The sequence below is a fragment of the Aliiroseovarius subalbicans genome (assembly GCF_022678625.1).
Taxonomy (GTDB): Bacteria; Pseudomonadota; Alphaproteobacteria; order Rhodobacterales; family Rhodobacteraceae; genus Aliiroseovarius_A; species Aliiroseovarius_A subalbicans.
In genome coordinates this window covers 450,333-503,513 of record NZ_JALBYQ010000002.1, presented here as the reverse complement: position 1 = coordinate 503,513, position 53,181 = coordinate 450,333, and the positions used below count along the sequence as shown (strand labels likewise).

Genomic DNA, 53,181 nt, shown 5'->3' with positions numbered 1-53,181 from the left:
ACCGCGGCGATGGCGGACATCATGGGGTCGGGCGGGTTGGCCTGGCACCAGTGGAAGAAACACGGCACCTGCTCGGGCCTGTCGCCGCAGGACTATTACCGCCTGGCGCGTGAGGCTTACGACCGGGTGAACCGCCCCGAAGTGCTGCGCGCCCTGACCAAGCCCTATCGCCTGCCAGTCACGGTGATCGAAGGCGCGTTCCTGCAATCCAACCCCGATTGGCAAGCCGACATGATCACCATCACCTGCAAACAGGAGCGCATTCAAGAGGCCAGATTGTGCCTGACCCGCGACCTGGAGCCGCGCGACTGCGGCCGCGACGTGGTGCGCGATTGCACGCTGGACCGCGCTTTGTTCGATCCGATCAGATAGGAAATCAAATGCCTCGATTTTGGCAACGCCTCACACAGAAGCTCATGCCCGATCCCGACGCGGTCGAGGCAGAAAGCCGCAAATGGCAGATAACCTGCAAGACTTGTGGGCACAGCCGCAACCTGTGGGAGGCTGGCGGCGTGCGCTACAAAGCGAAAGGCAGCAAGTCCTCCTATGGCCCCTGCCCAGAATGCGGGCGCAAGCGCTGGCTGCGCATCCACAAGGTTTCGGACTAGCCCCTAAAGGGCCACGAGACTCGCGCCGATGAAATAGGGCCAGACCAGCATCGCCAGAATACCCTTCCAGAAGCCGAGTTGCAGGTAGCCAAGGGTGAAAAGCCACCCGGCGCACCACAGCATTCCCAGGTTCGAATGGTTTTGAACTTCGATTTTCGCCATGACGTCCTCCTGTATTCAACGAAGACCGCGCACAGCATAGCATGTTTCACCAGATCCAGCCTTGAGCGGAGTCAGGCAGGCCAGAGCGCCCAAACCATCATGCCCAGCCCGACATGCCCCACGGTCCAGATCGCCGAGCGCAGCAGCGGGATGCCAGCCGCATAGGCGGGCACATAGGCGACACGGGCCAGCAGGAAGACGGTCGCGCCTGTGGTGGCGTCGATCCCTTTGGCCTCGGCCAGCACGGCCAGCGGCAGGAACACGATCAGCGCTTCGATCATGTTGACCAGGGCGCGCTCCATCCGCCCGCCCAGCACGCCCGGTTCAGGACGCGTATCGCGGTTGCCGCGCAGGAACTGCTTTTGCACCCGATCCCCTGACAGGGCGCGCGCGGTCGATGGCAGGAACGTCTGCACGACGAACAGGGCCAGAACGGCCAGAATTAGCGTCGTCATCAGGCGACCTTCAGAACGATCTTGCCGATATGCTGGCTGGTCTCCATGCGGGCATGAGCCTTTGCGGCGTCTTCCAGCGCGAAGGTCTGGTCCATCACCGGCGCGATCTTGCCCGTGTCCAACAGCGGCCAGACCTTGTCGGCCAGCTCTTCGGCGATGCGCGCCTTGGCCAGGTCGCTTTGCGGGCGCAGGGTCGATCCGGTGATCGTCAGGCGTTTCGCCATGACCATGGCAAAGTTGATCTCGGCCTTCGGTCCGGACAGGAACGCGATGTGCACCATGCGGCCATCCAGAGCCAAGGCTTTGATATTGCGTGCGATATAGTCGCCGCCAACCATGTCCAGAACCAGGTTCGGACCGCCCTCGGGCTTCATCACCTCGACGAAATCCTCGTCGCGGTAATTGATGGCGCGTTCCGCGCCGAGATCGGTGCAGACCTTGCACTTGTCGGCCGATCCGGCGGTGGTGAAGACCCGCGCGCCAAAGGCATGCGCCAGCTGGATCGCAGTCGTGCCGATACCGCTGGAACCACCGTGGACCAAGAAACGCTCGCCCGCTTTCAGTCCGCCGCGCATGAAAACATTGGACCATACGGTAAAGTATGTTTCGGGCAGGCAGGCGGCTTCTTTCATCCCCATCCCGTCGGGCACCCGCAGCGCATGGGCGGCGGGGGTGGTCACATATTCGGCATAACCGCCACCGGGCAGCAGGGCGCAGACCCTGTCACCGATCTGCCATTGGCTGACGCCCTCGCCAACCGCGACGACCTCGCCCGAGGCCTCAAGGCCGGGCAGGGGGCTGGCGCTGGGCGGCGGCGCATAGGCACCCGCGCGCTGCAACGCGTCGGGGCGATTGACGCCGGCAAAGGCGACCTGGATCAGGATGTCTTGCGGTCCGGGCGTGGGCACCGGCACATCGACCAGACGCAAAACCTCCGGCCCGCCGGGTTCTGAAATCTCGACGGCACGCATTCTTGTGGGAAGGGTCATTCGGTATCTCCGCCTGTCTGATTCTGTCCCCAATGTCCGGGGTAATTTTCGCGCGGCGCACCAGGCGCCTTGATGCCGTCCAGAATCTTGCCCGGCCCAGCCATGAAGGCCTGCACCAGTTTACTGTCACGCGCCTTCGCCTTGACCTTTTCGAAGGTCATTACGTCGTTGATGCGCCGGTCGAGGAACGACCAGGTGGCCGCGTGCCCTTCGCTGTCATCGCCCAGCCAGTAGAGCAGGGTCGAAGAATAGACCCCCGAAAGCGTCGCGCGCTTGGTGTACCAGTTCACGTCGTCCGAGGTGTCGCCCAGCGCCTCCCAGATCGCGCCACAGGTACCCCAAAGCGCGCCGGTGCCGTCGCCCACGTTTTGCGGCAGGGCAAACAGGGTCATGCCACGGCGCACCAGCTCCTTGTCGGCGCCTTCCAACCGGAACCGGACACCGGCCGCGATTCGGTCGCGAAACCGCATGTCGTCCAAGTTGGCCGCGTGCAGCTTTTCGACCATCTCGGCGTCCCCCCGCCGGTGAAAGGCCAGCGCCAGGTCGACCGGCCCGCGTGGATACAGCGCGCGCGCCTGGTCAGGCGACAGGCCGCAATCGCCTGCGCCTGCGTCCATCGCCGCCTGTGTCCAGCCGTCAAACGGCACATGGGTCAGCACCGCGTTCAGAAGTCTTTTTGCATCATCCATGCCTGGGTCCTTACCTTGGCCGCGCCAGTAGACAAGCGATTAAAGCTCTGCTACACGGCGCCTTCCTGCACTTTTACGCAACTCTAAACTAGAAAGGTGGTGACAACCACATGCAGGTCAGTGTTCGCGACAACAATGTCGATCAGGCTCTTCGGGCCCTGAAAAAGAAACTGCAGCGTGAGGGCGTTTTTCGCGAGATGAAGCTCAAGCAGCATTTCGAGAAGCCCTCCGAGAAAAAAGCACGCGAGAAGGCAGAAGCAATTCGCCGTCAACGCAAGCTCGCTCGGAAAAAAGCGCAACGCGAAGGGATGATGTAAGTCATTCTCTAGCGATGAGAAAACAACCCCCGTGGCCCCGGCTGCGGGGGTTTGTTTTTGCCTTGAACACGGTATCAAGGCGCATGACCTACCAAGTGACCATCGAAGCGTTTTACGCTGGCGACCCTGATCAGATCTTTTCTGAGGCCTGCCAATTCTCGGAACTGGTTGACGCCATGTCCTCGATCGCGACCTATGATGGGCTCCCGCAAGGGGCCGCAGCGCAGGGTGAAACCTATGTCGTCGACGTCACCCTGTTCGGACTTGTGAAAAATCCCGGTCACACGATGTTTGTTGAGCGGCTGGACCCTGTCGCGCGCATCTTGCAAAGCCGCGAACACAATGCGTCGGTCAGCCGGTGGGACCACACCCTGTCGGTGCAGCCCGGTGACGGGGGCACAATCTGGACCGATACGGTTATCATCGAGGCACCGCGTATGGAATGGGCGACTGCCCGCTTCGCCCGTTTCGTCTATAAACGACGCCACAAACACCGCCGGGCACTGCACATCGCCACGTCGATCAAACGGGTCTGAGCGGGATCAGTCCTCGATCATGTCGGCCCGTGTCGCATGGCGGCCGCCTTCGAACTCGGCGTTCAGGTATGCGTCCACGATATCCAGCGCGAGCCCCGCGCCCACCACACGTTCGCCAATCGACAGCATGTTGGCGTTGTTGTGCTGGCGGATCATCCGGGCCGAAAACGTGTCAGAGCAGACGCCGCAGCGAATGCCCTTGACCTTATTCGCGGCTATCATGATGCCCTGCCCGGTGCCGCACAGGATGATGCCCAGCTGGCAATCGCCTGATGCCACAAGCTCGGCCGCCGCCTTGCCGTGAATCGGGTAATGCGTGCTTTCGGGCGTGGTCGGGCCGATATCGACCGGCTCCCACCCCAGGGCCGCGATGTGATCGGCAATGGCCTGGCGCAGCTCGATCGCGGCGTGGTCGCTGGAAAGGGCGATGCGTTTGTTGGCAGTCATGGGAAAGGTCCTGATGTGAGGGGCAGCTGTGGTTGGCCGCGTTAGACCAGTTGCGCCCCGGCGCGTCAATTCCCGGCACGAACGGTTCAGACCTCGCGCACATTTTCCTGGATGGCTGCGATCACCTCTTGCGGGTGGGTGTATCCAAGCGCGTGCCCGGCGCCCGGGACCACGAACTTATAGGCATCGCGGTTCCATTCCGTCAGTTTGCCCAGGCTGGTCAGGGGGATCACATCGTCATCCTCGCCCCAGATCGTCACAACGGCCACATACATCCGCGCCAATTCGCGGTGTTCTTCCTCGAGGTATTCGCCCAGCATATGCCGTTCCGAGGACAGCACACTGCGCAGGTATCCCCGCGTGCGGGTTTCAACGGCCATGCGGGCGGGCATGTCGGGGATCACGCTGGGCATGTCTGCCCCCGCCCGGGCACCCTGGCGCAAATGCGCGCCTCCCAAAAGCCCCCACAGCCAGTCGCCCAGCCGCCCCATGATCCGCGCCTGTTTCAACAACGGCGCGGGGGTGTAATCCATCCCCGCCGGGGCCAGCAGTATCAACCGGTCCACAAGGTCCGGTTCTTCGGCGGCGTAGCAGGTCGCAATGGCCCCGCCCATCGAATAGCCAAACAGCGAAATCTCACCGTCCAGCTTCAACTCTGCCAGCAGATCACGCAGCTGGCGCAGGAAAAAATCGCGGTCCTGTGCGCCCCGGGGGCGGTCGCTCAGACCGCGGCCATACAGGTCATAGGTCAGCACCCGGAACCCCATCATGGTCAGCCCGCGCAACAGGCCCGCGAACACCCAGCTGGGGCTGGTCAGCCCGTGCACCATGACCATCACCGGGCCGGTCACTGGCCCGTGCCATTCATAATGCGTGACACCCTGGCTGAGCGTGGCGAAATGGCCCGGTGCATCCTTGCGCGCGGCCTTGTCCACCTTACGGCGGCGCAGCTCCATCGCCCAAGGCAGGGCGATCAGACCGGCCAGAAGGGCAAGAACGACATAGCCCATCACGCGGCACTCCAGATCTCGGGAAACCAATCCTCGCGCAGGCGTTCGCCGTCTTGCATCCCGTGACCAGGGAACGGGGGCGAGGTGCGACCGGGGCGTTCCACATACCGCGCGTCATCGCCCATCCAACGCAGGCTCAGCGCACGCCGCCGCCGGTCGCTGAAATTCCCCCGCGCGCCGTGCACGGTGCGAAAGTCGAACAGCACCACGTCACCGGGCTGCATCGGCCATTCCAACACCTGCATGTCGCCGGGGTTGGCATCGGGGTCGGGCACCGGGATCCAGTCCTGTTTCCCGTCATAGAAATCGCTGTCATCAGCCCAGCTGACCGGGCGCACCATGCGGTCCCATTTGTGGCTGCCGGCGATAAACCGCAGGCTGGCCTCTTCCACCGGGTCCAGTGGCATCCAGAAACTGACCGTTTGCGCGCCTTCGACAAAGTAGTACGGCCCGTCCTGGTGCCATGGCGTAGGCTTCGGCGTGCCGGGTTCCTTGACCAGAACATGGTCGTGGAAAAATTGCGCCGAGGCCGACCGCATCGCCCGCGCGGCGATCTCGGCCGCCGGGCTTTCGCGCACCACCCGTTCGTATTCCGGGATGCGCGTCCAGTTGACGTAATCGTCGAAAAACCGCCCCTTGCTCACCGCGTTTTCGCTGGCGTATTCGCCGGGGTTTTCCATGTTGCGGGCCACGCCTTCGCGCATGACCTTGACCCAATCAGCCATTGCGCGGGGGATCATCACGGCGCCGTCGCGCTGAAAGTCTTCGATTTGCTGTTCGGTGATCATCGGTTCCTCCAGGCGTTCAGGATGTAGCGGCTGGTCATCAGGTCCAAATGGGCCCCGCCGCCGTTCTTGTAGAGCGTAATATCACCTTCGTCGCGGCGAAAGGCGCCATCCGCCACATCGTAGAGATCGCCCTGCACATCGTCGCGGGTGATGACGCCACGCGCCAGCGGGTCCTTGAATTCGCCGATATGGTCCAGCACCGTTTCGCGACTGTCCACGAACAGGTTCGCGCGGCGCAGCACCGCGTCATCAGCTTCGCGCATGTCCGGACGATAGGCGCCGATCAGGTCGATATGCTGCCCGGGCTGCAACCATTCGCCGCGCAGGATTGGCGTGCTGCTCATCGTGGCCGAGGTGACGATGTCTGCGGTCCCCACGGCGGTTTCCAGATCGGTCGCGACCAAGGTGTCTGGATATTCCGCAGCCATCGCCTCGGCCCCGGCCGGGGTCCGGTTCCAGACCATGAACCGCGCACCCGGGAAGGTCGCGCCATAAGCCTCGCGCAGGTTGCGCCCGACGGTGCCCGCGCCAATGATTAGAATGCAGCGGCTGTTGGGACGGGCCAAAAGCTTGGCCCCCAGCACGGAATCGCCGGCCGTCTTCCACTTCGTGACAAGGTGAAAGTCAACAATCGCCTCAAGCGACCCGTCCAGATCGTCATAAAGATTAACAGCGCCGTGGATCATCGGCTCACCCCGGGACGGGTTGCCCGGCATGATGTTCGCGGTTTTCACCGCGATGCCCAACCCGTCAATCCAGGCCGAGCGTGTCAGCATCGTGTCAGCACCGCGATACAGGAAAGTATCGCCAATTTCGGCCCTTGGGCGGGTGTGCCCATCCAGAATGGCCGCGCCCAGATCGGACCAGTCCAGCAGGCGATCTGCCTCAAACGGGATCATTTCGATTGTCATAGGTCGCCCTCCTGCAAAAGTCCGGCCGCGATCAGGTGGGCGACCCACCCTTCGGGCGACGTGAAAACGTGGCCTTGCCAGCCACGCGCCTCGGCGGCTGCGATGTTCTCGGCTCGGTCATCGACGAACAAAAGGTGTTCGGGCGCAATGCCGCAATCTTGTTCTACCATTTCGTAGATCCGCGGATTTGGTTTTGTCACGCCCATATGGCCCGAAATATAGCGTCGGTCGAATTCGGCCAAAAAATGATCGCGACTTTCCGACAAGGAAAATGAGCCGCGTCCAAAATTCGAGAGCGCGAAAACCGGCACGCCCTGGGCTTTCAGGGCACGAAAGCTGCGTAAAGAAAGGTCGATCACCGGTGTCGCCAAGTCCAGCCACCTGTCGTGCCACCATCGAATTTCTTTCGCAAACTCAGGGTATTGTGCCGCTGTATCATAGATAACCTGGCGAAAGTCACCACCTGCATCCACCTGTTCGTTCATGCCGTGAAGGTCCACCGTGGAGAACATCGCACGGCGTCGCTCTTCCCCGATCCAGCGGTCGTATTTCTGTTCGGGCTGCCAGGTAATCAGCACGTTTCCGATGTCGAAGATGACCGCCTTGGGGCGAAGCAGGTGCGTATCCATGTGCGAACCCTAGCGCGGTGCGCGGGGCGTGAAAACGTCAAAAATCTACTCGGCCGCGCTGGCGCCGCGTCCGTGGTATTCGACCAGGGCCGCCATGTCTTCGGGCGCGGTCTGGGCGTGCAGGCAGGCACAGGCATTGGCCGCGTGGGCAAAGATCGACCCGTCCGAGAAGAACGATGAGCTGGTGACGAAGATCACCCGCGCTTCGGGGTGGCGATAGGCGGCATAGTCGGCAACGGCGAGGGCGCTGCCGCGTTCCAGATCAAGGTTTAGGATGATGACATCCGCACCGTTCTGCGCCAGATGTCCGATCGCGTCCTCTTCGCAGCGTTCGACACTGACCTCAGCCCCCTGGCGCAGAATGTGCGCCGCCCAGACCTTACCCAGGTCGGGATTGTTTTCCACAATAAGCACTCGCATGACACTTCTCCGTTACACCGAACGTCGCATAAAAGACCCTGAAATCCTAATAAAATGCTACCAAATGGTTAAAGTCGGTCAATTTCAGCTTAACGTGTTTGCGGGGCTGTAGGGATTGCATAACCACGCCGATTCCGGTTCAAACACGCAACCAGATCGGAGAGGTTCATGCCCCAGATGTCCGCCCACGTTTCCGTCTCCCGCGATCATGGGGGAGGCCTTGATGCCGCCATCGCGCAATACGGCGGCGTGCGATCCGACTGGCTGGACCTGTCGACCGGGATCAATCCGCATGCCTATCCGGTGGGGGATGTGCCGGCCGGGGCCTGGCAGCAGCTGCCAGACCGATCCGCCTTTGACCGTTTGGAAAAAGCTGCACGGGCGTTCTGGAGCGTGCCCGACGATGCGGCGGTTCTGGCGGCACCCGGTGCTTCGTCGATCATCGCGCGGATCCCGACCCTGGCGGCACCCGGTGTCGTGGACATTCCCGCGCCGACCTACAACGAACACGCCGCCGCCTTTCAGCAGACCGGCTGGCAGGTCGGCACTGGCGGCACCGCCCGCGTTCTGGTGCATCCGAACAACCCAGACGGAAGGCTGTGGCACGACCCGGGGTTTAATCGCCCGCTCACGGTGATCGACGAAAGCTTTTGCGACGTCGTTCTGGGGGTCAGTCATATCGCGCAGGCACCTCGTCCGGGGGTGGTGATTCTCAAATCCTTCGGCAAGTTCTGGGGGCTGGCGGGGCTGCGGCTGGGCTTTGCCATCGGGGAACCTAAGCTGATCGCCCGTCTGCGGGACAGCCTTGGTCCTTGGCAGGTGTCGGGGCCGGCGCTGACCATCGGTGCGACTGCGCTCGAAGACATGCGATGGGCCAACCGGATGCGACAGCAGTTGGCGGTGGATGCTGCCCGGCTGGACGCGATGGTGATGCACAAGGGGGCCGATCTGAAGGGCGGCACGGCGCTGTTTCGCTTGTACGAGGTCGACGATGCCGCGAAATGGCAGAAACGTCTGGCCAAACGCAAGGTCTGGAGCCGGACCTTTCCCTACTCGAAAACTTGGCTGCGTCTGGGCCTGCCGCCATCGGATCGTTGGGCGCAGCTGGAGCGAGCTGTGTGAGCCACGCGGTGATCCTTCTTGGTGCCCTGCTGTTGGATGCGGCCTTGGGAGAGCCCGCCTGGCTCTGGTCGCGGCTGCCACATCCAGCTGTGCTGATGGGCCGAGCGATCGGCGCGCTTGAGCAGCGCCTGAATCACGGCGAACGGCGTTTGCTGGCGGGCGCACTCGGGTTGGGCGCTCTGGTGGTCGTGGCCTGGTTGCTGGGGCTTGCCCTGACATCGCTCGGGCCGCTGGTGGAGCTTGTTATCGCGGCGATCCTGATGGCGCAAAAATCGCTCGTGCAACACGTGGGCGCGGTCGCGGATGCCTTGCGGATTTCCATCGGGGACGGGCGGCACATGGTGGCGCGGATTGTCGGACGGGACACGGCGCAGATGGACGCGCCCGCCGTTGCGCGCGCCGCAATCGAAAGTGCGGCGGAAAACCTGTCGGATGGCGTCATCGCGCCGGCCTTCTGGTTTCTCATCTTTGGTCTGCCGGGGCTTCTGGTCTACAAGCTGGTCAACACCGCCGACAGCATGATCGGGCATCGCAATCCGCGGTATGAGCAGTTCGGCAAAGCCGCCGCGCGCCTTGATGATGTGCTGAACTGGGTGCCCGCCCGGCTAACGGCAGTCCTGATCGTGCTTGGTTATGGTCGCTGGGATGCCTGGCGCCATATCCGCCGCGACGCGCCCTTGCACCGTAGCCCCAATGCGGGCTGGCCCGAGGCGGCGATGGCCGCGGTGCTGAATGTCGCCCTGTCCGGTCCGCGCGCTTATGATGGTGAGAGGCGCGACTTTCCCTGGGTTCACCCCGAAGGCCGCCGCGCCCTGACACCCGATGACGTCGATCGGGCCTGTGCGGTGCTGTGGCGCGCCTGGCTGGTCATGGTCGTGATTGTGGCATTGCTTGCAACTGTGTAACCTGCTCGGAACAAGGTTCTCAGGGGGTTATCATGCGTTTCAGTCTTACAATCGCGGCACTCATGTTGGCGGCCAGCACCGCGTCGGCGCAGGTCAGCGTCAAATGCGGCGGCGGTTTTTCGAATTTCGTCGCGGGCATGAAGCAGGCGGCGGTGCGCAAGGGACATTCCCAGGCCAACGTGAATGCGTTCTTTGCCTCGGTCCGGCAGGATGGTGCGACGCTCAAGGCGGACCGCTCGCAGGGCATTTTCAACAAGACCTTTGTGGATTTCTCACGCCAGTTGATCAGCCAAAACCGCATGAACAACGGTCGCGCCAAGCTCAAACAGCTGGACAGCGTGTTTGATGTGATGGAAAGCCGCTATGGTGTGTCACGTGGGGTGTTGACGGCGTTCTGGGCGTTTGAAACCGACTTCGGCGCAGTGCAGGGAAACTTCAACACGCTGAATTCGCTGGTCACGCTCAGCCACGATTGCCGTCGTCCGGAACTGTTCCAACCGCAGGTGTTTGCTGCGCTGGAGCTGTTTGAACGCGGAGAGTTCAATCCGGCCACCTCAAAAGGCGCATGGGCCGGTGAAATTGGCATGGTTCAGATGCTGCCCGGTGACATCATCGAAGCTGGTGTGGACGGCAATGGAGACGGCAAAGTTGACCTGCGTCGCACGCCCGCTGATGCGCTTCTGTCCGGGGCCAACATGCTTCGCGGGTTGGGATGGCGCGCGAACGAGCCGTGGTTGCAAGAAGTCATCGTGCCTTCCAATCTGGACTGGTCCAAGACCGGGCTGCGGCACACGATGACGGCCAGCCAATGGGCGAAACTTGGCGTGCAGCCGCGTTCGGGCCGTTTGCAGGGGCCGAACCTCAAGGCCTCGATCCTTTTGCCCCAGGGGCGCAAGGGGCCGGCGTTCCTCGCCTACCCGAACTACTCGGTCTATTTCGAGTGGAACAAAAGCTTCGTTTATGTGACCACCGCCGCCTATTTCGCCACCAGGCTGGAGGGCGCGCCGGTATATAACGCAGGCAATCCCGACAAGGGGCTGTCGGGCAACCAAATGAAGGCGCTGCAAAAGAAGCTGGCGGCACGTGGACATGACGTGGGCAAGATCGACGGCATCCTTGGGGCCAAGACCCGTGCAGCGGTTCAACGCGAACAGCAGCGGCTGGGTCTGCCGGCGGACGCCTGGCCCACCGCGCAGCTTCTCAATGCGCTCTGAGCGCCTTTAGCGCCGGTCATGGACGGTGAAGTTGCTCAACTGGCCGCGCTGGTCATTTCCGCCAACAACCGGATTGCGCATTCGGACGACCCGATGCCGTGGTTCGCGGGACAGCGCGCCTTCGATCGCTGCGGGTCGATCGCGTTTCACACGTCGCACAAGCGCCGGTACGGCAAAGACCGGCGCGTGCCGGTGGCCGAGACCCCCGGCGATTGGCTGGACCGACTGACCGAGTCCGGGGTGGAGCGCGTGGTGATGTCGTGCATTCGGCAAGATCAAGATGACGATGAGGACATGATCCCCGACCGCCTCAGCGCCGGGTTTGCCGGCGGTGGCAGCCTGTGGAGCATGACCAGCGAAACCCCCGATGGTGGCGTGATCCGCTGGACGCCGGGGTGGCGCGCGGCGTACCCCCGCGATCCTGACGGGCGGATATGGGCGGTGGAATACCTGGCCAATCCGTCGCCGGCGACCCCACCAGGCGTTGACCTTGAAGAGGTCAGAAACACTCTGCGCGCGGCCCTCTCGGACATGAACGAATTTGCACAGGCGCAGCATTTCGACCAAGTCGCGGCCATTTTCGGCTCAGCGCTTTGCCTGCTGGATGGCGCGCCCGATCCGCGCCCAGTCCCTCGGCCGCCCGGCCCAGCGGATACGCTGCCCCCACCCGCGCGCCGTCTACTTTTTGCAGCGCAACGCGGTTGGACGTTCGACAACATGTCGCTGTGGCGCGATCAGGATTTCTCGCAGGACGTCTGGGTCCGCTATGCAGCCCTGTCTGAACAGCTCTACACCGCCGTCACAACCGCGATGGTCGCGGCGGTGAACGCGTCGGTCCCGGTGTGACTTACTGCCAGCCGATGTGGTCTTCGAAATCCTCGACCATGCTGATCCATTGCCCGAACACTTCACTGAAATCCGCCGTGCTGAGACCTTCGGCACCGGTCAGGATGTCATAGGTCAGGTTCGTGTCGCCGTTGTCGGTCAAATAAGCATCGCCGAACCGGTATTCGGCGTTCCAGGCGTTCACAGAGTCTAGTGTAACTTTCCCGCCGACACGGTGGCCGGTCTTGAACTGGACGGAATCGCATCGGGCGCCATCTGTGCAGCCGTAGAAGAACAACGAATAGGCTTCGCCTTCATAGCGATAGTCGATCATCGGATCATTGTAGCTGTCCGTGCCCAACTGCGCTGGAATGCCCTGCTCGAAGAAGAAGTCCATGATGCTTTGCGGGTTCGAGGCCAGAACCTGCCCCGCCTGCGCGGTGGCACCGACACTCAGCGCAAAAATAACACTTGTGATTGCGGAAACCGTTTTCATATCCCTCTCCCTTGATGGTTCTGGGAACAAGCCTAGGCCCGACATGTGTGCCCCGCAATAATCCAGATCAAATTGTAAGGCGACCAGTCGTCACGGTGGTCAGTCAAGGTAATCCGCGAATTGCTCAAGATATCTGGCCCAAGTTTTGAACACATCATCAAAATCCGCGTTGTCCAGCCCCATCCGTCCGGTCAGCACATCAAACTCCAGGCGGGAATTACCCTCATCCGTCAGATAGGCGCGCACGAAGAAGTTTTCGGCGTTCCAGGTGTTGATCGCCTCCAACGGTGTGGGCGCTGAGGTGGAGTAGGTGATTGCGAACTGGATGCTCTGACAATCCGTGTTGTCCGAGCACCCATAGAAGAACACGTCAAACTCTTCGCCATCGTGGCGCAAGGTGATCATCGGATCACCGACGTCATCACTTCCCAGCCGCGCGGGAATGCCTTCGTTGAAAAAATAGGACATCAACGTGTTGGGATCCGAAGCTGCCACATTGTCGGCCATCGCGCTGGTGGCGAGTGTTCCGACAAGCGCGGTCCCGATGATCATCCGTTTGAAGAACATGGCTTTTCTCCTGTCTGCCTTCCCTCCGCCCAGCCTATGCCGCGCGGCGCGTTCGTGCAACATCAGGCGACCATAGCTTCGGCATTCTTCAGATCGACGCTAACCAATTGACTGACGCCCTGTTCGGCCATCGTCACGCCGAACAGACGGTCCATGCGCGCCATCGTCACCGCGTGGTGGGTGATGATCAGGAACCGCGTGTCGGTGCGGCGGGTCATTTCGTCCAGCAGGTCGCAGAATCGCGTGACGTTCGCGTCGTCCAGCGGCGCATCGACCTCGTCCAGCACACAGATCGGCGCGGGATTTGCCAGGAACACGGCAAAGATCAGCGCCAGCGCGGTCAGGGTCTGTTCCCCGCCCGACAACAGCGACAGGGTCGACAGTTTTTTGCCCGGCGGTTGGCACATGATCTCCAGCCCGGCCTCCAGCGGGTCATCACTTTCGACCAGAACCAGTTTGGCTTCACCGCCGCCAAACAGGTGGCTGAACAGCACGCCGAAGCTGGAGTTCACCTGCTCGAACGCGGTCAAAAGGCGTTCGCGGCCTTCCTTGTTCAGGCTCGAGATGCCGTGGCGCAGTTTCTTGATCGCCTCTTCAAGGTCGGTCATCTCATGTACCAGGTTGTCGTGCTCTTCCTGCACTTCCTTGGCGTCTTCCTCGGCGCGCAGGTTCACGGCACCTAGTGCGTCGCGCTGACGTTTCAGGCGGTTCACATCATGCTCGATCTGATCCGACGACGGCATCTTGTCCGGGTCCGCCTCAAGGCTTTCCAAAAGCGCATCGGGAGTCGTTTCCTGGTCTTCCTCGATCCGCTCGGCGGCATAGGCGACAGTTTCGCGGGCGGCCTCGGCGCGGGCTTCGGCGCGGGCGCGGGCCTCTCGGGCCTCACCAGCCAGCCGCTCGCCTTCACGCTCGGTCTGCACTGCGTCGCGCAGCCCGGTTTCAGCCTCGGCCAAGGCATCTCCCGCTTTCGACCGGCGCCCCTCGGCCTCGCCGATCGCGTCCAGCAGCTCTTCGCGCTTGGCGGCCAGTTCGGCCGGGGCGGCAGTGGCGTCTTTCAGTTCGCCCGCGGACCCTTCCTTGCGCTCTTCCAGCTCGGCAATCCGCTTGCCAGCTGTCTCAAGTCGGTGACGCCAGCCGCTGACTTCCTTTGTAATTTCCTGCCCGCGTTTCACCCGTGCTTCGCCTTCGCGGCGCAATTCGTCATGGCCCGAGCGCTTGGCCATCATCGTCATACGTGCGGCCTCGACAGTCATCTTGACGTCTTCGACTTCGGCCCGTGCCGCGTCCAGATCACCCAGATCGGCCACGGCTTTCTCGGCCTCGCCCATGCGATGACGCGCGCCCATCGCCTCTTCTTCGTGACGTGTCACGGCCAAACCAAGGCTTTCCAGCTTGCCACCGGCGATGTTGCGATCCGCCTCTGCGCGGCTGAGCGCGCGGTTTGCCTCGGTCACAGCACGGTCGGCGTCGCGGCGGGCTTCGCGCGCGGCCTTGTCGGCCTCGGTGGTCTGGACCAGCGTGTCTTTCAACGTGCCGTGCGCCGCGCGGGCACCATCCGCGCGCGCGCTGGCTTCTTCCAAGTCCTGCTTCAGTTCCTGCAAGCGGTTCAGCTGTTCCAGCCGCAGCGCTGCCGTGGAGGGCGCGTCCTCGGCGCCCGCGCGGAACCCGTCCCAGCGCCAGAGATCACCCTCGGACGACACCAGCCGCTGCCCCGGTTTCAACTGCGCCTGAAGCGCAGGGGCGTCTTCGGGTTCGACAAGCCCCACCTGACTCATCCGCCGGGCCAGAACCTCGGGGACTGTCACGTAATTCGTCAGCGCCGCGACCCCGTCGGGCAGCGATTGTGCTTGGGAATAGCCGGGCAAGGTGGCCCAGCCAGACGGCGTATCCCCGTCGATGGCGGGGGCCCGCAGATCATCGGCCAACGCTGCGCCCAGCGCTTTTTCATAGCCTGGCTTCACCCGCAAAAGGTCGAGAACCTGCCCACCTTCTGAAGCGTCACGCTCGACCAGCCGCGCCAGCGCCTGCACCTCGGCATGAAGTGCGTTCACTTCGCCTTCGGCTGAAGACCGGGCGGCGCGCGCGTCAGCCTCGCGCGATTGCGCGTCCGAGCGCGCTTCGTCGGCCGCAACCAGCGCCGCTTCCGCCTGTTCCGAGGCTGTCGCGGCAACCAACTGCGCCGCTTGCGCGGCTTCGAACTCGGCCCCGGCTCTGGCCAACGCGCCTTTGGATTCTTCCACCGCTGCACGTGCGCGGGTGGCTTCACCTTCGCTTTTGTCCAGCGTCTTTTTGTTGTCTTCCAACAGCCGGTGCGCCGATTGGTGGCGGGCGGCCAAGCGGGCCACGTCTTCGGTGAGCTGGCTCAGAGACCCTTCGCGGTCTTGCAAAACGCGGGCGGAATCGCGGGCGGCTTCGGCGGCGTCTTCCAGCCGCGCCTCGTGCCCCTCGCCGGCCTTCGCGAGTTGATCCTGTTCCCATTCCAGCCGTTCGATCGTTTCGCCAGCGTCCTTGTTCAGCCCGGCCTCGCGATCAATATCCAGGGTCAGCTGTTCGATCCGCCCCTTGAGCAAATCGATCCGCTCCAGCGCTTGCGTTTCCTGGTCGGCCAGGGTGTCGCGCTGGACTTGAAGCCGTTGCAGAACAGCGGCGGCAATCGCCTCTTCCTCGCGCAAGGGGGGCAGGCGGTCCTCGGCCTCTTGCCGCTGCTTGGCGGCGATGCGCGACGCACCCTCGGCGGCGGCGGCCTGTTTGACACGTTCGGACAACTGCAGGTCTGCTGCGGCGCGGGCCTCATCGGCCTCTCTCCAGCGCCGATAAAGCAACAGCCCCTCGGCTTTGCGCAGGTCATCCCCGATGGTGCGATAGCGCGCGGCCTGACGTGCCTGACGCGCCAGTTGCGACAACTGGCTGGCAAGCTGCTCGATCACGTCCTCGACCCGTGCCAGGTTGGTCTCGGTGCCCTTCAGCTTCAACTCGGCCTCGTGGCGGCGTTGATACAGGCCCGAAATCCCGGCCGCTTCCTCAAGAATGCGGCGGCGGGCTTTGGGTTTGGCGTTGATCAGTTCCGAAATCTGCCCCTGCCGCACAAGGGCGGGGGAATGCGCGCCGGTGGAGGCGTCGGCGAACAGCATCTGCACATCACGCGCCCGCACGTCCTTGGTGTTGACCTTATACGCGCTGCCCGCATCCCGTGTGATGCGGCGCACAATATCCAGCGCGTCCGATTCGTTGAACCCTGACGGCGCCAGCCGCTCGCTGTTGTCCAAGGAGAGCGACACTTCAGCGAAATTGCGGGCCGGGCGGGTCGAGGCGCCGGCGAAGATCACGTCTTCCATGCCGCCACCGCGCATCGCTGTGGGGCGGTTTTCGCCCATCACCCAGCGCAGCGCCTCCAGCAAGTTCGATTTGCCACATCCGTTCGGCCCGACAACGCCGGTCAGCCCGTCCGCGATCACCAGATCGGTCGGGTCAACAAAGCTTTTGAAGCCGTTCAGACGAAGTTTAGAGAACCGCAACCCGGTTGCCTCGTGGATGATTCCTATGAAGTCCCGATTGTTTGGCTCGAAGCCCCGTGAGTCAACGGGTATGCCCCTCATCTGGGGAAAACTGCCGACTTATCCACAAGATATTGCGCTTGCCGGGCCGCGTCCAATGGATCAACATCCTCGAAAACCTGCAAAGAAACACCATGAGGCCCCGAATGTCCGTTTCCATCGAACCCGGCGATCCACGCGACCCGCAGGCCACCGCGCTGCTGCGTCAGAGTCATGCGTTGATGGAGAGCCTGTTCCCCCCCGAGGACAATCATTTCCTGGACATCGAAGAGCTGTGCGTGCCGCAGATCACCTTTTTCGTCGCCAGGCATGACGAGACGGTTCTGGGCACCGCCGCCCTGGCCAACAAGGGATCGTATGGTGAAGTGAAGTCGATGTTCGTCTCGCCCGATGCGCGGGGGCTGGGGCTTGGAATGAAGCTTTTGGACCGGCTTGAAGCCCATGCCAGCGTCCTGGGCCTGAGCGCTCTGAAGTTGGAAACCGGATCACTACTTCACGAGGCGCACCGACTGTATGCTCGTGGCGGCTTCGCCCAATGCGGGCCGTTTGGCGACTATGAGGCCAATTCGTCGTCGCTTTTCATGGAAAAAACACTCTGACGCTCAGGTCGGCACGCAATTGATGCCCACGACCTCGCTCAGCCCGGTTTCGGGGTTGTAGCTGTCAACCACGTCACAGGAAAATCCGGGCGACGCCGTGTCCGGTTTGCCGGTGCAATTCAGGCTGGCGCGCTGGATCGCGTGGTCGCCGGTCATCGTGCCGTCGCGCACCTTGCACTGGGTCGCTTGCTCGATCGCGATCTTCGACCGCCCCATGATGACCCCCAGTTTCGGCAGCAATTCGCGCGAGGTGCGATAGACTTCGACCCGATTTTCGCGCCGGTGCACGCTGAAGGTGCTGCCTTCGACCTCAACCTCGATCTTTTCAGAGCCCATGAAGGCCACGCCGGGGCTGTCACAGCCTGCGAGGGCGGTCAGGGTGGTCACGAGAACCGGGATGAACAGGCGCATGGAGGTCCTTTCGACTGACCTCCCACAGGGTCGCAAAGCTTGGTTAACGAAAGGTTACCGGCCCCCGTTTTTAAAGACACATTTCAGATGCAACAACTTGCCGCAGGGTAGAGCGGCGCGACTCGGGTTAAAACATTCATGAAATTGAATACGAAATGGAGTAATCCCATGCAAACCTCGCGCCCAGCGGACAAATACTCGCCGCTTTATTTCCTGGCCTCGGTCGGGGCCGGTGGCCTGAATGTCACCTTCTTCATGTACCTGATGTTCTGGGTGAAACACCCGGGCAAGCCCGTGCCGGTGTTCGAAGACATCATGGCCGCCTGGAACACTGGGTCAGCCGCGATGCAGGTTGGGATCGCCGTTGCGGTCATCGGCATCGCAATCATGGCGTTTCTGAACCTGAAATACCTGTTCTGGAACCTCTCGGCCTTCTCGAAGTTCCGTAAGACCGAAGCCTATCAGACGCTGAAGAATTCGAACGGGGAAACCACGATCCTGGCCATGCCGCTTGCGCTGGCGATGGCGATCAATGGGCTGTTCATCGTTGGTCTCGTCTTCGTGCCCGGCCTGTGGGCGGTCGTCGAATACCTGTTCCCGCTGGCGATGGTCGCCTTCTTCCTGGTCGGTGTTCAGGCGCTGATGTACATCGGCGATTTCCTGGGTCGTGTGCTGACGAAAGGTGGCGTCTTTGACGTGACCGCGCACAATTCCTTTGCCCAGCTTCTGCCGGCCTTCGCCCTGTCGATGGTCGCCGTGGGCTTTGCCGCCCCGGCCGCGATGAGCGGCAACACGGTCGTCGTCGGTACCTCGCTGGCGCTGTCCACCTTCTTCGGCGTCGCCGCCATGGTCTATGCCGCCGTTGCCCTGGTGACCGCGTTCAACTCGATGCTGCACTATGGCACCTCGGAAGAGGCCGCGCCGACCCTGATGATCCTGATCCCGATCACCACGGTGCTGGGCATCATGTTCCTGCGCCAGTTCCACGGGATGCACACCACGTTCGAAGTCCACGCGGCCCCTGGTGAGACGATGGTCTTCCTTGCGCGTCTGCTGTCGTTCCAGTTCGTGTTCCTGGGTCTTGGCCTGACCGTTCTGGCCCGTCAGGGGTATTGGAAAGATTACGTGTTCGGCAACGGCACCTCGCCCGGTTCCTATGCCCTGATCTGCCCCGGTGTTGCGATCTCGGTGATGATGCATTTCTTCATCAACAAGGGTCTGGTCGCCTCGGGCGTGGTCGACAAATACTCGCTGGCGTTCTGGGTTCTGAGCGGCATCGCCATCGTGTTCCAGTTTGCCATGGTCGCAATGGTGCTTCGCCTGAACCGCCAGCACTTCTCCAAGTCGGCGACCGCCGCGGTTCCGGCTGAATAATCTCCACCTGTCCCGGAGACAGAGATGGGCGGCCTTCGGGTCGCCCGTCTTGCATTCAGACCCCTCGCGCGGCAAAGAGGGGGAATGAAAAACCTGACCCTCCTTGGCCTGCCCGGCGCCTTGCGCGCGGGGTCCTCCAACCGCTTCCTTGTCCGCAACGCAGCCCGCCTGATGGGCGACGGCGTGACTTATGTCGAGGCAGACCTGGCCTTGCCGCTGTATGACGGCGATCTTGAGGACGGCACGGGCATTCCCGCCCCCGTCCAAACCCTGGCCGACCAGATTGCGGCGGCGGACGCGGTCGTGATTTCGACGCCGGAATACAACAAGAATCTGTCGGGCGTTCTTAAGAACGCGTTGGATTGGGTCAGCCGGACCGAGGGCAATCCCTGGGCCGGTAAACCCGTTGCGTTGATGTCCGCGGCCGGGGGCCGTTCGGGCGGAGAGCGGGCGCTGAATTCACTGGTGTTGGCGATGATGCCGTTCCGCGCCACCCTTGTGCCCGGACCCGATATCTGTGTGGCCGATTCCAACAACCAGTTCGATGCGGATGGGTTGTTGATCAATACCCGTGTCGAGAAATCCCTGACCACGCGCATGCAGACCTTGCGCGCGGCAACGGGCGGTTAAAGCGCGTTTGACAGCTCGATCAGATTGCCATCGGGGTCACGCAGATACAGCGACAGGATCGGGCCTGTGGCGCCGGTGCGTTCAACCGGCCCCGCCTCGACCGCAACCCCATGCGCGGCCAGCTGCGCCTGCCAATCGGCAATTGGCGTTTCGGTCAGGAAACACAGATCTGCACTGCCCACCGTTGCGCGGTTGGCTTTAGGCTGGAACTCACCGCCTTTGGGATGCAGGTTGATCTTCTGGGCGCCAAACGTCAAAGCGGTGCGGGTGGTGCCATCGGCGGGCTGAAACCGCTTAGCTGTCATGCCAAGCACCATCGTATAGAATGCCACACTGGCGCCGATATCCGCGACTGTCAGCACCAGATGATCCAGAGATGTCACGCGCATGGGTTTTCCTTTTCGGCCTGTGCGGCCTAGTCTCCCTTATGACCGATGACAGCGCCCGAATTCAAACCCGAACCGACGTGATGGATCCGGCGCGGGTTCAGGCGTTGTGGGCCACGCTGGACCTGCCAGGGCAGGCGCCGATACAGACGCTGCCTCCGTTCTTCCACCAGGTCTTTTTCTGGGACGCGCAGTCCCCTGGCGCGCTGGGGCGTGACGGCCACCCGCGTGTCGGAGGTCTGATCCCGGACATGGGCCTGCCCCGTCGCATGTGGGCGGGCGGGCGCCTGCAGTTTCATGCCCCCCTGGACGCTGGAAAACCAGCCGAGAAAATGACCCGCGTGCAGAAGGCCGAGCGCAAACAGGGGCGCACCGGTCCGCTGGGCTTTGTCACGCTGCGCCACGACATCCACCAAGATGGTCGCCTAGCCGTCACCGAGTTTCAGGACCTTGTCTACCGGGAAGACCCCGCCCCGAATGCCCCGTCGCCGATTGCGCCGCAGTCCCCCGACCGGGCGCAGAGCGAAGAGCCGGTGTCGTTCACGTCGACACAGCTGTTTCGCTATTCTGCGCTGACCTTCAACGGGCACCGCATCCACTATGACTTGGATTACTGTCGCGATGTTGAAGGCTATAACGGGCTGGTGGTGCACGGGCCGTTGTTGGCGCAGCTGTTGATGCTGAAAGCCACACGGGAGCTTGGGCCGCTGAGTGGGTTTAGCTTCCGCGCCACGGCGCCGCTTGTGCACAGCGAAGCGGCCAGCCTGTGCCGCGATGGCAGGTCCCTGTGGGTGCGCGGACCTGATGGGCGCTTGTGCATGAAGGCCAAGGCAACCCTCTAGAGGTTCGCTGCGACCCCGAAATGCTCGGGGATGCCGTCACGGCCTTCCAGAACCAGATTGGCCATCAGCTCGGCCACTTTTGGCGCCATGCCGAACCCGATCTTGAAGCCACCGTTGGCGATGAAATGCCCGGGTCGTTCAGGATATGCGCCCAGCATCGGCGCGCGGGTTCGGGCCCGGGGCCGAACCCCGGCCCAGCGCTCGATCACAGGGGCATCGCGCAAGGCTGGCACGGCGGTGCGGGCTTTGTCCAACACCTCGTCCAACTGCGCGTCACAGCTGTGTGGGTCGTCGAACTCGCGCTCGGAGGTCGAGCCGATGGCCACGGTGCCATCGCCATGCGGGATCACGTGCACACCGCCTGCGAACAACTGCGGCAGGTCGCGCGCGTCGTAGTGCAAAAGCGCCGATTGCCCCTTTACGCCAACACCGACCAATTTGCCGAATTCCTCGGACAGTGCGACCAAGCCTTGTGCGCCAGTGGCCCAAATCACCTGGCCCTGGTCGGGCGCGTCGGTCACGATTTCGCCGCCCGACGCGGTGATGGCGGCAGCCAGACTGGCCGCCGCACGGCGCGGCGCCATGCGGGCGGTCAGGGTGTCGTGGATCAGGTACCCGGTCGGTGTCAGCGGCGCCCAATCCGGAAAATCGCTGGCCGAAATGATCTGCCAAGCGGCCTTGCCCTGCCACAGGGTCACGGCGTTCTCACCCCGTTGGCGTGCCAATTCCAGGCCGTGATCATCGGCGATCGGCTGCAGGCGACCCGAGCGGGCGTAGCCGGGGTCCAGACCCGACACCGTTTCGACCTCGGCCCAGAAGCTTTCGGCGCGGATCAGGCTGTCGAACTGGATCGCTTTCTTGTCGTTCCAGTTTTCGGGCACATGCGGCGCCAGCGCGCCGACCAGCCCGCCTGAGGATCCGGCCCCTGGTCCGCCGGGGTCAACCACGCGCACCTTCGCGCCCCGTTGAAGGCAGGCCCAGGCGATCGACAGGCCGAAAATGCCAGCGCCGCGCACGGTGATATCGGTGATTGCCAAAGCCGGGTTCCTTCCCCATTGTCGCCGGGTTCACGATCATCCATAGGCGAAAGAATGGGGCAGGACCAGACGGCACAGATTGCGTGGAAGGACGGGGGCATTCCGGTGTCCACCCGCTTTGACGACCCATATTTCAGCCTGGAAAACGGGTTGGAGGAAACGCGCCATGTTTTCCAGTCCGGCAACGACCTGCCTGCCCGTTTGGTGCCAGGGTTCCACGTCGCCGAGCTGGGCTTTGGGACCGGGCTGAACATGTTGGCGCTGGCGCAAGTGGCGCAGGTGCCCGTGCGCTTCACCTCGTTCGAAGCCTTTCCGATGGCAACGCCAGATATCGTCGCGGCACTCGCGGCCTTTCCGGACGCGCAGGCAATCGCCGCGCCGTTTCTGCAGGCATGGGCGCAAGGTGCGCGTCGCTTTGCCGTAGGCAATCTGTCGGTCGAGGTCATCACCGGCGACGCCCGCGAAACGCTGCCCAATTGGGCCGGGCGGGCGGATGCCTGGTTTTTGGACGGGTTTTCTCCGGCCAAGAACCCCGAGCTTTGGGGCGCCGATCTGATGGCCGAGGTGGGTCGCCACACGACCCCCGGTGGCACCTTCGCCACCTATACTGCGGCCGGGTTCGTGCGTCGGGGGCTTGAGGCGGCCAGGTTCACCGTGACCCGGGTGCCGGGCTTTGGCCGCAAACGCCACATGAGCGTCGGGCGGAAAGACTTATGAGCACGCAGAACACACGGCTTGGCATCTTCCTGATGATCGCCACGACCTTCGTCTTCGCCATGCAGGACGGAATTTCGCGCCACCTGGCGGGGGAATACAACGTGCTGATGGTGGTGATGATCCGTTACTGGTTCTTCGCGGCCTTCGTCATTGCCATCACGGGCCGACAGACCGGTGGGCTACGCCGCGCGATTGCGACGCCGCAACCGGTGTTGCAGATCTTTCGTGGCGCGCTTCTGGCCGCCGAGATCTGCGTGACGATCCTGGCGTTTACTCTGCTGGGTCTTGTCGAAAGCCACGCGGTGTTTGCCTGCTACCCGCTGATTGTCGCGGCTCTGTCTGGGCCGGTTCTGGGCGAACGGGTCGGCTGGCGCCGTTGGGTGGCGATCGGAGTGGGTCTGATCGGTGTGCTGATCATCCTGAGCCCTGGGTTTGGCGTGTTTTCACCAGCGGCAATCATACCGCTGATCGGTGCGCTGATGTTCGCGCTTTATGGCCTGCTGACCCGTTATGCCGCGCGCAAGGATCGCACCGCGACCAGCTTTTTCTGGACCGGTGTCACGGGCGCGGTGGTGATGACCGCCGTGGGGGCATTTGCATGGGAGCCGATGATCGCGCGCGACTGGGCCTGGATGGCGTTGTTGTGCGTCACCGGCGTGCTGGGGCACTGGCTTTTGATCAAGTGCTATGAGGTGGCCGAGGCCAGCGAGGTGCAGCCGTTCGCCTACCTGCAACTGGTCTTTGCCGCCGCGCTGGGTATCGCGGTGTTTGGCGAACAGATCGAAGCCAACGTGGTCCTTGGCGCGGTCATCGTCGTGGTCGCCGGGGTGTTCACGCTGTTGCGCGCGCGGGCCACGTCGTGACGCATTGTCTGCGGGTCCGCCTTCCCCGACGCACCGCCCACCCACCCGCCCCGGCGCGCCGGGGAAGGCTTAGCGCTTCAATTCACGCGACAGGGTGATCGGCGCAGTTTTTCCGGTCAGACGGGCGCGGTAGACCGCCAGGCTTTCCGTCACCCGCATCACGTAGTTTCGGGTTTCGCGAAACGGGATGTGTTCGATCCAGTCGACGATGTCCGTTGACCCCGCACGCACATTTCCGAACTGCTCGGACCACCTGCGCGACCGTGATGGCCCGGCGTTGTAGCCTGCGGAAATCAGCACCGGATTGCCACCGAATTGTTCGATCAGAAGCGCCAGGTATTCCGACCCCAGCCGCGTGTTATAGGCCGGGTCGCTGGTCAGGCGCGGGCGGGAATACTCCATGTCCAGCCGCGCGGCCATGTCCGACGCGGTGCCCGGCATCAGCTGCATCAGCCCGCGCGCGCCGACCCCTGACACGACCTCGGGGTCAAATTCACTTTCGCGCCGGGCAATTGCCAGTTCCAACGCGCGCGGCACTGTTCGGTTTCCGCGCCCGATGTCCGGGGTCGGGAAATAGGGCCGGGGCAGCACGTGCCCTTGTTTCACCGCCCGTTTGGCGATCATCACCTGCAAATGCGGCGCGTCCGCCGCTTCGGCCCAGTCGGTCAGCTGTCCGATTTCGGTGCGCCCCAAGCTTTCGGTCAGATGCACCGTGAAGCGTTCTGCCAGATACAATTCGCCAGCCGCCAGCAACATCCGGGCCGCATCCATCACGTCATCGCCCCAGAACGCGGCCTGGCGGTAGTCCGCGAAGGTCTCTGCACCGGTCAGGGTCGCATCCATCGTGATACCGGCCTTTTCGGCGGCCAACTGGCCATAGAAACTGGTCTGGAACTCGGCCCCGAACGCGTAAGCCGCCTGTGCCGCTTCGGTATTGCCCAAAGCGTCTTGCGCGCGGCCTTCCCAATACCCCGCACGGCCCAGGCTGATTGGTGTATCGACGCCCCGGCGGAAGGTCTGGAAATGCTCCAGCGCGGTGGTGGGGTCATCCAGCTTGCGCAGGGCAATGAAGCCCGCCAGCCACTCCAGATCGTTTTGATTCGACCCACCCGACAGGTGGTGGTTTGCGGCCAGGCGATAGGCCTGACGCGCCTGTCCGTCCCGCATCGACCATCGCGCCAACACGCGGCGCCAGCTGGCCCATTTTTCGGGCTCGCCCAGGGATGCGGCCGAGGTCGAGCGTTCCAGCGCCAGGTCTGCCGCATCCTGATTGCGCCCCTTGCTGGCGCGCCACAGGAACCGCTCATAGGCCAGGCCGGGATCGTCCTTCAGCGCCGCAGGCACGGCGTCAATCAGGGCATTTACACCGTCGCGCTTGCGCCTGAGGGCATAGCGCGCTTCGGCCAACGCGCGGTGATCCGTGCTGACACGGTCGAACATGCGCGGCGCTTCGTGGCGCGAGCCATTCCACAGCAGTTTGTCCAATCGCTGCCAGTGAAAGGGGCGCAAGGTGTCGCCATACGCCGCCAGGATTGCGGCCTCCTCCTCGCGGTCAATCGACAGGGAAATCCAGGCCAAGATGATCTGTTCTTTCGCCTCTTGCCCGTTTCCAGTCGCGGCCAGAGCTTGCGCATAGCGCAGCGCGCCGTTGCCGGTCTGGGGTGGTTGATCGCTGAAAAAGGCAAGCACCTGTGCAGGGTCCGCCCCCGCGCCAATCGCCACTTCGGAGCGTTTGCGCAGGTATTTCAAACCGGGCCAATCCGGGCGGCGGGTCAGAAAGGCACGCGCCTCGGCGAAGCTTCCCAGCCCTTCGCGCAGCCGGTTCCATTCGATCACATCACGCGCAAGGTCGCCTTGAGCCGCGGCCCGCGCGCCGTCCCAATCGTCCGCGCGCATCTTGTTCAGGGCCACGGCAAGACCGCCGTCCTGTGCCGTAACGGGCAAGGCAAGCGTGAAAATCACAAAAATCGGGCCGACGAGTCGGCGAAAAAGGCCAGTCATACAAAAAAGGTAGTGTCTGAGCGCATTAGCACAACACACAAACTTGGCATTTCGCCCCAACACGGCTAGTTTCCGCCGCGTTTGCACCCCGCGCGATTCACGCGCGTCACGAAATGAAAAATGGAGCGTGTCATGTTCAAAGGATCTCTTCCTGCCCTGGTCACGCCGTTCAAGGACGGCGCCGTGGATTTCGACGCGCTCAAACAGCTGGTCGAATGGCAGATCGACGAAGGTTCGAACGGGCTGGTGCCGGTGGGCACGACCGGGGAAAGCCCGACGCTGACCCATGACGAACACGAAGCGGTGGTCGAGGCCGTGGTGGCCGCAGCGGCGGGCCGTGTGCCGGTGATCGCCGGGGCCGGGTCGAACAACACCGCCGAAACCCTGCGCTTCATGCAGCACGCCAAAGCGGTCGGCGCGGCAGCCGGGCTGGTGGTTACGCCGTATTACAACAAGCCGACCCAGCGCGGGTTGATCGCGCATTACACTTCCGTTGCGGATGCGGTGGAGCTGCCGATCATCATCTACAACATTCCGGGCAGGTCGGTCGTGGACATGACGCCCGCGACGATGGGCGAACTGGCCAAGCACCCCAATATCGTCGGCGTGAAGGACGCGACCGGCGATCTCGCGCGGGTCAGCTGGCAGCGCATGACCTGTGGCCCGGACTTCTGCCAATTGTCGGGCGAAGACGCGACGGCGCACGGGTTCAACGCCCAGGGTGGCGTTGGCTGCATTTCGGTCACCGCGAACGTGGCGCCGGGTCTGTGCGCGGATCTGCAGGCCGCGACGCAGAAGGGTGATTATGCAAGCGCGCTTGAAATCTCGGACAAGCTGATGCCACTGCACAAGGCGATCTTTACCGAACCGGGTCTGGTCGGGGCCAAATACGGCCTGGCCAAGCTGGGCCGCTGCAGCGAAGAGGTCCGATCGCCCCTGACCGGACTGGAAGACAGCACCAAGGCCGCGATTGACGCGGCGATGGTCCACGCTGGCCTGCTGTAATGAGCTTCGAGAAACGCGAAGGCGAGGTTCAGCTTGCCTTCGATCCCGGCGACAGTGACGGTCCGCGCGTGGCCTTCATCGGCCATGTGCGGTCGCGCTGGCAGCCCGGCGATGCGCCGCGCAACATCGGCTCGGCCCGTGAGGCCGGGGGGGCCGCCACGGTCGAGCTTGAACCGGGCTATGCCCAGGGGCTTCAGGGGCTTGAAGTTGGGCGCCACATCATCGTGCTGTACTGGATGGATCGGGGGCGGCGTGACCTGATCGTGCAATCCCCGCGTCATACCGACAGCGGTCGCGGCGTATTTTCGTTGCGCAGCCCGGTGCGCCCGAATCCGATCGCCATGTCGACGGTGCGCATCACCGCGCTGGACATGGACGCGGGGGTGATCGGCATTGACGCGATCGATTGTTTCGATGGCACTCCGGTGGTGGACATCAAGCCATGGATCGAAACCATCGACATGCCACAGGGCTGAGACCGCGCCCGTTCCGCACTGGACAGCGTGTGTGTGGTTGCCTACATCCCGATCATGGCCAAGCAGAAACAAGACCCCAACTACAAGGTAATCGCCGAAAACCGGCGGGCCCGGCATGATTATGCAATCGAGGATGACCTTGAATGCGGCATCGTGCTGACCGGGTCCGAGGTGAAATCCCTGCGCCAGGGTGGGGCGAATATCGCCGAAAGCTATGCCGCTGTCGAGGATGGTGAGCTGTGGTTGGTCAATGGCCGGATCGCGGCTTATGCCCAAGCCAAAACCTGGGGGCATGAGGAAAGGCGCAAGCGCAAGCTGCTCGTCTCGAAAAAGGAAATGTCGCGGCTGTGGAATGCGACCCAGCGCAAGGGCATGACCCTTGTGCCGCTGGTGCTGTATTTCAACCACAAGGGCCTGGCGAAAATGAAGATCGGCATCGCCAAGGGCAAGACACACAGCGACAAACGCGCGTCGGCGGCCAAGCAGGACTGGAATCGCCAGAAGGCGCGCCTGATGCGCGACAGAGGCTGAGAGGGCGCCCCGGCGCGGCTCCCACCCTTGTCAACTTCGCGGCCTTGTCTGGTGCTGTGGCATCCCACCCCGCCGCGCCGGGACGCCCTAGCCCCGTCCGTGCGGTGCCGTCCAGTTCAGCACGGGATTGATCGGAATGATCCGGTGCGGATTGATCGTTTCGTGGCTGAAGTGATAGTGGCGCACGATGTGGTCGAAGTTCACCGTCTCGGCCACCCCCGGCCATTGATACAGCTCGCGCGCATAGGCCCACAGGGCCGGGTAATCGATCAGCCGCTTCCGGTTGCATTTGAAATGCAGGTGATAGACCGGGTCGAACCGGACCAGCGTGGTGAACAAGCGCCAGTCGGCTTCGGTGATCTTGTCGCCCATCAGGTATCTGTTGTGTGACAGTCGATCCTCCAGCCAGTCCAGTGTGTCGAACAGCGCCGTGACGGCCGTATCATAGGCCGGCTGCGACGTGGCGAACCCGGCGCGGTAAACGCCGTTGTTCACGTTGTCATAGACCCGCGTATTCACTGTCTCGATGTCGGTGTGCAGGGCGTCAGGCCAAAAATCATCGCGGTTGCCGGTCAACCCGTCGAATGCAGAATTGAACATTCGAATGATCTCGGCGCTTTCGTTGGACACGATTGTCTGGCTTTGCGTGTCCCACAGGATCGGCACCGTGACCCGACCCGAGACGCCGGGGTCGGCGCGGGTATAGATATCGCGGGCAAACGGCAGGTCATACAGCTGGTCGCCGGTTGCGCCGGGGAAATCCGTTGCGAAGGTCCAGCCGTCCGACAACATGTCGGGATGCACGACCGACACGCCGATGTGATCCGTCAGCCCCTTCAGCGCGCGAAAGATCAGCGTGCGATGCGCCCAGGGGCAGGCCAGCGACACATAGAGGTGATAGCGTCCGCTTTCAGCCGCAAAGCCGCCCACGCCCGACGGCCCCGGCGCGCCGTCGGGGGTGATCCAGTTGCGAAACCGTGCGGTTGAGCGCTGAAAGGCGCCTCCGGTCGATTTCGTATCGTACCAGGTATCCTGCCAGACCCCGTTTGCAAGCTGACCCATTGCGGCCTCCGTTTTTGTGTTCGTCAACATCTGGCCCTGGCCTGCGCCTGGGTAAACTGGCGGTCGCGCGCAGGGGCGTTGCAGTTCTGCACAGGTCCGCGCGGAAACAGAGTGTCGCGAAAGGTTAACTTGACGGCTACCAATCTCGTGCCATCATGGGTGCTCGATCTGGGAGGAGCGTCATGGAATTTCTGCCGAAAGAGGTGCGCGAGGGGCTGGAAGCCGCCCGCAAACGTGACCTGAAGAAAAAATCCCGCCTGCGCGTGCGCGTGGATGATGAGGTATTTCCGGTGCTGAAATCCTGGGACAACGGTTTTGCCCTGGACGCCGATCGCGCGCCGAAATTGCGTGGGCTTGTCGATCTCTATGATGGCGCGCGGCACCTGTATCAGTGCCTGATCGTGGCTTCGGAGGAAGAGCGTGGGCAGATGCGATATGAATTCAAACGCTCGACCGCCGCCGTGGATCGTGCGCCGCTGGACTTCGCGCGTGAGGAAAACGCACCGGTCGGTTTGATCGCGCAGTCAAGCTGAGGCGCAAAACTCAGGGCTGGATATCCACCCGCGTGCCGTTTGGCGTGATCCGCCACAACTCTTCGATTTCAGCGTCCGATACGGCAATGCAACCGGCGGTCCAGTCATAGGGGATCGCCCCGATCCGCCCCAGCCCGTTGGGTTGCCCGTGAATGAAGATGTCCCCGCCCGGACTGACCCCCGCCGCCCTTGCCTGCGCACGGTCCTCGGCCTGCGGATAATCGATGCCAAGCGACAGGTGATAGGCGCTTTGCGGGTTGCGGCGGGTGATCGTGAAGCGGCCTTCGGGCGTCTTTCCGTCGCCTTCCTGCACCTTGTCGCCCTCGGGCGCGAACCCCAGCGCGATGCGGTAGCTGCGCAGCGCCTCGTCGTCCCGATACACAGTCAGGCGGCGGGCGGATTTCTCGATCAGGATACGGTCGATCTGCCCTGCCAGCGGGGCCAAGGGTGGCGGCGTGACTGGCGCGGTGCGGTCCCACAGAAAGACCGCGACCGCCGCCACCAGCACCAGAAAGGTCAGCGCGGAAAAGACCCGCGCCAGCCGTCTCATTGCAGATCGGCGAAGGCCTTCTGCATCCGCTCGACCGCTTCGACCACCCGCGCACGCGGTGTGGCCAGGTTGAACCGCAGGAAGCTGTCGCCGCCTGACCCGAACGTCGGCCCGTGGTTGGCCGCAATGCGCGCGTCCCGCTCGGTCCGTCGGGTGAACTCCTCACGCGTCATGCCGGTCGCGGCAAAATCGACCCAGGCAAGATACGTCGCCTCAAGCGGCATCGAGGCAAGGCCGGGAATGGCGTTGATCCCGTCGTCAAACAAGCGCCGGTTGCCGTCCAGATAGGTGACCAATTCGTCCACCCAGGCAGCACCTTCGGGGGAGTAAGCAGCCTCGGCCATGTAAAGCCCGAAGGAATTGGGTGACAGGCCCAGCGCCGCCATGCGTTTGGCGAACGCGGCGCGCAGGGTCTCATCGGGGATGATCACGTTGCCCGAATGGCTGCCTGCAATGTTGAAGGTCTTGGTCGTGGCGGTCATCATCACCAGCCGGTCCTCGATCCCGTCGATCGCCGTCATGGGAATATGCGCCGCGCCGGGCATCACCAGGTCATGGTGGATTTCGTCCGACACCAGGATCAGGTCGTGCCGCTTGGCGAAATCCGCAACGCCCTGAAGCTCACCCTTGGTCCAGACACGGCCACCGGGGTTGTGCGGCGAACACAGGATGACCAGTTTCTCATTCCCCGTCATCGCCGCATCATAGGCGTCGAAATCATATTCATACCGGCCCGCGGTGTTGACCAGCGGCATTTCCACCACCTGACGCCCGGCGGCTTCGATCACGCGGGCAAACGCGTGATAGACGGGGGTGAACAGCACAACGCCATCCCCAGGCCGGGTATAGGCGTCGATGCACATGCCGGTTCCGTTCACCAGACCATGCGTGGTGAAGATCGCGGCTGGATCGACCTTCCAGCCATGGCGGTTTTCCATCCACCAGCAGATCGCATTGCGATACGCGTCGTCGTCGCCGTAATAGCCGTAAACGCCGTGGTCCAGCATGCCCTGCAACGCGTCCTGCACGCAGGCGGGGGGGCGGAAATCCATGTCGGCGACCCACATGGAGATGCCATCCTTGGCAGGCACGCCATAGATCTTCTCCATCATGTCCCATTTCACGGAATGTGTGCCGAAGCGGTCGATGTCCTCGTCGAAATTCATGGGGCTCTCCGTTTGTGTTCCTGCGCCAAGCTAACGGGCTTTCGCTTGTGCGCAAGGGAGATTGCGAAGCGCGGGCGCATCCCCTAAATGATGGGCATGAGCATTCGACCGATCCTGATCCACCCCGACCCGCGCCTGAAAAAGGTCTGCGACGCCGTGCCCGACCTGTCGGACGAGTTGCGCGTGCTGGCCGATGACATGCTGGAAACCATGTATGACGCGCCGGGCATTGGCCTGGCCGCGCCACAGATCGGTGTGATCCAACGCCTGATCGTGCTGGATTGCGTGAAGGAGGAAGGCGCCGCGCCGCAGCCCTTGGTCATGTTTAACCCGGAAATCATTCGCAGCTCGGATGACACCAGCGTGTATGAGGAAGGCTGCCTGTCGATCCCCGAACAATACGCCGAAGTCACCCGCCCCGCCGAGGTCGGCGTGCGCTGGCTGGACCGCGACGGGAACGAGCAAGAGCGTGACTTTGACGGGCTCTGGGCGACCTGTGTGCAGCACGAGATTGACCATTTGGATGGCAAGCTGTTCATCGACTACCTCAAACCGCTGAAGCGCCAGATGATCACCCGCCGGATGCAGAAGCTGAAACGCGAACGGGCCCGGCTGTGACCCACCGTCCCTTTGTCATGTGGCCCGACAAGCGGCTGCGCACGGCGGCCGAACCGGTGACGGAAATCACCGATGACATTCGCACCATCTGGGATGAGATGATCGAGGCGATGGACGCCATGCCCGGCGTGGGCCTTGCTGCGCCGCAGCTTGGCATCATGCTGCGCCTGGCCGTGGTCGATGCCTCGGAGGAACGCGGGAAAGCGGTGCGCATGGCGAACCCCGAAATCCTGCACAGCTCGATCGAGTTTCGCGAGCACGAAGAGGCCAGCCCGAACCTGCCCGGCCTGTCTGCGGGCTTCAAACGCCCGCGCGCGGTGACGGTGCGGTTTCTCAATGATCAGGGCGTGATCGACCGCAAGGATTTCGTCGGCATCTGGGCCACCTCGGTGCAGCACCAGATCGACCATTTGAACGGGCGGATGTATTTCGACAACCTGTCGAAAACCCGCCGCGACATGCTGTTGAAAAAGGCAAGGAAACTGGCGCGATGAAAGTTGTGTTCATGGGCACGCCAGAATTTTCCGTTCCGGTTCTTGAGGCGCTGGTCGCCGCCGGTCACGAAATCGTCGCGGTCTATTGCCAGCCGCCGCGCCCCGCGGGACGCGGCAAGAAGGACCGCCCGACCCCGGTCCATGCCCGCGCCTTGGAGCTTGGTCTGGAGGTGCGCCACCCCGTGTCCCTTCGCACCGCGGAAGCACAAGCCGAGTTCGCAGCCCTTGGCGCCGATATCGGTGTGGTTGTGGCTTATGGGCTTATCCTGCCGCAGGCCATCCTGGACGCCCCCGCGCGCGGCTGTCTGAACATCCACGCATCCCTGTTGCCGCGCTGGCGCGGGGCCGCGCCGATCCATCGCGCGATCCTGTCGGGGGATGCGGAAACCGGGATCTGCATCATGCAGATGGACGCCGGTCTGGACACCGGCCCGGTGCTGCTGCGCGATGCGCTTGAGATTGGGGTCGAAGAAACGACCGCACAGTTGCACGACCGGCTGAGCGCGGTGGGCGCGCGTCTGATCGTTCAGGCGCTGGGCCAGCTGGATAGCCTGACCCCCGTAGCCCAACCCGACGACGGCGTGACCTATGCGCAGAAAATTGACAAGACCGAGGCGCGGATCGACTGGACCCGTCCGGCGGTCGAGGTTGACCGGCTGATCCGCGGCCTGTCGCCGTTCCCCGGCGCGAAATGCGACATTGGCGGCGAGCAGGTGAAGCTTTTGACCAGCCGTCTGGCCGACGGGCAGGGCACCCCGGGGCAGGTGCTGCACGGGCTGGTGATCGCCTGCGGTGACGGCGCGGTTGAGGTTCTGAGCGCGCAACGCCCCGGTAAACGCGCGATGCAGGCCCAGGACTTCCTGCGCGGGTTCGAAATGCCAGATCGCGTCAGCTAGGCTTCACATTCGCGCGAAAAACCCCATATTGGGGTTATGCCTATCATGCTTCTCATCATCATCGGCGCGGCTGCCGGGTTTTTGGCCACACGGATCATGGATATTGATGCCAACGTGCCGACCACCATCGCCATTGGCGTGCTGGGCGCCTTGATCGGCGGGCTGCTGTTGCGCTTCCTGTTGACGTTGACCGGCATGGCCTTCGGCTTTGTCGGCGCGCTGTTGGGGGCAGTGTTTCTGATCTGGGCCTGGCAGACCTACATCAAATAGGCCCGCTCAACCCTTCTTGAACGGCGCCATGCCTTCGCGCGCCAATTCGTCCGCGCGCTCGTTTTCCGGGTGGCCTGCGTGGCCCTTGACCCATTCCCAGGTCACCGCGTGACGCGCCTGCGCCTCATCCAGCCGCACCCACAGATCCGCGTTTTTCACCGGCTTTTTCGCCGAGGTCTTCCACCCGTTGCGTTTCCAGCCGTGGATCCATCCGGTCACGCCGTTCTTCACATACTGGCTGTCGGTGATCACCGTGATCGCACAGGGTTTGCCCAGCGTCTCCAGCGCGTTGATCGCGGCCAGAAGCTCCATCCGGTTGTTCGTGGTCTCGCCATCGCCGCCCTTCAGGGCGCGTTCCTTGACCAGCTTGCCGCCTTCCTTGGCCTGAAGCAGCGCGCCCCAGCCGCCCGGCCCCGGATTGCCGGAACAGGCCCCGTCAGTATAGGCAAAGAACTCAGCCATGGGCACGCACCACGATCCAGTCGGAGACCGAGCCGTCCAGCCCGGTGCCCGCCCCGGTTTGAGTGGCAAAGGGCGTGAACCCAGCGTGTGTCAGAAGCTGCACCAGCTCCTCCTCTTTATAATAAGCATAGAAGCGGCCGATTTTATCGCGGGCTTCGCCGTCCCCCAGTTTCGTGCCGATGTGAAAAACCCCGCCAGAGCGGATCGCGCGATACAGGTCAGAAAGAATGCCAGGCAGGGCGGATTTCGGCGCGTGCAACAGGCTGAAGTTGGCCCAAATGCCGTCATAGCCATCCTCGGCGTCGATTTCCTCGAACCGTGCCAGGCGGGCGGGCACGCCCTGGGCGCGGGCATGGTCCACCATCGCCTGTGATCCATCCACCGCATCGACCGTCACGCCCGCGGCTTGAAACACCAACGCGCAATGGCCGGGGCCACAGCCCAGGTCGAGCACCGTGGCGTTTTCCGGCAGCGCACTCACGAACGCCTCAAGGCCCGGCGTGTCGTCCTCTCCGACCATTCTGGCGTAGTCCTGCGCCTTGGCGTCATAAACGGAAAGCGTCTTTGCGTCGTGGCTCATGAGGCGTCTCTCAGCACGCGGGGCACTTTGAATTCGATGTTTTCCTGCGCGGTTTCGACAAGCTCTAGCGCCACGTCGAACCGGTTGCGGAAGGCGTCGATCACCTCGTCGACCAGAACCTGCGGCGCCGAGGCACCGGCGGTCAGACCCACCGCGCCCACGCCTTCCAACGCGCGCCAGTCGATGTCGGTGGCGCGTTGCACCAGCATCGCATAATCACAGCCCGCCGCGCGGGCCACTTCGACAAGACGGCGCGAGTTTGACGAGTTCGGCGCGCCGATGACCAGCAGCGCCTGCACTTTCGGCGCGACGGCCTTCACGGCCTCCTGCCGGTTGGTTGTGGCGTAACAGATGTCTTCCTTGTGCGGCCCGACGATGGCGGGAAAGCGCGCTTTCAAAGCCGCAACGATCCCCGCCGTGTCATCCACCGACAGGGTGGTCTGGGTGATATAGGCCAGCCGCGCGGGGTCGCGCGGGCGCAGCTGCGCCACGTCCTCGGGCGTTTCGACCAGCAGAACCTCGCCATCGGGCAATTGCCCCATTGTACCGATGGTTTCCGGGTGGCCCTCATGCCCAATCATGATCATCTGCAACCCGTTCTCATGGTGTCGCTCGGCCTCGATATGCACCTTTGAAACCAACGGGCAGGTGGCGTCGACATAGACCATGTTGCGCCGCTCAGCCTCGGCCGGCACCGCCTTGGCCACGCCATGCGCCGAGAAGATCACCGGGCGATCGGTTGGCGCCTCGTCCAACTCCTCGACAAACACCGCGCCCTTTTCGCGCAGGGCATCCACCACGAATTTGTTGTGCACGATTTCGTGGCGCACATAGATCGGCGCGCCCCATTTCTCGATCGCCATCTCGACGATCTTGATCGCGCGGTCCACGCCGGCGCAGAACCCGTTCGGGGCCGCCAGATACAGGGTCAGGGGGGGCTTGGTCATCGCATCCGCCATTTGTTCAACGGCCCACAGATAGCGTGGGGAAGCTGGCGGGGTCCATATGGAAAAGCCGGGGTGAGTGAACCCCGGCTTGTCCTGTGTCGTCAGTCTTCGTCGCTTACATCTTCGCGCTCAAACTCGCGCGGTTCCCGCGGCGGGTGCCCGATCACGTCTTTCAGCTCATCCAGCTCGATGAAATTGTCGGCCTGGCGGCGCAGTTCGTCCGCGATCATCGGCGGTTGTGACCGGATTGTGGACACGACCGAAACGCGCACACCTTTGCGTTGCAGCGCAGCCACCAATGGGCGGAAGTCGCCATCGCCCGAGAACAGCACGATGTGATCCACATGGGCGGCAAGTTCCAGGGCATCGACAGTCAGCTCGATGTCCATGTTGCCTTTGACTTTCCGGCGCCCCATTGAATCCGTGTATTCCTTGGCCGGTTTGGTGACCATGGAGAACCCGTTGTAGTGCAGCCAGTCGACCAATGGACGGATCGGCGAATAGTCGTCGTTCTCAAGCAACGCGGTGTAGTAGAACGCGCGCAAGAGCTTGCCACGGCGCATGAATTCGGCGCGCAGCAGCTTGTAGTCGATGTCGAAACCAAGCGACTTCGCCGCCGCGTACAGGTTCGATCCATCAATGAACAGCGCAAGCCGTTCGTCTTTGTAGAACATAATTATTCCTTCCGAATTCTTTCGCCGAACATCGTCGTGAGTGGTAAGGGAATGATCAATACGTCGACGAAAGGTCCGGGCAATCTAAGGATTAATCATGGTGCCGCAACCCTCGCCCCCTTCGAAAACGCGCAAAAAAGCGCTTATCGCGTTGGGTGGAAACGTCACTTCTACCCAAGGTGGGCCGGTGGCCACGCTGTCTCGCGCACTGGATGCACTGGCCGGGTCAGGGGTTGAAATCAGCGCCTGTAGCCGCTTTTACCAAACCCCCTGTTTTCCGCCCGGCGCGGGGCCGGATTTCGTGAACGCCTGTGCCGCTGTGCTGACCGATCTGGGACCAGAGGATCTGTTGGCGCGTCTGCACGAGATCGAGGCCGACTTCGGCCGCGAACGGGACGAGCGCTGGGGCGCGCGCCCACTGGATCTGGATTTGCTGGCTTACGGCGATGCGGTGCGGCCCGACCAGACCACTTTTGCCGTCTGGCGCGACCTGCCGCTTGACGTGCAAAAGACCCGCGCGCCGACGCAGTTGATCCTGCCGCACCCCCGACTGCAGGACCGGGGTTTCGTACTGATTCCCCTTGCCGACATCGCGCCCGATTGGCGCCACCCCGTATCGGGGCAAACCGTGGCCGAGATGGTCCAGGCCCTGCCAGAGGCCGAGAAAACCGACATTGTGCCGCTTTGACGGGGGGTTGAGGCGCTGAATCCGCTTGTCATTGGCGGGTCGCCCCCCTAAATAGGCGTTTCACACCCCCTTCGAAGGATGGAGCTGACCATGGCCCGCGTGACGGTTGAAGATTGCGTTGACAAGGTTCCGAACCGGTTTGAACTGGTAATGCTGGCGTCGCATCGCGCCCGCGAGATTTCGGCCGGTGCCGAAATCACCGTGGACCGCGACAACGACAAGAACCCCGTTGTGTCCCTGCGTGAAATCGCGGACGAGACCCAGACGGCGGATGAGCTGCGCGAGCGCATGATCGAAAGCCACCAGACCCAGATCGAGGTGGACGAGCCGGAAGAAGACAGCATGGCGCTTCTGATGGGGGCCGAGGCCGCCGACAAGCCGGCCGAGGACGACATGTCCGAAGAAAAACTCCTGCGCGCGCTGATGGAAGCGCAAGGGCAGGGCTGAGAGGCGTCAAAGCCTCCGCAAGGCGGACCTGATGAGCGACATCCTGGAGCTTGATCCCGAAGAACTGGTCGCCCAGGTCCGCGCCTATAATCCGAAGTCCAACAGTGACATGATCCGTGACGCGTTTCGCTATGGCGACGCGATGCACGAAGGTCAGTATCGTCATTCCGGCGAAAAGTATTTCACCCACCCGGTCGCGGTGGCGATGATCCTGGCCGAAATGCAGCTGGACGATGCAACCATCATCACAGCCCTGCTCCATGACGTGATTGAGGACACCAAGTCGACCTATGGCGCGGTGACCGACATGTTTTCGTCCGAAGTGGCCGAGCTTGTGGATGGGGTTACCAAGCTGACGAACCTGCAATTGTCGTCCTCTGAAACCAAGCAGGCGGAAAACTTCCGCAAACTGTTCATGGCGATGTCCAAAGACATGCGCGTGATCCTGGTGAAGCTGGCCGATCGGTTGCACAACATGCGCACGATCCGCGCGATGCGGCCGGACAAGCAGGCACAGAAATCGCGCGAGACGATGGATATCTATGCCCCGCTGGCCGGGCGTATGGGGATGCAATGGATGCGCGAAGAGCTGGAAGATCTGGCGTTTCACGTTCTGAATCCCGAAGGCCGCACATCGATCATCCGCCGCTTCATCCGCCTGCAAAAGGAAAGCGGCGATGTGATCCACAAGATCACCAGCGACATCCGGGTCGAGATGGAAAAGACCGGGATCGAGGCCGAGGTCTTTGGCCGCGCCAAGAAGCCCTATTCGATCTGGCGCAAGATGCAGGAAAAAGAGCAAAGCTTTTCACGCCTGTCCGACACCTATGGCTTTCGCGTCATCACCCGGAACGAGGCCGATTGCTACCGCGTGCTTGGGGCGATCCATCAGCGTTGGCGCGCCGTGCCGGGGCGGTTCAAAGATTACATCAGCCAGCCAAAATCGAACGGCTATCGCTCGATCCACACAACCGTGTCGGGGCGTGACGGCAAGCGGGTCGAGGTGCAAATCCGCACCCGTCAGATGCACGAGGTGGCCGAGGCCGGCGTTGCTGCGCATTGGTCCTATCGCGACGGGGTGCGGGTGGAAAACCCCTTTGCCGTGGACCCGGCCAAGTGGATCGCGACCCTGACCGAGCGGTTCGAAACCGCCGAAGACCACGACGAATTTCTGGAGCACGTGAAGTTGGAAATGTATTCCGACCAGGTGTTCTGCTTCACCCCGAAGGGCGAGGTGGTGAAGCTGCCGCGCGGCGCGACGCCGCTGGATTTCGCCTATGCGATCCACACGCGGATCGGCAACAGCTGCGTCGGCGCCAAGGTCGATGGCATTCGCGTGCCGCTTTGGACCCGTGTGAAAAACGGCCAGTCGGTCGAGATCATGACCGCCGAGGGGCAATCGCCCCAGGCCACCTGGATTGACATCGTGGTGACCGGCCGCGCCAAGGCCGCCATCCGCAAATCCTTGCGCGAAGAAGACCGCGAGCGGTATGTGAAACTGGGTCGCGAACTGGCACGGGTGGCGTTTGAACACGTGGGCCGCAAGGCGACCGACAAGGCGCTCTCGACGGCGGCGAAGCAGTTGCGGCTGGACAATTCCGATGAACTTCTGGCCCGTCTGGGCAGCGCCGAGCTGACCGCCCGCGACGTGGTCTCCGCGCTGTATCCCGAAGCAATTTCGGTCGAGGATGAAATCGACGTGGCCGCCGCCGTGGTCGGGCTGGAACCCGGTCAGACCTTCAACCGCGCGCAATGTTGCCAGCCGGTGCCGGGCGAACGCATTGTCGGCATCACCTATCGCGGCAAGGGCGTGATGATCCACACGATCGACTGTCAGGCCTTGGAAGAGTTGGCTGATGACAGCGGACGCTGGGTTGATCTGCAATGGCATTCCGGCAAGCACCCGGCGGTGCATTCCGTCAGCCTCGATATCACCATTTCGAACGACGCGGGTGTGTTGGGGCGGATTTGTTCGTTGATCGGTGAACAGAACGCCAATATTTCGGACCTGAGGTTCATGGACCGCAAACCCGATTTCTATCGCCTGATCGTCGATGTAGATTTGCGAGATATTGAACATCTGCATGCCGTTATGTTGATATTAGAAGCAGACAGCGACGTGGCCAGCCTCAAACGGCACCGCAACCTGGATCGCAAACCGTAAGCTGCCGGACCGAAGGGGGTGGGCATTGTTCAAACGTAACCCGCGCTCTTATCTGCGCATCGTGGCGGAGTTCTTCTATCCGCGCGGTGGCTGGTATCGTGCGGCGGGCTACGTGGCACATCGCCTGCGCCGTCTGCCCGATCCGCCGCACCGGATTTCGCGCGGCATTGCCTCGGGTGTCTTTGCCTGTTTCACCCCGTTTTTTGGGCTGCATTTCCTGACGGCCATCATCGTGGCCTTCGTCATTCGCGGCAATATCATCGCCGCGCTGCTGGCGACCTTCTTTGGCAATCCCCTGACCTTCCCGCTGATCGCTGAGCTGTCGATCACGCTGGGGTCGCGGATCATGGATCTGCCGATCAACATGCACCTGCCGCAGATCATCGAAGCCTTCTGGCGTGCGACGGGGGACCTGTGGCACAACTTCATGGCCGCCTTTACCGACGATGTGGCGCATTGGGGCGGGCTCCGGCGGTTCATGTCGCAAGTGTTCCTGCCATATCTGGTGGGCGGCCTGGTGCCCGGCATCGCGGCCGGCATGATCGCCTATGGCCTGTCGCGACCGGTCATCCACGCCTATCAACGGCGGCGGATCAGGAAGCTGAAGGCCCGGTATGAAAAACGCATGTCCGCACAGACCGGAGAGGCTGACGCGGGTGAATAAACGCGCTACATCTGGCGCAAGGTGTCGTCAGAGGGAGCGCGAAAGATGACCGAATATCTTGGCAAATTGCGGCTGGGCGTGAATATCGACCACGTCGCCACCGTGCGCAATGCACGCGGCTCGGCCTATCCCGACCCGATCCGGGCGGCGAAGCTGGCCGAGGAGGCCGGCGCCGACGGCATCACCGCCCACCTGCGCGAAGACCGCCGCCACATCGGTGACGCAGATATCGACGGGCTGATGGAGGCCCTGACCGTACCGCTGAATTTTGAGATGGCCGCGACGGATGAAATGCAGGCAATTGCCCTGCGTCATAAACCCCACGCCGTCTGCATCGTGCCGGAAAAGCGCGAAGAGGTGACGACCGAGGGTGGGTTGGAAGTGGCGCGGCAGGAAAACCGCCTGGCCCATTTCATCGACCCGTTGCGCCAGGCTGGCTGCCGTGTGTCGATCTTCATCGCCGCCGACAAGCCCCAGATCGAAGCCGCCGCGCGCATCGGCGCGGCTGTGGTCGAACTTCACACCGGCGCCTATTGCGACTTCCACGCCGAGGGAAAGTTCGCCGAGCGTGACGCCGAACTGGACCGCCTACGCGAGATGTCCACCTTTACCCACGCGCTGGGGCTGGAGGTTCACGCGGGCCACGGGCTGACCTATGACACAGTGCAACCGGTCGCGGCTTTTCCCGAGATCATGGAGCTTAACATCGGTCATTTCCTGATCGGCGAGGCGATCTTTCGCGGCCTGACCCCGGCCATCGCCGAAATGCGCCGCCTGATGGATGAGGCACGCGCATGATCCGCTGGTTGGCGGCTCTGGCCCTGCTGGCGGCGCCTGCCGCCGCGCAAAACGTCGAGGATTGTGACTGGCGCGCTTCCGCCCGAAACCTTGTCGAACCCTGGGATGAAACCAGCCGCACCTTTTCAAATGGCAAAGTACGCCTGGCGCTGCTCGACACGATCGAACCTGCCGCGGGCGCACTGCACCTTCTGGTGATTTCCCCGCCCTATGCAGAACTGGGCGATGCGCAGTGCAAGGTCATCAGTTGGGCGGGGAGTGTTGGCTTCTCCGGCCTTCTGTTCGACCAGCTTGAGGCACACTATGACCCCACCACCGGGCTGCAATTCGCAATGCCCGCCATCATATACATGCCAGAAGACGGGTTCGTGAATTCGACCGTTTTGAATTTCACGCTGAACCAGGCCACCGGCGATATCAACGCCTGGGTCAATCTGGGAGGAGAATGAAGATGAAAGCCGTTTATTATGAAGGCTTCGGACCTGCGCGTGATGTGCTGACCCATGGCGATATGCCGGACCCGATCCCTGCGGCGGGCGAAGTTGTCGTGCGCTTGCAGGCCACGGGCGTGAACCCCTCGGACGTGAAATCACGTGGGGGTGTGTCACTGGCAACGGCCATGCCGTTCCCCCGCATCATCCCGCATTCGGACGGTGCCGGAGTGATTGAAGCCGTGGGCGCGGGCGTGGACACCGCCCGCGTCGGTGAACGGGTCTGGATCTGGAACGCCCAGTGGCAACGCGCCTTTGGCACTGCCGCCGAGCTTCTGGCGATCCCGTCCGAACATGCGGTGCGCTTGCCGGATACAACCAGTTTCGACGAAGGCGCCTGTTTTGGCATCCCGGCGATGACGGCCTGGTACGCGCTCTATCGCGACGGGCCAATTGACGGCCAGACCGTTCTGGTTACCGGTGGGGCGGGCACGGTCGGGCGCTATGCCTGCCAGATGGCCGCGCTGGGCGGTGCACGGGTGATCACCACGGTGTCCTCGGCCGAGAAGGCGGCCCATGCCGGGGCCGAGGAATGGGTGAACTACCGCGACACCGACGTGACGCAGGCGGTCATGGATATGACCGATGGCGCGGGCGTGGACCGGATCGTCGATGTGGATTTCGGCGCGAACCAGGCGGCGTCTGTGCCCCTGATCAAACCGCGTGGTGTGATCGCGGCCTATGCTTCGGCGGCGGTGCGTGAACCTGCCCTCAACTTCTATCCGCTCATGTTCAAGAACGTGACGCTGCACATGTTGATCGTCTACCAACTCGACGCTGCCACCCGCCGTTTGGGTGAGGCGCAGCTGACCGACTGGTTGGAAGCGGGCAAGCTGTCCCATGCGGTTGTGCCCGGCGGCAGCCTGGCCGACATGGCCCACGCGCATGAGATGGTCGAGGCAGGTGAGAAACTGGGCACCGTCGTGGTGGAGGTCTGAGCCATGATCCTTGGCATCGGCACCGACCTTGCCAATATCGACCGCATCCAGGGCGTTCTGGACCGCCACGGCGACCGGTTTCGCAACCGTGTCTTCACCGAGGTCGAACAGGCGAAATCGGAACGGCGCCGCGATGTGGCGGGCACCTATGCCAAACGCTGGGCCGCGAAAGAAGCGTGTTCCAAGGCGCTGGGCACCGGCCTGCGCATGGGCATCGCCTGGAAGGACATGGCGGTGTCGAACCTGCGCACTGGCCAGCCGGTGATGCACGTCACCGGCTGGGCCGCCGAACGTCTGGCTGACATGACCCCGGATGGGCACGAGGCGATCATCCACGTGACGCTGACCGATGATCACCCCTGGGCGCAGGCCTTCGTGGTGATCGAGGCGCGTGCGTTGACTTGACTCCCACCCATTCCCCGCCCATGTAGCCCCCAACCCCACGAGGCAGGACAGATCATGGCTGAAAAGAAAGAAGAAGGCATACTGGAGACCGTCAAAACGGTGTTCTGGGCGTTGATCATCGCAGGCATATTCCGCACCCTGTTCTTTCAACCTTTCTGGATCCCGACCGGGTCGATGAAAGACACGCTTCTGATCGGGGATTTCCTGTTCGTGAACAAGATGGCCTATGGCTATTCGCGCTATTCCTGCCCGTTCTCGATGTGCCCCTTCTCGGGCCGGATTCTGGCGTCTGACCCTGAGCGCGGCGATGTGGTCGTGTTCCGCCACCCGACGCTCAAGACCGACTATGTCAAACGCCTGATCGGCCTGCCAGGCGACAAGATCCAAGTGACGAACGGTGTGCTGTCGGTGAACGGGGTCGAGGCGACCCAGGTTCCCGCAGGCACGTTCGAAGAGATCAAAGCGCCGCAAGGCCGCTTTGCCACCATCCCGCAATGCGCCAACGGCCCGGTCGGGCAGGGCGCTATCTGTGAAAAGGAACGCTTCATCGAATCCCTGCCGGGCGGTGTGGAGCATTCGATCCTGAACGTGGGCAACAGGCGGCTGGACAACACCAACGTGTTCACCGTGCCCGAGGGGCACTACTTCTTCATGGGTGACAACCGCGACAACTCGACCGACAGCCGGGTCAGCCAGCGCGCGGGCGGTGTGGGCATGGTCCCGGCTGAATACCTTCTGGGTCGCGCTGATCGCATCATGTTCTCCTCGGCGGGCAAGCGGCTGGTCTATTTCTGGACCTGGCGCGGCGACCGGTTCTTCAAGGCGATCGAGTGAAGCTGTCGGCCGACCTCAAGGCTTTTCAGGGCCGGATCGGGCATGAGTTTTCCAAGCCGGAACTGTTGATCCGCGCCCTGACGCACGGCTCTTTGTCGTCGAACACGCGACCCGACAACCAACGGCTGGAGTTCCTGGGCGACCGCGTGCTGGGCCTGGTCATGGCCGAGAAACTTTTGGCCGACGACCCCAACGCCCCCGAAGGCACCATTGCGCCGCGGTTCAATGCCCTGGTTCGCAAGGAAGCCTGCGCCGAAGTCGCGCGCGACGTTGACCTGGGCGCGGTTCTGAAGCTGGGGCGGTCCGAGATGAAGACCGGCGGGCGGCGCAAACTGGCCCTGCTGGGCGACGCAATGGAAGCTGTGGTTGCCGCGGTCTATCTGGACGCTGGTTTTACGGCCGCGCGGGACATGATCGTGCGCCTGTGGGGCGATCGGATCGCCAATGTCGAGGCCGACGCCCGCGACCCGAAAACCGCGCTTCAGGAATGGGCGCAGGCGCGCAAGCTGGCGCCGCCGAAATACACCGAAGTCGCGCGCGAGGGACCGGATCACGCGCCCGTTTTCACCATCGAAGCAAGCCTGTCCAACGGACATAAGGCGACTGCAACAGCGCCGTCTAAACGGGCGGCGGAACAAGCCGCCGCCAAGGCGCTTTTCACACGGCTGGAGGCCGAAACATGACCACACGCGCGGGCTTTGTTGCCCTGATCGGAGAGCCGAACGCCGGCAAATCGACCCTCACCAACCGCATGGTCGGGGCCAAGGTGTCGATCGTCACGCACAAGGTTCAGACCACCCGCGCCCGCATTCGCGGCGTGGCAATCGAAGGCGACAGCCAGATCGTGTTTGTCGACACTCCCGGCCTGTTCCAACCCAAACGCCGGCTGGACCGCGCAATGGTTGCCGCTGCTTGGGGCGGGGCCGCGGATGCCGATGTCATCGTGCTGATGGTCGAGGCGCATCGCGGCATGACCGAAGGGGTCAAGCGCATCCTGGACGGGCTGGACGAAATCGGCAAAGGCCGCAAGATTGCGCTGGCGATCAACAAGATCGATCGGGTGCAAAGCGAAGGGCTTTTGGCCCTGACCAAAGAGCTGAACGAGCGCTTCGACTTCGTCGAAACCTTCATGATTTCGGCCGAGAAAGGTCACGGCGTCGAAACCTTGCGCGCCTGGCTGGCGGATGAGCTGCCCGAAGGGCCATGGCTTTACCCCGAAGACCAGATCGCCGACCTGCCCCTGCGCATGATCGCGGCTGAAATTACGCGGGAAAAGCTGACGCTGCGCCTGCACCAGGAACTGCCCTACCAGATGACAGTCGAGACCGAGGCTTGGGAAGAGCGCAAGGATGGCTCGGCCCGGATCGACCAGATGATTTATGTCATGCGCGACGGCCACAAGGGCATCGTGCTGGGCAAGAAGGGCGAGACGATCAAGGCCGTCAGTCAAGCCGCCCGCGCCGAGCTTGAGGAGTTTCTGGGCCGTAAGATTCACCTGTTCCTGCAGGTAAAGGTGCGCCCGAACTGGCTTGAGGAAAAAGAGCGCTACTCAGAAATGGGGCTCGATTTCAAAGACGGCAACACGTGACAAGGCTGACCGCCGATATCTGGGTGTCGGCCTATCTGGCGCGGCTCAGGGTTCACGACATCCCGGCCTTCGTGGTCAAGAAAGGCGACGCGACCGCAGGGGCGGTCCTGGTGAAACTGAACACGCTGGACGGTAACGCGACCGTCTATCAACGCAGTTTCGATCTGATGACGGGTGAACGCACCTGGGTTGTGCTGTCTAAGGGGGACGAACACAGCGTTGACGACGCGCTGGCCCGGCAGCGGGGCTTTGACCCGGACCTTTGGGTGATCGAGGTCGAGGACCGTCAGGGGCGCCATCTTCTAGATGAACCCGGCCTTTCCGATTGACCCCACCGCCAACCCGCGCAAACTGGCGTCATGGAGTGGCGGGATCAGGGCGCATTGTTGTCGGTGCGAAAGCACGGCGAAACCTCGGCGATCATCGAGGTGTTCACGGCCGAACATGGCCGTCACGCGGGTGTGGTGCGCGGTGGCGTCAGCCGCAAGATCGCGCCGATCCTGCAACCCGGCGCACAGCTGGATCTGTCCTGGCGCGCCCGGCTTGAGGAACATATCGGCAGCTTCACCGTCGAACCGGTCAAAAGCCGTGCGGCGATCCTGTCGGATCGCGCCGCGCTGGCCGGTCTCAATGCCGTTTGCGCGCTTTTGTGCTTTGCCTTGCCTGAGCGCGAGGCCCACCCGACGCTTTATGCCCGCACGATCGCCATGCTGGACCTTCTGGGTCAGAACGAAGCTTGGCCGGTGGCCTATCTGAAATGGGAATTGTCGTTGCTTGAAGATATGGGCTTTGGCCTGGATCTGTCGCGCTGCGCGGTGACGGGCGAGCGTGAGGATCTGGCCTATGTCTCGCCCAAATCCGGTCGCGCGGTCAGTGCGGAAGGGGCCGGTGATTGGGCTGAGCGCCTGTTGCCGCTGCCGCCCGAGCTTCTGGGTGTCGGCACGGGAGACGCCGCGAATGTGGTCGAAGGGCTGCACACCACCGGGCATTTTCTGACCCGATGGCTGGCACATTCGCTGGGGGACAAGCCCCTGCCCGAAGCACGCGCGCGGCTTGTGGATCGCCTGAAACGGGCGGTGACCTAGGGCTGAGCCTTGAAGACCATCTCAACCCGGTCCTCGGTGGACAGGATCAATGTGTTTCCAGCCACCTCGGCCAGGGTCACACGCTCCAGCGCCGCAAAGAAACGGCCCTCGGCGTCGAGATCCGGACAGGCCATGCGGGTGGCGCCCACGCCGTCCACGTCAAACCACGGGTAAGGTGCTGTCTGCGCGCCGAAATAGCGATTGCAGGGGGCTTCTCCGGCGATCTTGCCTTCCTCGGGAAAGGTGATCGTGGCGCGGGCGGTGAACGGTACGCCGTCCAGCTCCTCAAGCACCCATGTGACCTTGGTGTCGCTGTACCCGGAAATCGTTTCGTCCCCCTCACAGCTTGCCAGCGCGGCCAGCGCGATGGCTGCCAACAGCGCGCGCATCAGGCGTCCCGCAGGGCCAGAAGGGCGGCCAGCAGGGTGGACATCGCGCTGTCATTTTCCTGCCCGTCCGACGCGCTGAGCGTGCCCATTCCGATCTGTGCGCCCAACACGATGCGGGCGAAATCGGGGTTGGTCAGGTGAAGCTCGCCCAGCGTGGCGCGGGTCAGGGCCAGGCGGTGCGCCTCGACCCGGTCGATGGCCGCGGCCATCTCGGAATTGGCCTGTGCCCAGGCCCGCACGGCCTGTTCCAGCGCGTTTGTCGCGGACAAAGAACCCAAGCGATCAAGGCGGCGCACCGGATCGGCCTCTTCTTCCCCGGCCCCGGCCAGAGACACAAGGGCGCGCTGTTCCCACAGGCCAACCAGGCGCGTGTGGTAGTCCGGCAAGTCCTTGAAGTGCCAGTAGAACGAACCTTTGGTTGCCCCCACGTCGCGGGCCAGTTTTTCAGCCTTGAGGGCGTCGGGTCCGCGCTTCACCAGCGCATCCAACCCGGCGACAAGCCAGTTGTCAGCGTTCAAACGGGTCTTTGTCGCGGGCATCGCCTCTACTCCATACGGTTGCGTATCATGTTTATGCTGCAAGTGCGAAAAAGAAAAGCCCCCCGGCGACCGGAGGGCTTCTCTGCGTCAATTTGTGCCGGATCAGCCCAACAGGCGACGGGCAATCACTTGTGCCTGAATTTCCGCAGCACCCTCAAAGATGTTCAGGATGCGGGCGTCACACAGGATGCGGCTGATCTGGTATTCCAGTGCAAAGCCGTTGCCGCCGTGGATCTGCAGCGCATTGTCGGCGCAGGCCCAGGCCACGCGGGCGCCCAGCAGTTTCGCCATCCCGGCCTCAAGGTCGCAGCGCTGGTCATGGTCCTTCTCCCACGCGCTGAAATAGGTCAGCTGACGGGCCACCATGATCTCAACCGCCATCATCGCCAGCTTGCCCGACACGCGCGGGAAATTGATCAGGGACTTGCCGAATTGCTTACGGTCCTCGGCATATTGCATGCCGACCTCAAGCGCGTTTTGCGCCACGCCGATGGCGCGGGCGGCGGTCTGGATGCGGGCGGCCTCAAACGTCTTCATCAGCTGCTTGAAGCCCTGGCCTTCTTCGCCGCCCAGAAGGTTTTCGCCCTTCACCTTGAACCCATCAAAGGCCAGTTCGTATTCCTTCATGCCGCGGTAGCCCAGCACCTCGATCTCTCCGCCAGTCATGCCGTCGGTGGGGAAGGGATTGGCGTCGTCGCCGGGGGTCTTTTCCGCTAGGAACATCGACAGGCCCCGGTGATCGGTGCTGTCGGGGTCGGTGCGCGCCAGAAGCGTCATCACATGAGTGCGCGCGGCGTGGGTGATCCAGGTCTTGTTGCCAGTCACTTCGTAATCATCGCCCACCTTCACCGCACGGGTGCGCAGCGATCCGAGGTCAGAGCCGGTGTTGGGTTCGGTGAACACGGCTGTCGGCAGGATTTCACCCGACGACAGCTTCGGCAGCCAGTTTTCCTTCTGTGCGTCAGTGCCGCCGGCCAGGATCAGCTCGGCCGCAATCTCCGATCGCGTGCCCAGCGAGCCCACACCGATGTAGCCACGGCTGAGTTCCTCGGACACCACGACCATCGACGCTTTCGTCAGGCCCAACCCGCCGAATTCCTCGGGGATTGTCAGGCCGAACACGCCCATTTCGGCCAGCTCCTCGATGATCTCCATCGGAATGAAGTCATCCTTCAGGTGCCAGTCATGCGCATTGGGGACGACACGGTCGTCAGCGTAGCGGCGGAACTGTTCGCGGATCATCTCCAGCTCTTCGTCCAGCCCGGTCGCGCCGAAGGTGGCGTGGCCCGCATTGCCCTGCATCAGCTCCACCAGACGGGTGCGCGCGGCGGGGGTGTTGGCCCCGGAAATCAGTGCGGTGATTGCGTCGGTGTTCAGGGGGGCATCGTCCACGCCCATGTCGGACAGGCGGGCAAACTCGTTCTGGCTCATCATCATCCCGCCCTTGATCTGGGACAGGTATTCGCCGAACGCTATTTGAAGGATCAGGCTTTCCATTTCACCCAGCCTGCCGTCGTCCTTGAGCCGCGTGGCCCAGGCTTGCATCTGGCGCAGGCTTTCGGTGTAGGTGGCCAGCCAGGACAGCGCGTGCGCGGCGGCCTGGTGGGTTTCCAGCTTGGCACCCGACACGCGGTCGCCGTCCACGACCATGGCACGCACGTTGGTTTTGGCGGTGTCGAACAGCGCCTCGACCGGGGCGACTGCGTCGCCGGTCAGGCTCAGAAGGTTGTCCATCAGGGCTGTGGTCATGGTGATATCCTGTCCGTCGTGGGGCATGAGAATGGCTCCGAAATTTTGTCCCGGAAGGGATAATCTTTTTGCAGGTGCAGCGCAATAAAAATGCGCGATGGTGCTTGTGCGTGAACGAATATGACGCAGTCAAGAATTGCAGTGCGAAACGCCGCCTTTTGCGGTAGGTTTCTCCTCTGACGTCAAAAAAGGTAAGGAAAATGAGCGGGATACTGGCCGATCTGCCAATCTTGACGTTGCTGATTGCCGCGGCGATCACCCTGTTCGCGGGCTTTGTCAAAGGCGCGGTGGGCTTTGCCATGCCGATGATAATGATCTCGGGACTCGGCTCGGTTCTGCCCGCTGACATCGCACTTGCAGCATTGATTCTGCCCACGGTGGTCACGAATGTCTTTCAGGCCCTACGCCAGGGCGTTGGGGCGGCCTGGAAAGCGGTGGGGCAGTTCCGCATCTACCTGATTGCGCTTCTCGTTTTCCTGATCGCGAGCGCGCAGCTGGTGCGGGTTTTGTCGCCGAGCACGCTGTATCTGTTGCTGGGGCTTCCCGTCGTCGGGTTCAGCTTGCTTCAACTGGTCGGCTGGGTGCCGCGACTGCGGTCCGAGAACCGGCGCCGGGACGAAGGGCTCGTGGGGTCCTTCGCCGGGTTTGTCGGGGGCATGTCCGGGGTCTGGGGGCCGCCGACGGTGCTGTTCCTGACCGCGATCGACACGCCAAAGGCGGACCAGATGCGGGTGCAGGGGGTGATATATGGTCTGGGCGCGGTGGCGCTGTTGGGCGCACATGTGCAGTCCGGCGTTTTTACATCCCACACCGCGCCGCTGTCTGCGGTGATGCTTGTCCCGGCTTTGGCGGGCATGGTGGTGGGAGGCTGGGTGCACGATCGAATGCCCCAAGTCGCGTTCCGCCGGGTGACGCTGGTGGTTCTGATCGTGGCCGGGCTGAACCTGGTGCGACGTGGGTTGATCGGCTGAGACTGAGGCCACGGCGTATCCAAAAGGAAACGCCCCAGCCGGTGGCCGGGGCGTTGCATGTTTCTGATTGGCGTCCAGATCAGATCGGGGCCGTTAGCCGATCGCGATGGCGCGCACGTCGTCGTCGATATGGGCTTCGTACTGGGCGAAGTTCTCGGCGAACATCTTGACCAGTTTTTCGGCCTGCGCGTCATAGGCGTCGTGGTTTTCCCAAGTGCGGCGCGGGTCCAGAAGCAGGTCGGCGACCCCTTCCACCTTGACCGGTACATCGAAGCCGAAATTCGCATCCTTGCGGAACTCGGCGTCAGCCAGCGACCCGTCGAGTGCTGCCGACAGTAGCGCGCGGGTGGCGCGGATCGGCATGCGCGAGCCGGTGCCATAGGCGCCGCCGGTCCAGCCGGTGTTCACCAGCCAGCAGGTTGCACCGTGCTTGGCGATCTTGTCGCGCAGCAATGCCCCGTATTCCTCGGGTCGGCGCGGCATGAACGGTGCGCCGAAGCAGGTCGAGAAGGTCGGCTCGGGCTCGGTCACGCCTTTTTCGGTGCCAGCGACTTTCGAGGTGAAGCCGGAGAGGAAGTGGTACATCGCCTGCGCGGGCGTCAGCCTGGCAATCGGAGGCAGCACGCCAAACGCATCACAGGTCAGCATGATGATGTTCTTCGGATGTCCACCCAGCGCAGTTTCCGACGCGTTCGAGATAAAGTCGAGCGGGTAGGCACAGCGCATGTTCGCGGTCAGGCTGTCGTCATCAAAGTCCAGATCCTTGGTGTCTTCGTCCCAGACCATGTTCTCGATCACGGTGCCGAATTTCTCGGTCGTGGCATAGATCTCGGGCTCGGCCTCGGGCGACAGGTGGATGGTCTTGGCATAGCAGCCGCCTTCGAAGTTGAAGGTGCCGCGGTCGGACCAGCCATGTTCGTCATCGCCGATCAGCACGCGCGAGGGGTCCGCCGACAGGGTCGTCTTGCCGGTGCCTGACAGGCCGAAGAAAATGGCGGTGTCGACCGGATTGCCCGGCGCGTGGTTGGCCGAGCAATGCATCGGCATGATGTTCTTCTCGGGCAGCATGTAGTTCAGCAGCGAGAAAACGGATTTCTTGTTCTCACCCGCGTATTCCGTGCCACCGATCAAGATCAGCTTTTTTTCGAAGTTCAGCGCGATGACGGTTTCCGACCGGCAGCCGTGGCGTTCGGGGTTCGCATTGAAGGACGGGCAGTTGATGACGGTGAATTCCGGCAGGTAATCGTCCAGCTCATCGCGTGCTGGGCGGCGCAGCAAGTGGCGGATGAACAGGTTGTGCCAAGCCAGTTCCGTGACCATGCGCACATCCAGGCGATGTGCGGGATCGGCACCGCCATACAGGTCCTGAACGTAATAGTCCTTGCCCTTCATGTGATCTAGCATGTCGGCATACAGAACGTCGAAATGGGCGGGATCCATCGGCGGGTTGTTTTCCCACCAGATATGCGGCTCGACCGCAGGGGTCTTGACGACAAATTTGTCCTTGGGGGACCGGCCAGTGTGCTTGCCGGTCTCGACCAGGAAGCTTCCACCTTTACCCAGATGTCCTTCGCCGCGTTTCAGAGCGGCTTCGATCAGTGCCGGTTCCATGAAGTTGTAATAGACATTGCCAAGCCCCGTGATGCCTTGATCTTCCAAGCGATGGGCCGGGTTCACGCGTCCATTGGTCATCTGATAGCTCCTGTCGCCGGTGCTGGTCCTGTGCCGGCGTTTTGGTTTCACATGAGAGCACGGAGGCCATTTCCGCGCGCCGACCCTCATGTGAACGAGGGCCAGTGGCGCCGCTATATCATGGCGATTTCACATTGGAACAGGTCGCAATCGCACAGTTAGCGGTATCAGGCGTTTGTTTGCGCAATCAATGAGAGGGAAATGTGAGGTATATTAGTCATAAATTACCCATTTTGACGTCCCAATGAGACCGGACAGGGCGTGATTCGCACTATTTTGTTGATTCCCTTAGGCGAAATCGGGAATATGACAAAAAAAGAATGGCAAAAACGAGCAGTACAAGGAACCCTCTCATGTCGAGGATTGCATTGGTTGACGATGACAGGAACATCCTGACGTCAGTATCGATGACTCTTGAAGCCGAAGGCTTCGAAGTTGAAACTTACAATGACGGCCAAAGCGCGCTTGACGCGTTTTCCAACCGCTTGCCGGATATGGCTGTTCTGGACATCAAGATGCCCCGCATGGATGGGATGGATCTGCTGCAGAGACTGCGGCAGAAAACGTCAACCCTGCCGGTGATCTTCCTGACCTCGAAAGATGACGAAATCGACGAGGTTCTGGGGCTGCGCATGGGCGCGGACGATTATGTTAAAAAACCATTCAGCCAGCGGCTTCTGGTCGAACGCATCCGCGCGCTTTTGCGGCGCCAGGAAGTGATCGCCGCCGACGATATGGGCGATGTCGAGGAAAGCAAAGTCCTGGTGCGCGGCGAACTGTCGATGGACCCACTGCGTCATGCCGTGACCTGGAAAGGCCTGGACGTGTCGCTGACCGTGACGGAATTCCTGCTGCTTCAGGCCCTGGCAACGCGTCCCGGCTTCGTGAAAAGCCGCGATCAGCTGATGGATGTCGCCTATGACGATCAGGTCTATGTTGACGACCGCACGATCGACAGTCACATCAAGCGCCTGCGCAAAAAAATGCGCATGGTCGACAATGAGTTCTCGGCGATTGAGACACTCTATGGGATTGGATACAGGTACAACGAGGAATAACCTCGTCTGCCGCAGGGGAAGAAGCTGACCAAGCACGTGCGTGATACCAAGGCATCAAACGGCTCGGACGTTGTTCTGGGCGAAGATTGGGTTTCTCCGCAGGGCTCGGTTGACAGCGAGCTGCGCGCAAAGCGTGCGCGGCGCGGTCTGATTTCGATCAACCGTTCGCCGTTGGCGCGCAAGATCATCACCTTCAACCTGCTGGGCCTGATCGTGCTTGTCGCGGGGGTTCTTTACTTGAACCCGTTCCGCGACAGTCTGGTGTTTCAGCGCGAAACGGCGCTTGTGGCCGAAGCCGAACTGATAGCCGACGCCTTTGAAATGGTGCAAGCGGTATCCGACGTCACGCCGGATTATCCCGCAGCCCTTTCGGGGCTGGACCTGTCGCCGGGTCTGGACGTGTTCGTGTTCGACCAGAGCGAAGCCCTGCTGGCCACCACCTTTGGTCTACCACGCCAAGCCACGACCCCGGTGGATGGGTTGCAGCGCGACGGGCGCTCGACCATCATTACCGACCTGCTGAACTTGGTTTGGGAAGGTATTTCCAGCATCATCGCGTCGGGCGACGCGCCTTCCGAACCGGTCAATACCGAAGACCAGGCCCGCCGCCTTCTGTCCGGCGCGTTCAGCGGATCGACCCAGGTGTCGACCGGCGTGGATGCGCGCGGCAGCACTGTGTTTTCCGTGGCGACGCCGATTATGCGCGCGGGAACTCCGGTGGGCGTTGTCGCCGTGACATCAGCTTCGGGGGAACTGGACGAACTGGTGCGCAGTGAACGCGAACAAGTGTTGCAGATGTTCGTCATTGCCATCCTGGTTTCGATCGGGCTGAGCCTTGTGCTGGCCTCGACCATCGCCAACCCACTGTCCGATCTGGCCGCAGCGGCGGAACTGGGGCGTGACAAGAACG

66 protein-coding genes (2 of these 66 running past the window's edge) are annotated in these 53,181 nt (G+C 62.7%); 38 read left to right on the top strand and 28 right to left on the bottom strand.

Translation table 11 applies throughout. The features are described from left to right. Together MN188_RS10295 and MN188_RS10290 are read left to right on the top strand one after the other, a co-directional pair. On the top strand, positions 1-372 hold the 3' portion of the coding sequence (locus tag MN188_RS10295; protein ID WP_242108886.1) for a ribonuclease T2 family protein. It extends 258 nt beyond the left edge of the window; 372 of the gene's 630 nt are visible here — the last part of the coding sequence; the start codon falls outside the window, past its left edge; its stop codon occupies positions 370-372. A gap of 44 nt (positions 373-416) precedes the next feature. Next, positions 417-608: a hypothetical protein gene (locus MN188_RS10290; protein ID WP_242108884.1), complete on the top strand. Its 192-nt coding sequence runs from the start codon at positions 417-419 to the stop codon at positions 606-608. Positions 609-611: 3 nt separating this feature from the next. On the opposite strand, the gene MN188_RS10285 is transcribed toward MN188_RS10290, so the two are convergent. The 4 genes from MN188_RS10285 to MN188_RS10270 form a co-directional block, all read right to left on the bottom strand. Next, on the bottom strand, positions 612-770 hold the full coding sequence (locus MN188_RS10285; RefSeq protein WP_242108881.1) for a hypothetical protein: 159 nt from the start codon (positions 768-770) through the stop codon (positions 612-614). A 71-nt stretch (positions 771-841) separates the two neighbouring features. Beyond that, positions 842-1,225, bottom strand: a complete 384-nt coding sequence (locus MN188_RS10280; protein WP_242108879.1) for an MAPEG family protein — start codon at positions 1,223-1,225, stop codon at positions 842-844. Beyond that, on the bottom strand, positions 1,225-2,214 hold the full coding sequence (locus tag MN188_RS10275) for an NAD(P)H-quinone oxidoreductase (RefSeq protein ID WP_242108877.1): 990 nt from the start codon (positions 2,212-2,214) through the stop codon (positions 1,225-1,227). Before MN188_RS10275 ends, MN188_RS10280 begins: the two co-directional genes overlap by 1 nt. Then, positions 2,211-2,903 (bottom strand): COQ9 family protein, encoded by a 693-nt coding sequence (locus tag MN188_RS10270; protein ID WP_242108875.1) that lies wholly within the window; start codon positions 2,901-2,903, stop codon positions 2,211-2,213. Before MN188_RS10270 ends, MN188_RS10275 begins: the two co-directional genes overlap by 4 nt. 110 nt (positions 2,904-3,013) lie before the next feature. Between MN188_RS10270 and rpsU the strand changes: the two genes are divergently transcribed. Both rpsU and MN188_RS10260 read left to right on the top strand, forming a co-directional pair. Beyond that, complete coding sequence (gene rpsU, locus MN188_RS10265; protein ID WP_007426337.1) at positions 3,014-3,220, top strand: 30S ribosomal protein S21; 207 nt, start codon at positions 3,014-3,016, stop codon at positions 3,218-3,220. Positions 3,221-3,303: 83 nt separating this feature from the next. After that, complete coding sequence (locus MN188_RS10260) at positions 3,304-3,756, top strand: hypothetical protein (protein WP_242108873.1); 453 nt, start codon at positions 3,304-3,306, stop codon at positions 3,754-3,756. A 6-nt stretch (positions 3,757-3,762) separates the two neighbouring features. On the opposite strand, the gene rpiB is transcribed toward MN188_RS10260, so the two are convergent. The 6 genes from rpiB to MN188_RS10230 all read right to left on the bottom strand — a co-directional run bounded on the left by rpiB (position 3,763) and on the right by MN188_RS10230 (position 7,961). Further along, positions 3,763-4,203: a ribose 5-phosphate isomerase B gene (gene rpiB, locus MN188_RS10255; RefSeq protein WP_242108871.1), complete on the bottom strand. Its 441-nt coding sequence runs from the start codon at positions 4,201-4,203 to the stop codon at positions 3,763-3,765. Positions 4,204-4,289: 86 nt separating this feature from the next. Beyond that, entirely contained in the window at positions 4,290-5,213 is a 924-nt protein-coding gene (locus MN188_RS10250; protein WP_242108869.1) for an alpha/beta fold hydrolase, read from the bottom strand. After that, the gene (locus tag MN188_RS10245; protein ID WP_420838974.1) at positions 5,213-6,001 is read right to left on the bottom strand and encodes a phytanoyl-CoA dioxygenase family protein; all 789 of its coding nucleotides are present in this window, start codon (positions 5,999-6,001) and stop codon (positions 5,213-5,215) included. Before MN188_RS10245 ends, MN188_RS10250 begins: the two co-directional genes overlap by 1 nt. Next, entirely contained in the window at positions 5,998-6,912 is a 915-nt protein-coding gene (locus tag MN188_RS10240) for an ornithine cyclodeaminase family protein (RefSeq protein WP_242108867.1), read from the bottom strand. Before MN188_RS10240 ends, MN188_RS10245 begins: the two co-directional genes overlap by 4 nt. Next, positions 6,909-7,541: an HAD family hydrolase gene (locus MN188_RS10235; RefSeq protein WP_242108866.1), complete on the bottom strand. Its 633-nt coding sequence runs from the start codon at positions 7,539-7,541 to the stop codon at positions 6,909-6,911. The genes MN188_RS10240 and MN188_RS10235 overlap by 4 nt, the downstream gene beginning before the upstream one ends. Positions 7,542-7,586: 45 nt before the next feature. Continuing rightward, positions 7,587-7,961 carry a response regulator gene (locus tag MN188_RS10230; protein WP_242108864.1) on the bottom strand — a complete coding sequence of 125 codons (375 nt, stop codon included), beginning with the start codon at positions 7,959-7,961 and terminating at the stop codon, positions 7,587-7,589. A gap of 168 nt (positions 7,962-8,129) precedes the next feature. Between MN188_RS10230 and MN188_RS10225 the strand changes: the two genes are divergently transcribed. From MN188_RS10225 to MN188_RS10210, 4 genes are read left to right on the top strand one after another with little or no spacing between them, the layout of a single operon-like run. Beyond that, positions 8,130-9,083, top strand: a complete 954-nt coding sequence (locus tag MN188_RS10225) for a threonine-phosphate decarboxylase (protein ID WP_242108862.1) — start codon at positions 8,130-8,132, stop codon at positions 9,081-9,083. Continuing rightward, on the top strand, positions 9,080-9,988 hold the full coding sequence (cbiB, locus tag MN188_RS10220) for an adenosylcobinamide-phosphate synthase CbiB (RefSeq protein WP_242108859.1): 909 nt from the start codon (positions 9,080-9,082) through the stop codon (positions 9,986-9,988). The genes MN188_RS10225 and cbiB overlap by 4 nt, the downstream gene beginning before the upstream one ends. A 32-nt stretch (positions 9,989-10,020) precedes the next feature. Then, the gene (locus MN188_RS10215; RefSeq protein ID WP_242108857.1) at positions 10,021-11,202 is read left to right on the top strand and encodes a lytic murein transglycosylase; all 1,182 of its coding nucleotides are present in this window, start codon (positions 10,021-10,023) and stop codon (positions 11,200-11,202) included. Positions 11,203-11,220: 18 nt separating this feature from the next. Next, entirely contained in the window at positions 11,221-12,048 is an 828-nt protein-coding gene (locus MN188_RS10210) for a hypothetical protein (protein ID WP_242108855.1), read from the top strand. A gap of 1 nt (position 12,049) precedes the next feature. Here the strand turns inward: MN188_RS10210 and MN188_RS10205 are convergent, their stop codons facing one another. The 3 genes from MN188_RS10205 to smc form a co-directional block, all read right to left on the bottom strand. After that, a complete protein-coding gene (locus MN188_RS10205) occupies positions 12,050-12,523 on the bottom strand; it encodes a YbjN domain-containing protein (protein WP_242108853.1) in 474 nt (157 codons plus the stop codon). Between the two features lie 99 nt (positions 12,524-12,622). Next, positions 12,623-13,090 carry a YbjN domain-containing protein gene (locus tag MN188_RS10200; RefSeq protein WP_242108851.1) on the bottom strand — a complete coding sequence of 156 codons (468 nt, stop codon included), beginning with the start codon at positions 13,088-13,090 and terminating at the stop codon, positions 12,623-12,625. A gap of 62 nt (positions 13,091-13,152) precedes the next feature. Continuing rightward, positions 13,153-16,608: a chromosome segregation protein SMC gene (gene smc / locus MN188_RS10195; RefSeq protein ID WP_242108849.1), complete on the bottom strand. Its 3,456-nt coding sequence runs from the start codon at positions 16,606-16,608 to the stop codon at positions 13,153-13,155. 185 nt (positions 16,609-16,793) lie between these two features. On the opposite strand from smc, the gene MN188_RS10190 reads away from it, so the two are divergent. After that, positions 16,794-17,246, top strand: coding sequence for a GNAT family N-acetyltransferase (locus tag MN188_RS10190; RefSeq protein WP_242108847.1), 453 nt, complete (start codon positions 16,794-16,796; stop codon positions 17,244-17,246). Between the two features lie 3 nt (positions 17,247-17,249). Here MN188_RS10190 and MN188_RS10185 read toward each other — a convergent pair whose 3' ends face one another. After that, complete coding sequence (locus MN188_RS10185) at positions 17,250-17,657, bottom strand: hypothetical protein (RefSeq protein ID WP_242108844.1); 408 nt, start codon at positions 17,655-17,657, stop codon at positions 17,250-17,252. A 168-nt stretch (positions 17,658-17,825) separates the two neighbouring features. On the opposite strand from MN188_RS10185, the gene MN188_RS10180 reads away from it, so the two are divergent. Then, a complete protein-coding gene (locus MN188_RS10180) occupies positions 17,826-19,031 on the top strand; it encodes a TsoY family (seleno)protein (RefSeq protein ID WP_242108843.1) in 1,206 nt (401 codons plus the stop codon). A gap of 84 nt (positions 19,032-19,115) precedes the next feature. Beyond that, positions 19,116-19,661: an NADPH-dependent FMN reductase gene (locus MN188_RS10175; RefSeq protein ID WP_242108840.1), complete on the top strand. Its 546-nt coding sequence runs from the start codon at positions 19,116-19,118 to the stop codon at positions 19,659-19,661. Here MN188_RS10175 and MN188_RS10170 read toward each other — a convergent pair. Then, a complete protein-coding gene (locus MN188_RS10170; RefSeq protein ID WP_242108839.1) occupies positions 19,658-20,050 on the bottom strand; it encodes a VOC family protein in 393 nt (130 codons plus the stop codon). The genes MN188_RS10175 and MN188_RS10170 overlap by 4 nt on opposite strands. A gap of 38 nt (positions 20,051-20,088) precedes the next feature. On the opposite strand from MN188_RS10170, the gene MN188_RS10165 reads away from it, so the two are divergent. Beyond that, entirely contained in the window at positions 20,089-20,889 is an 801-nt protein-coding gene (locus tag MN188_RS10165; RefSeq protein WP_242108837.1) for an HTD2 family dehydratase, read from the top strand. Here the strand turns inward: MN188_RS10165 and MN188_RS10160 are convergent. Further along, positions 20,886-21,926 carry an NAD(P)/FAD-dependent oxidoreductase gene (locus tag MN188_RS10160; RefSeq protein ID WP_242108835.1) on the bottom strand — a complete coding sequence of 347 codons (1,041 nt, stop codon included), beginning with the start codon at positions 21,924-21,926 and terminating at the stop codon, positions 20,886-20,888. The genes MN188_RS10165 and MN188_RS10160 overlap by 4 nt on opposite strands. A gap of 54 nt (positions 21,927-21,980) precedes the next feature. Here MN188_RS10160 and mnmC2 point away from each other — a divergent pair, with 54 nt between their 5' ends. Together mnmC2 and MN188_RS10150 are read left to right on the top strand one after the other, a co-directional pair. Next, the gene (gene mnmC2 / locus MN188_RS10155) at positions 21,981-22,643 is read left to right on the top strand and encodes a tRNA (5-methylaminomethyl-2-thiouridine)(34)-methyltransferase MnmC2 (protein ID WP_242108833.1); all 663 of its coding nucleotides are present in this window, start codon (positions 21,981-21,983) and stop codon (positions 22,641-22,643) included. Then, the gene (locus MN188_RS10150; RefSeq protein WP_242108831.1) at positions 22,640-23,506 is read left to right on the top strand and encodes a DMT family transporter; all 867 of its coding nucleotides are present in this window, start codon (positions 22,640-22,642) and stop codon (positions 23,504-23,506) included. Before mnmC2 ends, MN188_RS10150 begins: the two co-directional genes overlap by 4 nt. A gap of 69 nt (positions 23,507-23,575) precedes the next feature. On the opposite strand, the gene MN188_RS10145 is transcribed toward MN188_RS10150, so the two are convergent. After that, the gene (locus MN188_RS10145) at positions 23,576-25,468 is read right to left on the bottom strand and encodes a lytic transglycosylase domain-containing protein (protein WP_242108829.1); all 1,893 of its coding nucleotides are present in this window, start codon (positions 25,466-25,468) and stop codon (positions 23,576-23,578) included. Between the two features lie 171 nt (positions 25,469-25,639). On the opposite strand from MN188_RS10145, the gene dapA reads away from it, so the two are divergent. From dapA to smpB, 3 genes are read left to right on the top strand one after another with little or no spacing between them, the layout of a single operon-like run. Continuing rightward, positions 25,640-26,512: a 4-hydroxy-tetrahydrodipicolinate synthase gene (gene dapA / locus MN188_RS10140; protein ID WP_242108828.1), complete on the top strand. Its 873-nt coding sequence runs from the start codon at positions 25,640-25,642 to the stop codon at positions 26,510-26,512. Then, positions 26,512-26,988, top strand: a complete 477-nt coding sequence (gene tsaA, locus MN188_RS10135; RefSeq protein ID WP_242108826.1) for a tRNA (N6-threonylcarbamoyladenosine(37)-N6)-methyltransferase TrmO — start codon at positions 26,512-26,514, stop codon at positions 26,986-26,988. The genes dapA and tsaA overlap by 1 nt, the downstream gene beginning before the upstream one ends. 54 nt (positions 26,989-27,042) lie before the next feature. Beyond that, a complete protein-coding gene (gene smpB, locus MN188_RS10130; RefSeq protein WP_242108824.1) occupies positions 27,043-27,519 on the top strand; it encodes an SsrA-binding protein SmpB in 477 nt (158 codons plus the stop codon). A gap of 87 nt (positions 27,520-27,606) precedes the next feature. Here the strand turns inward: smpB and MN188_RS10125 are convergent, their stop codons facing one another. Continuing rightward, the gene (locus MN188_RS10125) at positions 27,607-28,581 is read right to left on the bottom strand and encodes a glutathione S-transferase family protein (RefSeq protein WP_242108822.1); all 975 of its coding nucleotides are present in this window, start codon (positions 28,579-28,581) and stop codon (positions 27,607-27,609) included. Between the two features lie 182 nt (positions 28,582-28,763). Between MN188_RS10125 and MN188_RS10120 the strand changes: the two genes are divergently transcribed. Then, entirely contained in the window at positions 28,764-29,114 is a 351-nt protein-coding gene (locus tag MN188_RS10120) for a hypothetical protein (protein WP_242108820.1), read from the top strand. Between the two features lie 10 nt (positions 29,115-29,124). Here MN188_RS10120 and MN188_RS10115 read toward each other — a convergent pair whose 3' ends face one another. Further along, positions 29,125-29,664: a L,D-transpeptidase family protein gene (locus MN188_RS10115; RefSeq protein WP_242108817.1), complete on the bottom strand. Its 540-nt coding sequence runs from the start codon at positions 29,662-29,664 to the stop codon at positions 29,125-29,127. Further along, positions 29,661-30,830, bottom strand: a complete 1,170-nt coding sequence (locus MN188_RS10110) for a MalY/PatB family protein (RefSeq protein WP_242108815.1) — start codon at positions 30,828-30,830, stop codon at positions 29,661-29,663. The genes MN188_RS10115 and MN188_RS10110 overlap by 4 nt, the downstream gene beginning before the upstream one ends. A 96-nt stretch (positions 30,831-30,926) precedes the next feature. On the opposite strand from MN188_RS10110, the gene def (MN188_RS10105) reads away from it, so the two are divergent. Genes def (MN188_RS10105) through MN188_RS10090 form a run of 4 tightly spaced genes read left to right on the top strand, consistent with a single transcriptional unit; the run spans position 30,927 to position 33,108 of the window. Continuing rightward, positions 30,927-31,448 (top strand): peptide deformylase, encoded by a 522-nt coding sequence (gene def / locus MN188_RS10105; protein ID WP_242108813.1) that lies wholly within the window; start codon positions 30,927-30,929, stop codon positions 31,446-31,448. 17 nt (positions 31,449-31,465) lie between these two features. After that, positions 31,466-31,942, top strand: a complete 477-nt coding sequence (def, locus tag MN188_RS10100) for a peptide deformylase (RefSeq protein WP_275116179.1) — start codon at positions 31,466-31,468, stop codon at positions 31,940-31,942. Then, positions 31,939-32,838: a methionyl-tRNA formyltransferase gene (gene fmt, locus MN188_RS10095; RefSeq protein ID WP_242108809.1), complete on the top strand. Its 900-nt coding sequence runs from the start codon at positions 31,939-31,941 to the stop codon at positions 32,836-32,838. The genes def (MN188_RS10100) and fmt overlap by 4 nt, the downstream gene beginning before the upstream one ends. A gap of 36 nt (positions 32,839-32,874) precedes the next feature. Then, the gene (locus MN188_RS10090; protein WP_242108808.1) at positions 32,875-33,108 is read left to right on the top strand and encodes a GlsB/YeaQ/YmgE family stress response membrane protein; all 234 of its coding nucleotides are present in this window, start codon (positions 32,875-32,877) and stop codon (positions 33,106-33,108) included. 6 nt (positions 33,109-33,114) lie between these two features. Here MN188_RS10090 and rnhA read toward each other — a convergent pair whose 3' ends face one another. From rnhA to MN188_RS10070, 4 genes are all read right to left on the bottom strand, one after another. Next, positions 33,115-33,570, bottom strand: a complete 456-nt coding sequence (rnhA, locus tag MN188_RS10085) for a ribonuclease HI (RefSeq protein ID WP_242108806.1) — start codon at positions 33,568-33,570, stop codon at positions 33,115-33,117. Continuing rightward, positions 33,563-34,150, bottom strand: coding sequence for a class I SAM-dependent DNA methyltransferase (locus MN188_RS10080; protein WP_242108804.1), 588 nt, complete (start codon positions 34,148-34,150; stop codon positions 33,563-33,565). Before MN188_RS10080 ends, rnhA begins: the two co-directional genes overlap by 8 nt. Then, positions 34,147-35,097, bottom strand: a complete 951-nt coding sequence (gene ispH / locus MN188_RS10075; RefSeq protein ID WP_242108802.1) for a 4-hydroxy-3-methylbut-2-enyl diphosphate reductase — start codon at positions 35,095-35,097, stop codon at positions 34,147-34,149. Before ispH ends, MN188_RS10080 begins: the two co-directional genes overlap by 4 nt. A 101-nt stretch (positions 35,098-35,198) precedes the next feature. Beyond that, positions 35,199-35,771, bottom strand: coding sequence for a LabA-like NYN domain-containing protein (locus MN188_RS10070; RefSeq protein ID WP_242108800.1), 573 nt, complete (start codon positions 35,769-35,771; stop codon positions 35,199-35,201). Between the two features lie 97 nt (positions 35,772-35,868). Here MN188_RS10070 and folK point away from each other — a divergent pair, with 97 nt between their 5' ends. The 13 genes from folK (at position 35,869) to recO (ending at position 45,873) form a co-directional block, all read left to right on the top strand. After that, a complete protein-coding gene (gene folK / locus MN188_RS10065) occupies positions 35,869-36,459 on the top strand; it encodes a 2-amino-4-hydroxy-6-hydroxymethyldihydropteridine diphosphokinase (RefSeq protein WP_242108798.1) in 591 nt (196 codons plus the stop codon). 90 nt (positions 36,460-36,549) lie between these two features. Next, positions 36,550-36,906, top strand: coding sequence for a DNA-directed RNA polymerase subunit omega (gene rpoZ, locus MN188_RS10060; RefSeq protein ID WP_242108796.1), 357 nt, complete (start codon positions 36,550-36,552; stop codon positions 36,904-36,906). 31 nt (positions 36,907-36,937) lie between these two features. Further along, positions 36,938-39,070: a RelA/SpoT family protein gene (locus MN188_RS10055; RefSeq protein ID WP_242108794.1), complete on the top strand. Its 2,133-nt coding sequence runs from the start codon at positions 36,938-36,940 to the stop codon at positions 39,068-39,070. Between the two features lie 25 nt (positions 39,071-39,095). Then, a complete protein-coding gene (locus MN188_RS10050; protein WP_242108792.1) occupies positions 39,096-39,734 on the top strand; it encodes a DUF2062 domain-containing protein in 639 nt (212 codons plus the stop codon). Between the two features lie 45 nt (positions 39,735-39,779). Beyond that, positions 39,780-40,532: a pyridoxine 5'-phosphate synthase gene (locus tag MN188_RS10045; RefSeq protein ID WP_242108790.1), complete on the top strand. Its 753-nt coding sequence runs from the start codon at positions 39,780-39,782 to the stop codon at positions 40,530-40,532. After that, the gene (locus tag MN188_RS10040; RefSeq protein ID WP_242108789.1) at positions 40,529-40,981 is read left to right on the top strand and encodes a hypothetical protein; all 453 of its coding nucleotides are present in this window, start codon (positions 40,529-40,531) and stop codon (positions 40,979-40,981) included. Before MN188_RS10045 ends, MN188_RS10040 begins: the two co-directional genes overlap by 4 nt. Before the next feature lie 2 nt (positions 40,982-40,983). Further along, the gene (locus MN188_RS10035; RefSeq protein WP_242108787.1) at positions 40,984-41,961 is read left to right on the top strand and encodes an NADPH:quinone reductase; all 978 of its coding nucleotides are present in this window, start codon (positions 40,984-40,986) and stop codon (positions 41,959-41,961) included. A 3-nt stretch (positions 41,962-41,964) separates the two neighbouring features. After that, positions 41,965-42,366, top strand: a complete 402-nt coding sequence (gene acpS / locus MN188_RS10030) for a holo-ACP synthase (RefSeq protein WP_242108785.1) — start codon at positions 41,965-41,967, stop codon at positions 42,364-42,366. A gap of 54 nt (positions 42,367-42,420) precedes the next feature. After that, complete coding sequence (lepB, locus tag MN188_RS10025) at positions 42,421-43,200, top strand: signal peptidase I (RefSeq protein WP_242108783.1); 780 nt, start codon at positions 42,421-42,423, stop codon at positions 43,198-43,200. Next, positions 43,197-43,883, top strand: a complete 687-nt coding sequence (gene rnc, locus MN188_RS10020) for a ribonuclease III (RefSeq protein ID WP_242108781.1) — start codon at positions 43,197-43,199, stop codon at positions 43,881-43,883. Before lepB ends, rnc begins: the two co-directional genes overlap by 4 nt. Then, entirely contained in the window at positions 43,880-44,788 is a 909-nt protein-coding gene (gene era / locus MN188_RS10015; RefSeq protein ID WP_242108779.1) for a GTPase Era, read from the top strand. Before rnc ends, era begins: the two co-directional genes overlap by 4 nt. Then, on the top strand, positions 44,785-45,117 hold the full coding sequence (locus MN188_RS10010) for a DUF1491 family protein (protein ID WP_242108777.1): 333 nt from the start codon (positions 44,785-44,787) through the stop codon (positions 45,115-45,117). Before era ends, MN188_RS10010 begins: the two co-directional genes overlap by 4 nt. Before the next feature lie 30 nt (positions 45,118-45,147). Next, a complete protein-coding gene (gene recO / locus MN188_RS10005) occupies positions 45,148-45,873 on the top strand; it encodes a DNA repair protein RecO (protein WP_242108775.1) in 726 nt (241 codons plus the stop codon). On the opposite strand, the gene MN188_RS10000 is transcribed toward recO, so the two are convergent. The 3 genes from MN188_RS10000 to MN188_RS09990 all read right to left on the bottom strand — a co-directional run bounded on the left by MN188_RS10000 (position 45,870) and on the right by MN188_RS09990 (position 48,577). Next, positions 45,870-46,262, bottom strand: a complete 393-nt coding sequence (locus tag MN188_RS10000; RefSeq protein ID WP_242108773.1) for an META domain-containing protein — start codon at positions 46,260-46,262, stop codon at positions 45,870-45,872. The genes recO and MN188_RS10000 overlap by 4 nt on opposite strands. Then, on the bottom strand, positions 46,262-46,801 hold the full coding sequence (locus MN188_RS09995) for a TetR family transcriptional regulator (protein WP_242108771.1): 540 nt from the start codon (positions 46,799-46,801) through the stop codon (positions 46,262-46,264). The genes MN188_RS10000 and MN188_RS09995 overlap by 1 nt, the downstream gene beginning before the upstream one ends. A gap of 102 nt (positions 46,802-46,903) precedes the next feature. Next, positions 46,904-48,577, bottom strand: a complete 1,674-nt coding sequence (locus MN188_RS09990; protein ID WP_242108769.1) for an acyl-CoA dehydrogenase family protein — start codon at positions 48,575-48,577, stop codon at positions 46,904-46,906. A 173-nt stretch (positions 48,578-48,750) separates the two neighbouring features. On the opposite strand from MN188_RS09990, the gene MN188_RS09985 reads away from it, so the two are divergent. Next, entirely contained in the window at positions 48,751-49,521 is a 771-nt protein-coding gene (locus MN188_RS09985; protein WP_242108768.1) for a sulfite exporter TauE/SafE family protein, read from the top strand. Between the two features lie 93 nt (positions 49,522-49,614). Here MN188_RS09985 and MN188_RS09980 read toward each other — a convergent pair whose 3' ends face one another. Beyond that, complete coding sequence (locus MN188_RS09980) at positions 49,615-51,213, bottom strand: phosphoenolpyruvate carboxykinase (protein ID WP_242108766.1); 1,599 nt, start codon at positions 51,211-51,213, stop codon at positions 49,615-49,617. Positions 51,214-51,566: 353 nt separating this feature from the next. Between MN188_RS09980 and MN188_RS09975 the strand changes: the two genes are divergently transcribed. Next, positions 51,567-52,271 (top strand): response regulator transcription factor, encoded by a 705-nt coding sequence (locus MN188_RS09975; protein ID WP_242108764.1) that lies wholly within the window; start codon positions 51,567-51,569, stop codon positions 52,269-52,271. 36 nt (positions 52,272-52,307) lie between these two features. Beyond that, on the top strand, positions 52,308-53,181 hold the 5' portion of the coding sequence (locus MN188_RS09970; RefSeq protein ID WP_242108762.1) for a sensor histidine kinase. The gene runs 812 nt beyond the window's last position; the window shows 874 of its 1,686 coding nt (coding positions 1-874); the start codon lies at positions 52,308-52,310; its stop codon lies off the right edge, out of view.

Coding starts and splice junctions, on each gene's coding strand:
- MN188_RS10290 (WP_242108884.1), top strand. CDS start 417: ATGCCCGATCCCGACGCGGTCGAGGCAGAAAGCCGCAAATGGCAGATA.
- MN188_RS10285 (WP_242108881.1), bottom strand. CDS start 770: ATGGCGAAAATCGAAGTTCAAAACCATTCGAACCTGGGAATGCTGTGG.
- MN188_RS10280 (WP_242108879.1), bottom strand. CDS start 1,225: ATGACGACGCTAATTCTGGCCGTTCTGGCCCTGTTCGTCGTGCAGACG.
- MN188_RS10275 (WP_242108877.1), bottom strand. CDS start 2,214: ATGACCCTTCCCACAAGAATGCGTGCCGTCGAGATTTCAGAACCCGGC.
- MN188_RS10270 (WP_242108875.1), bottom strand. CDS start 2,903: ATGGATGATGCAAAAAGACTTCTGAACGCGGTGCTGACCCATGTGCCG.
- rpsU (WP_007426337.1), top strand. CDS start 3,014: ATGCAGGTCAGTGTTCGCGACAACAATGTCGATCAGGCTCTTCGGGCC.
- MN188_RS10260 (WP_242108873.1), top strand. CDS start 3,304: ATGACCTACCAAGTGACCATCGAAGCGTTTTACGCTGGCGACCCTGAT.
- rpiB (WP_242108871.1), bottom strand. CDS start 4,203: ATGACTGCCAACAAACGCATCGCCCTTTCCAGCGACCACGCCGCGATC.
- MN188_RS10250 (WP_242108869.1), bottom strand. CDS start 5,213: ATGGGCTATGTCGTTCTTGCCCTTCTGGCCGGTCTGATCGCCCTGCCT.
- MN188_RS10245 (WP_420838974.1), bottom strand. CDS start 6,001: ATGATCACCGAACAGCAAATCGAAGACTTTCAGCGCGACGGCGCCGTG.
- MN188_RS10240 (WP_242108867.1), bottom strand. CDS start 6,912: ATGACAATCGAAATGATCCCGTTTGAGGCAGATCGCCTGCTGGACTGG.
- MN188_RS10235 (WP_242108866.1), bottom strand. CDS start 7,541: ATGGATACGCACCTGCTTCGCCCCAAGGCGGTCATCTTCGACATCGGA.
- MN188_RS10230 (WP_242108864.1), bottom strand. CDS start 7,961: ATGCGAGTGCTTATTGTGGAAAACAATCCCGACCTGGGTAAGGTCTGG.
- MN188_RS10225 (WP_242108862.1), top strand. CDS start 8,130: ATGCCCCAGATGTCCGCCCACGTTTCCGTCTCCCGCGATCATGGGGGA.
- MN188_RS10215 (WP_242108857.1), top strand. CDS start 10,021: ATGCGTTTCAGTCTTACAATCGCGGCACTCATGTTGGCGGCCAGCACC.
- MN188_RS10210 (WP_242108855.1), top strand. CDS start 11,221: ATGGACGGTGAAGTTGCTCAACTGGCCGCGCTGGTCATTTCCGCCAAC.
- MN188_RS10205 (WP_242108853.1), bottom strand. CDS start 12,523: ATGAAAACGGTTTCCGCAATCACAAGTGTTATTTTTGCGCTGAGTGTC.
- MN188_RS10200 (WP_242108851.1), bottom strand. CDS start 13,090: ATGTTCTTCAAACGGATGATCATCGGGACCGCGCTTGTCGGAACACTC.
- MN188_RS10190 (WP_242108847.1), top strand. CDS start 16,794: ATGTCCGTTTCCATCGAACCCGGCGATCCACGCGACCCGCAGGCCACC.
- MN188_RS10185 (WP_242108844.1), bottom strand. CDS start 17,657: ATGCGCCTGTTCATCCCGGTTCTCGTGACCACCCTGACCGCCCTCGCA.
- MN188_RS10180 (WP_242108843.1), top strand. CDS start 17,826: ATGCAAACCTCGCGCCCAGCGGACAAATACTCGCCGCTTTATTTCCTG.
- MN188_RS10175 (WP_242108840.1), top strand. CDS start 19,116: ATGAAAAACCTGACCCTCCTTGGCCTGCCCGGCGCCTTGCGCGCGGGG.
- MN188_RS10170 (WP_242108839.1), bottom strand. CDS start 20,050: ATGCGCGTGACATCTCTGGATCATCTGGTGCTGACAGTCGCGGATATC.
- MN188_RS10165 (WP_242108837.1), top strand. CDS start 20,089: ATGACCGATGACAGCGCCCGAATTCAAACCCGAACCGACGTGATGGAT.
- mnmC2 (WP_242108833.1), top strand. CDS start 21,981: ATGGGGCAGGACCAGACGGCACAGATTGCGTGGAAGGACGGGGGCATT.
- MN188_RS10150 (WP_242108831.1), top strand. CDS start 22,640: ATGAGCACGCAGAACACACGGCTTGGCATCTTCCTGATGATCGCCACG.
- dapA (WP_242108828.1), top strand. CDS start 25,640: ATGTTCAAAGGATCTCTTCCTGCCCTGGTCACGCCGTTCAAGGACGGC.
- tsaA (WP_242108826.1), top strand. CDS start 26,512: ATGAGCTTCGAGAAACGCGAAGGCGAGGTTCAGCTTGCCTTCGATCCC.
- smpB (WP_242108824.1), top strand. CDS start 27,043: ATGGCCAAGCAGAAACAAGACCCCAACTACAAGGTAATCGCCGAAAAC.
- MN188_RS10125 (WP_242108822.1), bottom strand. CDS start 28,581: ATGGGTCAGCTTGCAAACGGGGTCTGGCAGGATACCTGGTACGATACG.
- MN188_RS10120 (WP_242108820.1), top strand. CDS start 28,764: ATGGAATTTCTGCCGAAAGAGGTGCGCGAGGGGCTGGAAGCCGCCCGC.
- MN188_RS10115 (WP_242108817.1), bottom strand. CDS start 29,664: ATGAGACGGCTGGCGCGGGTCTTTTCCGCGCTGACCTTTCTGGTGCTG.
- MN188_RS10110 (WP_242108815.1), bottom strand. CDS start 30,830: ATGAATTTCGACGAGGACATCGACCGCTTCGGCACACATTCCGTGAAA.
- def (WP_242108813.1), top strand. CDS start 30,927: ATGAGCATTCGACCGATCCTGATCCACCCCGACCCGCGCCTGAAAAAG.
- def (WP_275116179.1), top strand. CDS start 31,466: ATGTGGCCCGACAAGCGGCTGCGCACGGCGGCCGAACCGGTGACGGAA.
- fmt (WP_242108809.1), top strand. CDS start 31,939: ATGAAAGTTGTGTTCATGGGCACGCCAGAATTTTCCGTTCCGGTTCTT.
- MN188_RS10090 (WP_242108808.1), top strand. CDS start 32,875: ATGCCTATCATGCTTCTCATCATCATCGGCGCGGCTGCCGGGTTTTTG.
- rnhA (WP_242108806.1), bottom strand. CDS start 33,570: ATGGCTGAGTTCTTTGCCTATACTGACGGGGCCTGTTCCGGCAATCCG.
- MN188_RS10080 (WP_242108804.1), bottom strand. CDS start 34,150: ATGAGCCACGACGCAAAGACGCTTTCCGTTTATGACGCCAAGGCGCAG.
- ispH (WP_242108802.1), bottom strand. CDS start 35,097: ATGACCAAGCCCCCCCTGACCCTGTATCTGGCGGCCCCGAACGGGTTC.
- MN188_RS10070 (WP_242108800.1), bottom strand. CDS start 35,771: ATGTTCTACAAAGACGAACGGCTTGCGCTGTTCATTGATGGATCGAAC.
- folK (WP_242108798.1), top strand. CDS start 35,869: ATGGTGCCGCAACCCTCGCCCCCTTCGAAAACGCGCAAAAAAGCGCTT.
- rpoZ (WP_242108796.1), top strand. CDS start 36,550: ATGGCCCGCGTGACGGTTGAAGATTGCGTTGACAAGGTTCCGAACCGG.
- MN188_RS10055 (WP_242108794.1), top strand. CDS start 36,938: ATGAGCGACATCCTGGAGCTTGATCCCGAAGAACTGGTCGCCCAGGTC.
- MN188_RS10045 (WP_242108790.1), top strand. CDS start 39,780: ATGACCGAATATCTTGGCAAATTGCGGCTGGGCGTGAATATCGACCAC.
- MN188_RS10040 (WP_242108789.1), top strand. CDS start 40,529: ATGATCCGCTGGTTGGCGGCTCTGGCCCTGCTGGCGGCGCCTGCCGCC.
- MN188_RS10035 (WP_242108787.1), top strand. CDS start 40,984: ATGAAAGCCGTTTATTATGAAGGCTTCGGACCTGCGCGTGATGTGCTG.
- acpS (WP_242108785.1), top strand. CDS start 41,965: ATGATCCTTGGCATCGGCACCGACCTTGCCAATATCGACCGCATCCAG.
- lepB (WP_242108783.1), top strand. CDS start 42,421: ATGGCTGAAAAGAAAGAAGAAGGCATACTGGAGACCGTCAAAACGGTG.
- era (WP_242108779.1), top strand. CDS start 43,880: ATGACCACACGCGCGGGCTTTGTTGCCCTGATCGGAGAGCCGAACGCC.
- recO (WP_242108775.1), top strand. CDS start 45,148: ATGGAGTGGCGGGATCAGGGCGCATTGTTGTCGGTGCGAAAGCACGGC.
- MN188_RS10000 (WP_242108773.1), bottom strand. CDS start 46,262: ATGCGCGCGCTGTTGGCAGCCATCGCGCTGGCCGCGCTGGCAAGCTGT.
- MN188_RS09995 (WP_242108771.1), bottom strand. CDS start 46,801: ATGCCCGCGACAAAGACCCGTTTGAACGCTGACAACTGGCTTGTCGCC.
- MN188_RS09990 (WP_242108769.1), bottom strand. CDS start 48,577: ATGCCCCACGACGGACAGGATATCACCATGACCACAGCCCTGATGGAC.
- MN188_RS09985 (WP_242108768.1), top strand. CDS start 48,751: ATGAGCGGGATACTGGCCGATCTGCCAATCTTGACGTTGCTGATTGCC.
- MN188_RS09980 (WP_242108766.1), bottom strand. CDS start 51,213: ATGACCAATGGACGCGTGAACCCGGCCCATCGCTTGGAAGATCAAGGC.
- MN188_RS09975 (WP_242108764.1), top strand. CDS start 51,567: ATGTCGAGGATTGCATTGGTTGACGATGACAGGAACATCCTGACGTCA.